51 protein-coding genes and 1 pseudogene (1 of these 52 only partly in view) are annotated in these 56,097 nt (G+C 61.4%); 27 read left to right on the top strand and 25 right to left on the bottom strand.

What is annotated here, in order from left to right; genetic code table 11:
• The 10 genes from QYQ93_RS00260 to QYQ93_RS00215 form a co-directional block, all read left to right on the top strand.
• Positions 1-482, top strand: the 3' end of a protein-coding gene (locus QYQ93_RS00260; protein ID WP_043048096.1) for a DotU family type VI secretion system protein. The gene continues 808 nt to the left of window position 1, outside the view; 482 of the gene's 1,290 nt are visible here — the last part of the coding sequence; its start codon lies beyond the left edge, outside the window; the stop codon is at positions 480-482.
• Positions 479-3,979, top strand: a complete 3,501-nt coding sequence (tssM, locus tag QYQ93_RS00255; RefSeq protein WP_338476005.1) for a type VI secretion system membrane subunit TssM — start codon at positions 479-481, stop codon at positions 3,977-3,979. Before QYQ93_RS00260 ends, tssM begins: the two co-directional genes overlap by 4 nt.
• Complete coding sequence (gene tagF, locus QYQ93_RS00250; protein WP_043048093.1) at positions 3,976-4,629, top strand: type VI secretion system-associated protein TagF; 654 nt, start codon at positions 3,976-3,978, stop codon at positions 4,627-4,629. The genes tssM and tagF overlap by 4 nt, the downstream gene beginning before the upstream one ends.
• Complete coding sequence (locus QYQ93_RS00245; RefSeq protein ID WP_043048092.1) at positions 4,630-5,349, top strand: PP2C family protein-serine/threonine phosphatase; 720 nt, start codon at positions 4,630-4,632, stop codon at positions 5,347-5,349.
• Positions 5,346-8,324, top strand: a complete 2,979-nt coding sequence (locus QYQ93_RS00240) for a serine/threonine-protein kinase (protein ID WP_338476004.1) — start codon at positions 5,346-5,348, stop codon at positions 8,322-8,324. The genes QYQ93_RS00245 and QYQ93_RS00240 overlap by 4 nt, the downstream gene beginning before the upstream one ends.
• Positions 8,324-9,028 carry an ABC transporter ATP-binding protein gene (locus tag QYQ93_RS00235; protein WP_338476003.1) on the top strand — a complete coding sequence of 235 codons (705 nt, stop codon included), beginning with the start codon at positions 8,324-8,326 and terminating at the stop codon, positions 9,026-9,028. Before QYQ93_RS00240 ends, QYQ93_RS00235 begins: the two co-directional genes overlap by 1 nt.
• Positions 9,028-10,212, top strand: coding sequence for an FtsX-like permease family protein (locus QYQ93_RS00230; protein ID WP_338476002.1), 1,185 nt, complete (start codon positions 9,028-9,030; stop codon positions 10,210-10,212). Before QYQ93_RS00235 ends, QYQ93_RS00230 begins: the two co-directional genes overlap by 1 nt.
• Positions 10,205-11,917, top strand: coding sequence for a formylglycine-generating enzyme family protein (locus tag QYQ93_RS00225; protein ID WP_043048087.1), 1,713 nt, complete (start codon positions 10,205-10,207; stop codon positions 11,915-11,917). The genes QYQ93_RS00230 and QYQ93_RS00225 overlap by 8 nt, the downstream gene beginning before the upstream one ends.
• Before the next feature lie 84 nt (positions 11,918-12,001).
• The gene (tagQ, locus tag QYQ93_RS00220) at positions 12,002-12,925 is read left to right on the top strand and encodes a type VI secretion system-associated lipoprotein TagQ (protein WP_124379954.1); all 924 of its coding nucleotides are present in this window, start codon (positions 12,002-12,004) and stop codon (positions 12,923-12,925) included.
• A gap of 124 nt (positions 12,926-13,049) precedes the next feature.
• Positions 13,050-13,427 (top strand): hypothetical protein, encoded by a 378-nt coding sequence (locus QYQ93_RS00215; protein ID WP_043048085.1) that lies wholly within the window; start codon positions 13,050-13,052, stop codon positions 13,425-13,427.
• 132 nt (positions 13,428-13,559) lie between these two features.
• On the opposite strand, the gene QYQ93_RS00210 is transcribed toward QYQ93_RS00215, so the two are convergent.
• From QYQ93_RS00210 to exbB, 6 genes are all read right to left on the bottom strand, one after another.
• Positions 13,560-14,960, bottom strand: coding sequence for an aminoacyl-tRNA deacylase and HDOD domain-containing protein (locus tag QYQ93_RS00210; RefSeq protein WP_338476001.1), 1,401 nt, complete (start codon positions 14,958-14,960; stop codon positions 13,560-13,562).
• Positions 14,961-15,173: 213 nt separating this feature from the next.
• Positions 15,174-17,249, bottom strand: coding sequence for an ATP-dependent DNA helicase RecG (gene recG, locus QYQ93_RS00205; RefSeq protein ID WP_338476000.1), 2,076 nt, complete (start codon positions 17,247-17,249; stop codon positions 15,174-15,176).
• Positions 17,250-17,257: 8 nt separating this feature from the next.
• Entirely contained in the window at positions 17,258-18,178 is a 921-nt protein-coding gene (locus QYQ93_RS00200) for a hydrogen peroxide-inducible genes activator (RefSeq protein ID WP_043048080.1), read from the bottom strand.
• Between the two features lie 164 nt (positions 18,179-18,342).
• Positions 18,343-19,092 carry an energy transducer TonB family protein gene (locus QYQ93_RS00195; RefSeq protein WP_043048079.1) on the bottom strand — a complete coding sequence of 250 codons (750 nt, stop codon included), beginning with the start codon at positions 19,090-19,092 and terminating at the stop codon, positions 18,343-18,345.
• Positions 19,089-19,514: a TonB system transport protein ExbD gene (exbD, locus tag QYQ93_RS00190; RefSeq protein ID WP_043048077.1), complete on the bottom strand. Its 426-nt coding sequence runs from the start codon at positions 19,512-19,514 to the stop codon at positions 19,089-19,091. Before exbD ends, QYQ93_RS00195 begins: the two co-directional genes overlap by 4 nt.
• Positions 19,515-19,520: 6 nt before the next feature.
• Complete coding sequence (gene exbB, locus QYQ93_RS00185) at positions 19,521-20,507, bottom strand: tonB-system energizer ExbB (RefSeq protein WP_217880742.1); 987 nt, start codon at positions 20,505-20,507, stop codon at positions 19,521-19,523.
• Between the two features lie 187 nt (positions 20,508-20,694).
• On the opposite strand from exbB, the gene QYQ93_RS00180 reads away from it, so the two are divergent.
• A complete protein-coding gene (locus tag QYQ93_RS00180; protein WP_043048073.1) occupies positions 20,695-21,546 on the top strand; it encodes an SDR family oxidoreductase in 852 nt (283 codons plus the stop codon).
• Between the two features lie 123 nt (positions 21,547-21,669).
• Here QYQ93_RS00180 and QYQ93_RS00175 read toward each other — a convergent pair whose 3' ends face one another.
• The 6 genes from QYQ93_RS00175 to QYQ93_RS00150 all read right to left on the bottom strand — a co-directional run bounded on the left by QYQ93_RS00175 (position 21,670) and on the right by QYQ93_RS00150 (position 26,982).
• Positions 21,670-22,413, bottom strand: a complete 744-nt coding sequence (locus QYQ93_RS00175) for a hypothetical protein (RefSeq protein ID WP_043048071.1) — start codon at positions 22,411-22,413, stop codon at positions 21,670-21,672.
• 57 nt (positions 22,414-22,470) lie between these two features.
• Positions 22,471-22,851, bottom strand: coding sequence for a RidA family protein (locus QYQ93_RS00170; RefSeq protein WP_003176922.1), 381 nt, complete (start codon positions 22,849-22,851; stop codon positions 22,471-22,473).
• A gap of 39 nt (positions 22,852-22,890) precedes the next feature.
• Positions 22,891-24,996, bottom strand: coding sequence for a bifunctional GTP diphosphokinase/guanosine-3',5'-bis pyrophosphate 3'-pyrophosphohydrolase (gene spoT, locus QYQ93_RS00165; protein ID WP_015886535.1), 2,106 nt, complete (start codon positions 24,994-24,996; stop codon positions 22,891-22,893).
• A gap of 60 nt (positions 24,997-25,056) precedes the next feature.
• Positions 25,057-25,320: a DNA-directed RNA polymerase subunit omega gene (gene rpoZ / locus QYQ93_RS00160; RefSeq protein WP_003195508.1), complete on the bottom strand. Its 264-nt coding sequence runs from the start codon at positions 25,318-25,320 to the stop codon at positions 25,057-25,059.
• Between the two features lie 167 nt (positions 25,321-25,487).
• Positions 25,488-26,108 (bottom strand): guanylate kinase, encoded by a 621-nt coding sequence (gene gmk / locus QYQ93_RS00155; protein WP_043048070.1) that lies wholly within the window; start codon positions 26,106-26,108, stop codon positions 25,488-25,490.
• A 10-nt stretch (positions 26,109-26,118) separates the two neighbouring features.
• A complete protein-coding gene (locus QYQ93_RS00150; RefSeq protein ID WP_043048068.1) occupies positions 26,119-26,982 on the bottom strand; it encodes a YicC/YloC family endoribonuclease in 864 nt (287 codons plus the stop codon).
• A 285-nt stretch (positions 26,983-27,267) separates the two neighbouring features.
• Between QYQ93_RS00150 and rph the strand changes: the two genes are divergently transcribed.
• Positions 27,268-27,990 carry a ribonuclease PH gene (rph, locus tag QYQ93_RS00145; protein WP_043048066.1) on the top strand — a complete coding sequence of 241 codons (723 nt, stop codon included), beginning with the start codon at positions 27,268-27,270 and terminating at the stop codon, positions 27,988-27,990.
• 22 nt (positions 27,991-28,012) lie between these two features.
• Positions 28,013-28,381 carry a DUF4870 domain-containing protein gene (locus tag QYQ93_RS00140; protein ID WP_043048064.1) on the top strand — a complete coding sequence of 123 codons (369 nt, stop codon included), beginning with the start codon at positions 28,013-28,015 and terminating at the stop codon, positions 28,379-28,381.
• Between the two features lie 59 nt (positions 28,382-28,440).
• Here the strand turns inward: QYQ93_RS00140 and QYQ93_RS00135 are convergent, their stop codons facing one another.
• The gene (locus QYQ93_RS00135; RefSeq protein ID WP_003195493.1) at positions 28,441-29,220 is read right to left on the bottom strand and encodes an exodeoxyribonuclease III; all 780 of its coding nucleotides are present in this window, start codon (positions 29,218-29,220) and stop codon (positions 28,441-28,443) included.
• 82 nt (positions 29,221-29,302) lie between these two features.
• Between QYQ93_RS00135 and pyrE the strand changes: the two genes are divergently transcribed.
• Positions 29,303-29,947, top strand: a complete 645-nt coding sequence (pyrE, locus tag QYQ93_RS00130; protein WP_003195489.1) for an orotate phosphoribosyltransferase — start codon at positions 29,303-29,305, stop codon at positions 29,945-29,947.
• Positions 29,948-30,143: 196 nt separating this feature from the next.
• Here the strand turns inward: pyrE and argB are convergent, their stop codons facing one another.
• The 4 genes and pseudogenes from argB to coaBC all read right to left on the bottom strand — a co-directional run bounded on the left by argB (position 30,144) and on the right by coaBC (position 34,400).
• Entirely contained in the window at positions 30,144-31,049 is a 906-nt protein-coding gene (gene argB / locus QYQ93_RS00125) for an acetylglutamate kinase (protein ID WP_043048062.1), read from the bottom strand.
• Positions 31,050-31,069: 20 nt separating this feature from the next.
• A pseudogene (locus tag QYQ93_RS00120) lies at positions 31,070-32,476 on the bottom strand (phosphomannomutase/phosphoglucomutase); the annotation flags it as partial.
• Positions 32,477-32,730: 254 nt separating this feature from the next.
• Positions 32,731-33,186: a dUTP diphosphatase gene (gene dut, locus QYQ93_RS00115; RefSeq protein WP_338475998.1), complete on the bottom strand. Its 456-nt coding sequence runs from the start codon at positions 33,184-33,186 to the stop codon at positions 32,731-32,733.
• Between the two features lie 5 nt (positions 33,187-33,191).
• Positions 33,192-34,400 (bottom strand): bifunctional phosphopantothenoylcysteine decarboxylase/phosphopantothenate--cysteine ligase CoaBC, encoded by a 1,209-nt coding sequence (gene coaBC / locus QYQ93_RS00110; protein WP_043048060.1) that lies wholly within the window; start codon positions 34,398-34,400, stop codon positions 33,192-33,194.
• 143 nt (positions 34,401-34,543) lie between these two features.
• Between coaBC and radC the strand changes: the two genes are divergently transcribed.
• Entirely contained in the window at positions 34,544-35,218 is a 675-nt protein-coding gene (radC, locus tag QYQ93_RS00105; protein ID WP_338475996.1) for a RadC family protein, read from the top strand.
• 129 nt (positions 35,219-35,347) lie between these two features.
• Here the strand turns inward: radC and QYQ93_RS00100 are convergent, their stop codons facing one another.
• Positions 35,348-36,940, bottom strand: a complete 1,593-nt coding sequence (locus QYQ93_RS00100; RefSeq protein WP_043048058.1) for an ABC transporter substrate-binding protein — start codon at positions 36,938-36,940, stop codon at positions 35,348-35,350.
• 458 nt (positions 36,941-37,398) lie between these two features.
• On the opposite strand from QYQ93_RS00100, the gene rpmB reads away from it, so the two are divergent.
• Both rpmB and rpmG read left to right on the top strand, forming a co-directional pair.
• The gene (rpmB, locus tag QYQ93_RS00095; RefSeq protein ID WP_003176907.1) at positions 37,399-37,632 is read left to right on the top strand and encodes a 50S ribosomal protein L28; all 234 of its coding nucleotides are present in this window, start codon (positions 37,399-37,401) and stop codon (positions 37,630-37,632) included.
• Positions 37,633-37,643: 11 nt separating this feature from the next.
• Complete coding sequence (rpmG, locus tag QYQ93_RS00090) at positions 37,644-37,799, top strand: 50S ribosomal protein L33 (protein ID WP_043048056.1); 156 nt, start codon at positions 37,644-37,646, stop codon at positions 37,797-37,799.
• A gap of 71 nt (positions 37,800-37,870) precedes the next feature.
• Here the strand turns inward: rpmG and QYQ93_RS00085 are convergent, their stop codons facing one another.
• Positions 37,871-38,233 (bottom strand): cupin domain-containing protein, encoded by a 363-nt coding sequence (locus tag QYQ93_RS00085; RefSeq protein ID WP_043048054.1) that lies wholly within the window; start codon positions 38,231-38,233, stop codon positions 37,871-37,873.
• A gap of 231 nt (positions 38,234-38,464) precedes the next feature.
• On the opposite strand from QYQ93_RS00085, the gene QYQ93_RS00080 reads away from it, so the two are divergent.
• Positions 38,465-39,958, top strand: a complete 1,494-nt coding sequence (locus QYQ93_RS00080; protein ID WP_043048052.1) for an aldehyde dehydrogenase — start codon at positions 38,465-38,467, stop codon at positions 39,956-39,958.
• A 155-nt stretch (positions 39,959-40,113) separates the two neighbouring features.
• Positions 40,114-41,256: an MFS transporter gene (locus QYQ93_RS00075; RefSeq protein WP_043046879.1), complete on the top strand. Its 1,143-nt coding sequence runs from the start codon at positions 40,114-40,116 to the stop codon at positions 41,254-41,256.
• A 43-nt stretch (positions 41,257-41,299) separates the two neighbouring features.
• Here QYQ93_RS00075 and QYQ93_RS00070 read toward each other — a convergent pair whose 3' ends face one another.
• Positions 41,300-42,868: a phospholipase D family protein gene (locus QYQ93_RS00070; RefSeq protein ID WP_043046880.1), complete on the bottom strand. Its 1,569-nt coding sequence runs from the start codon at positions 42,866-42,868 to the stop codon at positions 41,300-41,302.
• A gap of 62 nt (positions 42,869-42,930) precedes the next feature.
• Positions 42,931-44,355: a PLP-dependent aminotransferase family protein gene (locus QYQ93_RS00065; RefSeq protein ID WP_043046881.1), complete on the bottom strand. Its 1,425-nt coding sequence runs from the start codon at positions 44,353-44,355 to the stop codon at positions 42,931-42,933.
• Positions 44,356-44,521: 166 nt separating this feature from the next.
• On the opposite strand from QYQ93_RS00065, the gene QYQ93_RS00060 reads away from it, so the two are divergent.
• A complete protein-coding gene (locus tag QYQ93_RS00060) occupies positions 44,522-44,746 on the top strand; it encodes a DUF1127 domain-containing protein (RefSeq protein WP_043046882.1) in 225 nt (74 codons plus the stop codon).
• On the opposite strand, the gene QYQ93_RS00055 is transcribed toward QYQ93_RS00060, so the two are convergent.
• Positions 44,747-46,039: an FAD-binding oxidoreductase gene (locus tag QYQ93_RS00055; RefSeq protein WP_338475994.1), complete on the bottom strand. Its 1,293-nt coding sequence runs from the start codon at positions 46,037-46,039 to the stop codon at positions 44,747-44,749.
• A gap of 115 nt (positions 46,040-46,154) precedes the next feature.
• Here QYQ93_RS00055 and QYQ93_RS00050 point away from each other — a divergent pair, with 115 nt between their 5' ends.
• A complete protein-coding gene (locus QYQ93_RS00050; protein WP_043046884.1) occupies positions 46,155-46,508 on the top strand; it encodes a YkgJ family cysteine cluster protein in 354 nt (117 codons plus the stop codon).
• 45 nt (positions 46,509-46,553) lie between these two features.
• On the opposite strand, the gene QYQ93_RS00045 is transcribed toward QYQ93_RS00050, so the two are convergent.
• A complete protein-coding gene (locus QYQ93_RS00045; RefSeq protein ID WP_003176896.1) occupies positions 46,554-47,042 on the bottom strand; it encodes an Lrp/AsnC ligand binding domain-containing protein in 489 nt (162 codons plus the stop codon).
• A 156-nt stretch (positions 47,043-47,198) separates the two neighbouring features.
• Between QYQ93_RS00045 and dadA the strand changes: the two genes are divergently transcribed.
• The 6 genes from dadA to QYQ93_RS00015 all read left to right on the top strand — a co-directional run bounded on the left by dadA (position 47,199) and on the right by QYQ93_RS00015 (position 53,295).
• On the top strand, positions 47,199-48,500 hold the full coding sequence (dadA, locus tag QYQ93_RS00040) for a D-amino acid dehydrogenase (RefSeq protein ID WP_217880757.1): 1,302 nt from the start codon (positions 47,199-47,201) through the stop codon (positions 48,498-48,500).
• A complete protein-coding gene (locus tag QYQ93_RS00035) occupies positions 48,472-48,825 on the top strand; it encodes a RidA family protein (protein WP_057011419.1) in 354 nt (117 codons plus the stop codon). Before dadA ends, QYQ93_RS00035 begins: the two co-directional genes overlap by 29 nt.
• A 79-nt stretch (positions 48,826-48,904) precedes the next feature.
• Entirely contained in the window at positions 48,905-49,978 is a 1,074-nt protein-coding gene (gene alr / locus QYQ93_RS00030) for an alanine racemase (protein ID WP_043046887.1), read from the top strand.
• A 116-nt stretch (positions 49,979-50,094) separates the two neighbouring features.
• The gene (locus tag QYQ93_RS00025; protein ID WP_005792468.1) at positions 50,095-50,643 is read left to right on the top strand and encodes a cupin domain-containing protein; all 549 of its coding nucleotides are present in this window, start codon (positions 50,095-50,097) and stop codon (positions 50,641-50,643) included.
• Positions 50,644-50,824: 181 nt separating this feature from the next.
• Positions 50,825-51,235: a c-type cytochrome gene (locus QYQ93_RS00020; protein WP_043046888.1), complete on the top strand. Its 411-nt coding sequence runs from the start codon at positions 50,825-50,827 to the stop codon at positions 51,233-51,235.
• Positions 51,236-51,372: 137 nt separating this feature from the next.
• Positions 51,373-53,295: an acetyl-CoA hydrolase/transferase C-terminal domain-containing protein gene (locus tag QYQ93_RS00015; RefSeq protein WP_338475992.1), complete on the top strand. Its 1,923-nt coding sequence runs from the start codon at positions 51,373-51,375 to the stop codon at positions 53,293-53,295.
• Between the two features lie 162 nt (positions 53,296-53,457).
• Here QYQ93_RS00015 and QYQ93_RS00010 read toward each other — a convergent pair whose 3' ends face one another.
• Together QYQ93_RS00010 and rep are read right to left on the bottom strand one after the other, a co-directional pair.
• Positions 53,458-54,030: a xanthine phosphoribosyltransferase gene (locus QYQ93_RS00010; protein ID WP_043046890.1), complete on the bottom strand. Its 573-nt coding sequence runs from the start codon at positions 54,028-54,030 to the stop codon at positions 53,458-53,460.
• Positions 54,031-54,087: 57 nt separating this feature from the next.
• On the bottom strand, positions 54,088-56,097 hold the full coding sequence (gene rep, locus QYQ93_RS00005; RefSeq protein ID WP_043046891.1) for a DNA helicase Rep: 2,010 nt from the start codon (positions 56,095-56,097) through the stop codon (positions 54,088-54,090).

Below are 56,097 nucleotides of genomic sequence, written 5' to 3'. Positions count from 1 at the left end.
TGCAGGCCATCGACCGTCCGGTGGCGCAACCGAAAGTCATCGAGCGGCCGCGCCTGGCCGGCTTCCTGGCCGAAGACATCAAGGCAGGTCGCGTGGCCGTGGAAGACAAGGTGGACCGCTCGGTGGTGACCATTCGTGGCGATGAGCTGTTCGCGTCCGCCAGCTCCAGCATCGTCGATGCCTACCAGCCGCTGATGCTGCGTATCGCTGACGCCATTCGCAAGGTCAAGGGCCAGGTGCGCGTCACCGGCCACAGCGATAACCGCCCGATTGCCACGTTGCGCTTTCCGTCGAACTGGGCGCTGTCCGAAGCCCGGGCCAAGTCGGTGCTGGAGATCCTCTCCGCCAAGACCGGCCAGGGTGATCGCTTCAGCGCCGAAGGCCGCAGCGACACCGAGCCGTTGGCGACCAACAGCACTGCCGAAGGCCGTGCCCGCAATCGTCGGGTTGAAATCACCGTATTGGCGGAGGGCGTCGAGTGAAGGCGTTTTTCAGTTTCATGATTCGCTGGGTGATCCCCGTGCTGGGCCTGATTGCCCTGAGCCTGATCATCTGGTTTGTCGGGCCGTTGCTCGATGTGCTGATGCCCGAGGGTCGACGTTGGGCGCTGATCATCCTGGTATTTGCGCTGTGGGTCGCCTACCGCGTGTTCCGCATTATCCAGGCCCGCCGCCAGGCCGCCGAAGTGATGCGCAGCCTGGCCGCCGAAACCCCAGCCGACCCCAACAGCGTCGCCACTGCCGAAGAATTGTCGACCCTGCGCCAGCGCATGGACGAAGCCCTGATGCTGCTGAAAAAAGCCAAGCTTGGTGGCGATGAGCGGCGCAACCTCTACGAGCTGCCATGGTACGTGATCATCGGCCCGCCGGGTTCGGGCAAGACCACCGCGTTGGTCAATTCCGGGCTGCATTTTCCGCTGGCGGCACAATTGGGTGCCGGTGCGGTGCGAGGCGTCGGCGGCACGCGCAACTGCGACTGGTGGTTTACCGATCAAGCGGTATTGCTCGACACCGCTGGCCGCTACACCACCCAGGACAGCAACTCCACGGTGGACAAAGCCGCGTGGCTGGGCTTCCTCGACCTGCTGAAAAAGCAGCGCTCGCGCCGGCCCATCGACGGTGCGTTTATCGCCATCAGCCTGTCGGATCTGCTGTTGGGTACAGACGCCGAGCGCGCTGCCCATGCCGCCGCAATACGCCTGCGCATCCAGGAGCTGTACACCCAGCTGGGCGTGCGTTTCCCGATCTACCTGATGCTCACCAAGCTCGACCTGGTGCCGGGCTTCATGGAGTTCTTCGACAATCTGAGTAAGGAAGAGCGCGCCCAGGTGTGGGGCATGACCTTTGCCCTGGACGACGGCAAGAATAGCGACAGCCCGTTGGCGCACCTGCAAAGCGAATTCACCGGGCTGGAACAACGCCTCAATCAACGCTTGGTCGAACGCCTGCAACAGGAACGCGACCCGGCGCGGCGCGACCTGATCTACGGTTTCCCGCAGCAGTTCGGCGCGTTGAAGGACTGCCTGCAAAGCTTCCTCGAAGGCGTGTTCAAACCCAACGCCTTTGAAGAGCGCGTGTTGCTGCGCGGTGTGTATTTCACCAGCGGCACCCAGGAAGGCAGCCCGATTGACCGCTTGATCGGCGCCATGGCCCAGAGCATGAACCTGGACCGCCAGCACCTGGCGCGCCAGAGCGGCACCGGGCGCAGTTACTTCATCGAAAAACTCTTCACCGCCGTGGCCTTCGCCGAGCGTGGCTTGGTGGGGGTGAACCCGAAAGTCGAACGGCGCCGCAAGTGGATCGCCCGTGGCGTACTGGCCGCCACCGTCGCCTTGGTCGTAGTGGTCGGCAGCCTATGGTGGGTGAGTTATCGCGCCAATCAGGCGTACATCGCCCAGGTCGACCAGAAGGTCGCGCCCCTGGGGCAGACGGTACAAAACCTGAGCCCGGCACAACGGGAAGTGCTTGCCGTGCTGCCGTTGCTCAATGCGGTCAAGAACCTGGCGGGGGACTCGCCAAGCTGGTCCGAAGGGCTTGGGCTGTATCAAGGCGATATGCTTGAAGCCGAGTCCGCCAGCGTCTATCGCAAGCTGTTGATCGCCGTCTTCGCGCCGCGTCTGGTGACGCGTATCGAAGAGCAACTGCACGGCGGCGGTAACTCGGACTTCCTCTATGAGGGCCTCAAGGCTTACCTGATGCTCGCCGACACCGAGCATTACGACGCGGACTTTATCAAGGCCTGGATCGCCCTGGACTGGGACCGTAACCTGCCCCGCGACCTGCCGGCCGACCAACGCCAGGCCCTGGCCGGGCACTTGCAGGCACTGTTCGAACGGCACCCGCCGAGTGCCCGCCTGGACCCGCGCCTTATTGATGACCTGCGCCGCCAGTTGCAGCAACTGCCGGTGGCGCAGCGCGTATATGACCGGGTCAAGCGCCAGAAACTGCCGGAAGGTATCCCGGACTTTCGCCTCAACGAAGCCGCTGGCCGTGATGCCGCGCTGGTGTTCAGCCGCAAAAGCGGCAAACCCTTGGGTGAGCCGCTGAGTGGGTTCTTCACCGCCAAGGGCTATCGTCAGGCGTTCCTGCTGAGCAGCCTGAACCAGACCGGCACCCTGGCCGAGGAGCAGTGGGTGTTGGGCCATGAACAGGCCGATCAGCAGAACGTGGTGAGCCTGGCCGCTGATGTGCGCCGCCTGTATTTCCAGGACTACCAGCGCCAGTGGGATGCGCTGCTCGCCGACATCGACTTCGTGCCGATCACCAGCGTGGCCCAGGCTGCCGACGTATTGCGGGTGATTTCCGGGCCGACCTCGCCACTGAAAAAACTGTTGGTGGCGGTGGCCAAGGAAACCGATCTGCAAACCGAAGAACGTCAATTGGCCGCCAAAGGTGTGCCGGTGGAGGGCGGCGTCGACAAACTCAAGGAGCGCCTCGGCAGTTTGCTCGGCCAGGAACAACCCACGGCGAATGCCCCGGTGGTTGCGGATGATCCAGTGACCGCGCACTTTGCCGAACTCAACAGCACCGTCAGTAAAAACGAAGGCGAGCCGGCCGCCATCGACGGCCTGCTCTCGGACATGAATGCGCTGTATGTGCAAGTCAGCGCCATGGTCGGCGCCAGCGGCGATGCGCTGCTCGGTGAGGCCAAGAACCAGGCAGCGGCTGCGGCCACGCGGGTCAGCCTGAATGCCGAGCGCCAGCCGCCGCTGGTGCAGGGCATGGTCAAGTCGGTGGTCAATTCCACCACCAACAGCATGATGGGCGGGGTGCGCAACCAGTTGAACGCGGCCTGGGTCAGCGAGGTGGTCAACGTGTATCGCCAGTCGTTGGCGGGGCGTTACCCGATGTCGCCGGGCAGTGCACGGGACGCCACCCTGGATGACTTCGGCCAATTCTTCGGCGTGGGCGGGGTGATGGATAACTACTTCCGCAAATACCTGCAGCCCTATGTGGATACATCGGCACAGACCTGGCGCTGGCAGCCGGGCGCGGCGCAGAAGCTGGGGATTGCCCCGGGCGTGCTGCAAACCTTCCAGCGTGCGGCGACTATCCGTGATGCGTTCTTTAGATCCGGGGGCACCCAGCCGATCGTGCGTTTCGAGCTCAAGCCGGTGTCGATGGACCCGACCATCACCCAGTTCCTGCTCGATCTGGACGGCCAGCAATTGAGCTACGACCACGGCCCGAGCCGCCCGGTGGCGATGCAATGGCCGAACCCCGGCAGCATTGGCGTGGTGCGCATTTCCATCATGCCACCGTCGGCCAGTGGTCGCTCCGGCATCACCCTGGACGGCCCATGGGCTTGGTTCCGCCTGCTGGAGCAATCGGACCTTACCGCCGGCAACTCGCCGGATCGCTTCAACCTGCGCTTGCGGGTCGACGGCGCCAGCATCGCCTACGAATTGCGTGCCAACAGTGCCTTCAACCCGTTCAAGAGCCGGGTACTCAGCGGCTTCAGCCTGCCGGAGCGGCTATGACGACCCTGGGTTTCTACGGCAAGGTGGCCAGCCGCGGGGACTTCGTCAGCCGCGCCTTGCCCCAGAGTTTTATCGGCCCCTGGGACAGCTGGCTGGCGGCGGGTTTGCTCGCCAGCCAGAACAGCCTGGGTGGCGACTGGCTCAACGCGTACCTGGTCAGCCCGTTGTGGCGCTTTGTCCTGGCGCCGGGCGTATGCGGACCCGACGCGGCGGCGGGCGTGGTGATGCCGAGCATTGATCGGGTCGGGCGGTATTTTCCGTTGGCGGTGGTTACCTTGCTGGATCACGACACCAACCCCGCGTCCCTGGTGGGCGGCCCTGACACTTGGTTCGAGCAGGCCGAAGCGCTATTGCTCGGTACCTTGGACAGCGGCGCCACCTTCGAAAGCTTCAACGCTGGCCTCGACATCCTGGGCGTGCCGGCCACTGAGCCGCGTGCAGTGGACAGTCGTTTCGCCGGCTTGCAACGGATGGCAGCCATTGTGCCCCATCAGCGCATGACCGCACTGGCCGAACAGGCGTGCGAGGGCGCAAGCCTGTGGTGGGGCCGGGGTTCGCAGCATATCTCCCCAGGTTTATTACGGTGCCAGGGCTTACCTGCCGCCAACGATTTTGCGCAGTTTTTGCTCGGACAAGAAGGTGTGGTTTAGATGGGGGCAACGTACAAATCCGCGAGCAAAAGCCATGTGGGCATGGTTCGCCAAGTCAATGAAGATGCCTGTCTGGACCTGCCGGAAAATCGTCTGTGGGTGGTGGCCGATGGCATGGGCGGGCACGCGGCGGGGGACTATGTCAGCAGCTTGATCGTCGACAGCCTGCGCAACGTACCGGCTGGCCGTTCCCTCGATGAATACGCGGCTGCGCTGCGCAACGACTTGCTGCGCATCAACACCGCTGTGCGTGAAGAAACCGCCAACCGTGGTGTGACCATGATGGGTAGCACCGTGGTGGTGTTCGCTGCACGCGGCTTGCGCGGTGTATGCCTGTGGGCTGGCGACAGTCGCCTGTATCGCCTGCGCGACGGTGTGCTGGAAAGCATTTCCCGCGACCACAGCTACGTCCAGGATTTGCAAGACAGCGGCTTGCTCAGTGAAGCCGACGCCCGCACCCATCCACGCTCCAATATCGTCACCCGCGCTGTTGGCGTGGAAGCCCAGTTGGATGTCGCCTCGGTGGACCTGTTGATCGCCCCTGGCGACAGCTACCTGTTGTGCAGCGATGGACTGAACAAGACCGTCGAAGACCATGAAATCCGCGAGGTGCTCAGCCATGACGCGCCGGATGAAATCGTGCGCAGCCTGGTGCACCTGGGGCTCAATCGCGGCGCACCGGACAACATCACCGCCATCGTCGTGAAGGCCTCGTCATGAACATCGTCATTCCGGGTTACGACATCGAAGGCGAGATCGGCGAAGGCGCCATGGCCAGCGTGTACCTGGCAACCCAGCGCTCCCTGGAGCGCAAAGTGGCGTTGAAGGTGATGGCGGCGGCGCTGGCGGCCGACCCGACGTTCTGCGAACGCTTCCTGCGCGAGGGCAAGACCCTGGCGCGCTTGTCGCACCCGCACACGGTGACCATCCATGACATCGGCAACGTCGGTGAGCTGTATTACATGGCCATGGAATACCTGCCCAACGGCACGCTCAAGGAACGCATCGCCGCCGGCCTGACGCCGGAGCAGGGCGTGACGCTGATCCGCCAGATTGCCTCGGCCCTGGGTTATGCCCATGCCCAAGGCCTGGTGCACCGCGACGTCAAGCCGGCGAACATCCTGTTCCGCGCCGACGGCACCGCCGTGCTCTCGGACTTTGGCATCGCCAAGTCACTGGACGACCGCACCCAATTCACCCAGGCCGGGTTTGCCGTGGGCACGCCGAGCTACATGAGCCCGGAGCAGGCGCGTGGTCAGGAGATCGATGGTCGCGCCGACCTCTATGCGTTGGGCGTGGTGTTATACGAAATCCTCGTCGGCAAGCTGCCCTACAGCGGCACCGATGCGCTCTCTACCGCACTGGCGCACCTGACCGAGCCGTTGCCGGAGCTGCCGGTGCACCACGGGCGTTATCAGGGCGTGCTACGCAAGTTGCTGGCCAAGGACCCGGCGGAGCGCTTCCCGAATGCGGCGGCGTTGCTGGAGGCTCTGGAGCAACTGCCGGCGGACTCGGCAGAAGCCACCTTGGTGCGGCCGCTGCCGATTCCATTAAGTTTTGACCTGGCGGGCATGACGCCCGTCACCATCGACATTCCGACCGATAAACCACAGCCGCAGCCGGTAGTGCGCCAGCCGGTGGTGACGCCGACGCAGCACAACGCACCGTCCGAGCAGCGCCGTGGGCCGGTGTTGGCATTGGCTGCCGTGGCGGTCGCGGTGGCCCTGGCCATTGGGGGCGCCAGTTACTGGTGGTTGAGTGGCAGCGATGAGCCGGCTCAGCCGCCGGCTGCCGTCGTGCCGAAAGTGACACCACCCGTGGCCGCCGCTGAAGTGGACGGTGGCCAGCGACCCTTGCTGATGGCGGGTAAGAAAACTCTATTCCAGCGCGTGCTCAGCAAGCCCGGCGCCAAGCTTTCCACCGACGCTGGCAGTGTGCCTGGCAAAGCCTTGCCAGCGTTCTCGGTGCTCTACGTGTACCAGCGCAAGGACGTCGATGGCAGCTCGTGGGTGCGCGTCGGCGCGGCCACCGATGGCCGCAGCGACGGTTGGCTGCCGGCCTCCCAGGTCAGCGATTGGAAACAGAGTCTGGTGCTCAAGTTCACCGAGCGCTCGGGTCGCGCGCCGGTGATGTTCCTGCGTCAATCCGCCGAAGTTGAAAAGCTGCTGGCCGATCCTGCCGCGGCGAAAAGCGTGCTGGCCAAGGCCCAGAACAACCCTGAAGACAACCAGCAAGTCCTGGCCCTGGAACCCACCGCCAGCGCGGTGCCGCAGGACCAGTTTTACCTGCTGCCGATCTTCGATTCCAAAGAGAGCTTCGACGAAAACGGCCAGCCGGTGCAGTTGCTCAATATCGCCTCCATCGACCCGGGCAGCAGCGCGCAGGCCAAACCGGCCACGCCGGTGATCAGCGCCAACGCCGACGCCTTCCGCACCGCCGTGGTGCTGGTGGTGGACACCACCGTGTCGATGCAGCCGTATATCGATCAGGTGCGCGATGTGGTTCACGAACTGCAAACCCGCATTGCCGAACGCGGCGAGCTGGACAGTGTCAGCTTCGGCCTGGTGGGCTTTCGCAGCAGCATCAAGAAGACCCCGGGCCTCGAGTATGTCGCCAAGACCCTGATCAGCCTCGACCAAGGCCGCGACCCGCAACGCTTCCTCGACATGGCGCGTCAGGTCAAGGCTTCGACTGTCTCCAGCCACTCTTTCAACGAAGACGCGTTTGCCGGCGTGATGCAGGCGGTGGACGGCATGGATTGGTCGGGCTACGGCGGCCGCATCATTCTGCTGGTCACCGACGCGGGTGCGCTGCGCAAGAACGACCCGTTCGCCGCCACCCAGATGAACGAAGCCGAAGTGCGCCAGGCGGCGCTGGGCAAGCAGATCAAAATCTATGCGCTGCACCTGCGCACCGACGCCGGCAAGAAAACCCACGCCGGTGCCGAGAGCCAATACCGCATCCTTACCGCCGACGCCAACCCGCAGATCGGCGACCTCTATACGCCGGTGACGGGTGGCGATGTGCGCAAGCTGGGCGAGCGTGTGGATGAGATCGGTACGGTGTTCGCCAACCTGGTGCATCAGGTGCGCAGTAACACGCCACAACCGGTGCCGCTGCTGAATTCGGCGCCAAGCCTGGCGGACAAATCCGCAGCCGTCGGTTATGCCATGCACATGGATTTCCTCGGGCGCAAAACCGCCAGCCAGGCGCCGCAACTGGTCAGCGCCTGGACCGCCGACCGCGACCTGACCAACCCGGCGCTGCCGGCGTTCCAGGTGTGCGTGATGCTGACCAAGCTGCAACTCAACGACCTGCAGCAGTCGCTGAAGTTGATCGTAGATGCGGCGCGCAAGACCCAAAGCTCACCCAAGGATTTCTTCCAGGAGATCGCCAGCGCCTCGGCCTATATGAGCCGTGACCCCCAAGCCCTGCGCAAGGGCGGCAACCTGGCCGACGGCGGCTTGCTCGGCGAATACCTGGAGGGCCTGCCGTATCGCAGCAAGTCGCTGAGCATGACCCAGGATTTGTGGTTGTCGTTGAGCGTGGCCGAGCAGGAAGACTTTATCGATGAGCTGGATTCGAAGATCCGCCTGTATGAAACCTTCCATAACGACGTGGCCAACTGGGTCCGTTTCGGCGACGCCGAACCGGGCGATGCGTTGTACCGCGTGCCGCTGTCGACGCTGCCGTGATGCTGAGCCTGAACGCGGTGCACAAGAGCCGGGGTGTCGGCAGCCAGCGCTATAGCCTGGTGATTGCGGCGCTGCACCTGGGCGCGGGTGAACAACTGGCGATTGTCGGGCCCAGCGGTTGTGGCAAAAGCACTTTGCTGGACCTGCTGGCGCTGGTCTTGGCGCCGGATCAGGCCGGGCAGTTTGACTTCAACCAGCAGGACATCGGCGCGCTGTGGCGTGCCGACCGGCAATCCGACCTGGCTGCATTGCGCAGCCAGCACCTGGGCTATGTACCGCAAACCGGTGGCTTGCTGGGGTTTCTCGATGTGCGCGGCAATATCGCCTTGTCCCGGCAATTGCTGGGTTTGAAAGACGACGGCAGCGTGGCGCGCCTGGCCGAGCAGTTGCAGATCAGCGACCAGTTGGGTAAGCCCCCGGCCGCGTTATCGGTGGGCCAGCGCCAGCGTGTGAGCTGTGCCCGGGCCTTGGCCCATGCACCGCAACTGGTGCTGGCGGATGAGCCGACTGCGTCCCTCGACCCGCTCAACGCCGAGCGTGTGATGCAGGCGTTGCTGGCCCAGGCCCGCGAACACCGTACGGCCTGTGTGATAGCCACCCACGACGAACCCCTGGCCCGTGCCAGTGGCTTGCAGGTGCGGCGTATCAGTTGCCGTCGCGATGCTGACGGCGGCGTTACCGCAACCCTCGGGGAGGTGTGCTGATGCGCATCGGCCTGATCACATCGCTCGCCTGGCAGGACTACCGCAACGATCGCTGGCTGTCGGCCTGTTCGGTGCTGGCGCTGGTGGCGGTCATCGCACCGTTGCTGGTGTTATTCGGCCTGAAATTTGGACTGGTCAGCAGTTTGACTGAACGCTTGGAGACTGACCCCGCCACCCGTGAAATCATCCCGTTGGGGGGTGGACGATTCAGCGCGGCGTTTATCGAGCAGCTGGGGCAGCGCAGCGATGTGGCGTTTGCCCTGCCACGTACTCGGCAGATCGCAGCAACCGCCCAGGTGGGCACGCTGACCCTGGAAATGCTGCCGACCGCCGCGGGTGATCCGTTGTTGGCCGGCTTGCCGATACCCCACGGCCTGGACCAGATCGTGCTGAGCCATACCGCTGCTGAAAAGCTCGCGGCCAGGCCTGGCGACTGGCTGGAAACCAGTTTTGCGCGGCAGGTGGCCGGGCAGGTCCAAGCCCAGCACATGCGGTTGCAGGTGTTGGCCGTGTTGCCGCTGGAAGCGTTCGCCCGTGACGGTTTGTTTGCAGGCCTGAGCCTGTTGGAAGCGGCGGAAGATTACCGCGATGGTCGTGCAGTAGCGGCGTTGGGCTGGGCGGGTGATGCGGTGGGGATGAGCGAGCAGCGGGTGTACCCGGCGTTTCGCTTGTATGCGCGCAACCTCACCGATGTAGAGCCGTTACGGGTGTTCTTCGCCGGGCAGAATCTACTGGTGTCGACCCAGGCGAACACTATCGCCCAGGTGCAATCGTTGAGCCGCAACCTGTCGATTGTGTTCTGGATCATCGCCGGGTTGGCCTTGGCCGGTGCATTTGCGGCGATCTTCGCCGCAACCCTGGCGGCGGTGGCGCGCAAGCGCCGGGAATTATCGGTGTTGCGTCTGCTGGGGTTTTCCACCGGGGCCCTGTTGTTGTTTGTGCTGCTGCAGGCGCTGTACAGCGCGGGCTTTGCCGCCGTGCTCAGTGGTGGGCTGTATGGCCTGGCCGAGGCTGCGCTGAATAAGCTTTTCGTGCAGGTGCCGGGCGAATACGCCAGCCACCTGTTGGCGCGTCATTACGGCCTGGCCCTGGCTGCTGTGCTCGGCGTCAGCGCCGTGGCGGCTGCCAGTGGTGGTTGGCGGGTGGCGCGTATCCAGGCTTCTGAGGGAATCAGAGATGTATAAGTTATTGGGCGCCTGTGTGGCGCTGAGCCTGGCCTCGCTGGCCTGGGCGGATGAGGCAAGTGACAAGCTCGACAACCCCAAGCCGTTGCCCGATGACGTCAGCCTGCCGCTGCCCTGCGACGGCAACATGGTGTTCCGCTACGCCTATGTATTGGCCCAGGGCACCCTGGATGATCGCGAGATCAGCCTCGGCTACCCCTTTGCCGAAGGCGAGGCCGGTTATCAGCAGTCGTTTATTTCCGGCTATCGCCGCGACTTCATCAATGGCCAGTTCACCCTCAAGGACTTGCCCAAGGACTGGAATAAAGTCATTGCGCCGCTGATGCCGAAGACCGACGCCAAGACCCCGCTCAAGCCCATGCTGTATTTCATCGGCAAATACGAAGTGACCGCGCGCCAGTACGCCCAGGTGATGGCCCAGGCGCAGTCCCTGGCCAGCGGCGAGCCGGCCCCGGCCTGTGACGCGCCTGCCGGTATGGCCGGGCGTTTACCCAAGGTGAAGCTGTCGCGCTTTGAAGCCGAGCGGTTTTCGGCGGTGTACAGCGCCTGGCTGATGAAATACCACCGTGAATTGCTGCCGGTGAGTGGGCGCGGTTCGTCGGCCGAAGATGGCGGCCTGGGCTTTGTACGCCTGCCCACCGAAGTGGAATGGGAGTACGCCGCGCGCGGTGCCCAGGCGGTCAGCCGCCAGGACCTGGAAGGGCGCCTGTACCCACGCCGCGCCGAGGGCAGCGAAAGCGATGGCCCGTTGGCCGACTACGCGGTGTTCAACCAGGTGGCCGGCGGCACTGGTCAGGCAGCACGGCTGATGCCCATCGGCACCAAGTTGCCCAACCCCATCGGCCTGTTCGACGTGATCGGCAACGCTGCGGAAATGGTCCAGGAATCCTTCCAGCTGGTGCATGCCGGCCGGCGCCAGGGCACCTATGGCGGCTTTGTAGTCAAGGGCGGCAACTACCTGGAAGGCGAGGGCACGCTGTTTACCGGCATGCGCCGAGAGTATCCGTTGTTCGCCGCCGACGGCACCGAACAAAGCAACGAGACCACCGGCTTTCGCGTGGCGATTGGCGCATTGTCGGCGCCGCGTTCGCGCTACAAGGAACTGTTTGCCCAATGGCAGAAGGAAGGCCGTTTGGCCTCATTGACTGACGCCATCGACGACGCCCAGGACCCGACCAAGCGCCTGGACAGCATCATCGCCGCCAGCGTCGACCCCAAGCTGCAAGCCGAGCTGGGCCTGGTCAACGAAGAACTCAAGCGCAACGTTTCGCTGATCGCCCAGCAACGTGAAGAAGCGGCGGGCAACCTGATCCAGTCGGCGGCGTTGGTGGCCGAGACCATCAGCAACTACAACATCCGCCTGGCCAACCTGCAGAAGAGTCGCCAGCAGGCCGTGGACAGCAAGGACGAGGCCAGTGCGCAGCTGTTCGCCACGGCCATTACCAATGGACGCAGCGCTCTCGACGGCGCGGTGGCTATCTATATCGACAACCTGGCCACCGGCACGCGCTATACCGATGCGGTGATCCAGGCGCAGTTTCAACGAATCAAGGAAGAGTTGGATCGCAAGCCAGTGCTCGGCAAGAGCCTGGTGACGCGCGCGACACTGTTCGTTCGCCATGTCGGCAACTACCGCAAGCAACAGCGGGCCGACCCGGCAACGATTTTGAAGGAATTGCTCGCAGCGAGCGGTCAGCGGTCTTGATCGTTGGCTGTCTAGCGAGCTTGGAAGGGACTCAGGCGGCGGTGGGCCGTGCTGGGCAAGTCAAACTTAATAGAGATCACACCTATGCTTTTTTCCCGTAAGGCGGTTTCCAAGCGTCACCTGCTGCTGATCGCAGCCGGTTTCAGCACCGTGTTGACTGGTTGCGCTACGTCGCCTGCGTCCAAGGTCGCGTCGAGCACCAAGGTCGAGTACTACCCCAACTGCTACGAGCCGGTGCAGCACCTGCGCGCTACCGATTCGAACATGACCAAGTCGGTGGTAACCGGTGCCGCCATCGGCGCGGCCGGCGGTGCCTTGCTGGGCGCCTTGACCGGCGACAAGGAAAAGCGTGGCCGTAACGCCGCCATCGGCGCTGCGGGCGGCGCCCTGGCTGGCGGCGCGGCGGGCTACTACACCGAGCGTCAAAAGCAGATCGCCGATGACAACCAGCGCATTGCCTCCTATGCCGCTGATGTGAACAAAAGCGTCTCCGACATCGACCGCAGCACCGCCTACGCCAAGGCCTCGCAACAGTGCTACCAGAGCGCGTTCACCAAGCTGGTGGCCGACCGCAAGGCCAAGACCGTCAACGACACCGAAGGCCGCAAGCGCCTGGCGGAAATCGTTGCGGGCCTGAAGGAATCCAATGACCTGATCGTTGCGGTCAACGGCAAAGCCAGCGAAGACCTGAACAACTACACCCAGGCCTACGAAAAAGACCTGCAACAAGTCGGCGTGCAGCGTGCCGACGTGGTCACCGTGGCCCAGGCCGATGCAGCCCCCGTTGTGACGTCGACGAAGAAGAAAGGCGGCACCAAGCCACCGAAAAAGCCGGTGCTGCCAACCGTGCCGAAAGAAGCGGTCACCACCGAGAAAACCTTCCAGACAGCCCAGGCCAAGCAGGCTGAAAGCAAGCAGGTTGCCAATGCAGGTGATTCGCAGCTCAAGCTCAACTGCACCAACCCGAACCTGGTCGACTGGGCGCCGGTGCCTTGCCCTAACGTCTAAGCACTTGTTGCTATAAGCGTTAAACGTCCGCCGATCTGCGTCTAAAGCGCGAGATCGGTGGCGTTCTTTTTTCAAATCGTTACACTGCTGCGGCCACTCCAATAAATACACCGAGGCCGTGTGCATGAAATTTCGTCTTCTCTTGTGGGTGCTTGGCCTGATGATGGGCAAAGCCAGCCGCACCAACCCCGCCTTCCAGCAGCAACTGGGTGACAAAGACCTGGCCTTCCAGCTGCAGACCCTCGACGGCAAGGTTGCCCGTCACTTCATTGTCAAAAACCAGCGCATCACCAGCCGTTCAGGTGTTCACCCTGAGCCTGCCTTTGCGATTGCCTTCAAGGATGCCGCCTACGGGTTTGCCACGATGCAGGCGAAGAACAAGCAACTGGCGTTCATGACGGGGATTCAGGACAAGTCGATCCAGATCAAGGGCAACCCGGCGCTGGTGATCTGGTTCCAGGGGTTGACCAAGTATTTGAAACCGAAGAAAAAGAAGAGCTGAGGTTTTTCAGTAAAACCGAGTTGGATTCATCGGGAGCAAGCCCCCTCCCACATTTGTCTGCATTCCAAAGTTGGAACTCGGTCAAATGTGGGAGGGGGCTTGCTCCCGATAGCGACCTGAGGGGCTACACATTCAGCCCTGGCTGAACTGGGAAGCCAGTTCGCGCAACAACACCTCGGCATCCAGCACCTTGCCGACCACTTCCTCAGCCTTCTCACGGCTCAACCCCAGCCGCTCAAGCAGTGCGTCGGGAATCGCCTCGTCCGGCCCGGAACCAATCCCCCGGCTACGCAACAAGCGCACGGCCAAACACACCAGGTTCGGATACTCGGCATATTGCCCGTCATAGGTCGGGTCGTGCTGGAAGCGCAGGGCGGTGGACAGTTCGTCCGGCATGTCCCAATAGCGCATCAGCCAGGCACCGATCTGCTCGCGGGTGATACCCAGCAAGTGCTGTTCGACATAGCTGTGGCACAGGTGCGGGTTGACCTCCAGGTGTCGGCAGATCAGCGAGAAGTGTGGCGGGAACACATGGGCCAGCAACAGGTAGCCGAAGTTGTGCAGCAGGCCCGCCAGGTAGGTCAGGCCGGCTTCCGGGCGCTGGGCGCGGGGCATGGCACGGGTCAGGCCTTCGATCACGGCAGCGGTGTAGATCGATTGGTGCCAGTACGGCGTGGACTGATGCGGGCGGTCCTTGGGCAGGCTCAGGGTTTTGCCCAGGGCCAGGCCGAGCGCCAGGTTGATCACTAGATCGAAGCCCAGTACGCGCACGATGGCATCTTCGACTGAACGGATCTTGCCCGGCGATGCGTAGTAGGGCGACGCGGCCCAACTCACCACCTGGGCGGCGAGGGCCGGGTCGGTTTCCACCACGCCGGTGATGTCATCGATGGTGGCGTTGGGGTCGACGCGCAGCTTGATGATCTTTTGCGCCGTGTCGGCCAGCGGTGGAATCTCGATGGTCGCCTCAAGACGTTGCTGGATACGGCGGGCGGTGAACGCCTGCATCGCCTGGGTGATTTCCTCGCGGTCATCATTGGGGCGGTCGAGATTTGGGCGGATATTGCTCAGCGGTTCGCCGAACTGCGCGGCGCTGGCCTTGGTCAGCATGCCCTTGAACGCGTCGCCGGGAATGTCCAGCAACAGTCCGGCTACGCCCGAATGCACCAGCAGGCTCGGCTCGTTGAGCAGGCTGCCTTCATACAGGCATGGTGAGCTGGTAAGCGCCGGCAGGCCCGGCAACAGGCTCAGGGCATGCTTGCCGAGCATGCGTTCGACGCGCTCAGGGGCAACGGCCGTGAGGCGGCGTCCCGTGAGTTCGGCGAGGCGGTTGAGGTCGAGCAACTGGCTTTGGGGGAACAGCACCATGAGTGCGCCAACCGCATCTTCAAGCAACACCGCCTGGACCTTTTGCGCAGGGTTCATGCCAGGTTGTTCGATGACTTCCGTGTAGGGGATGGCGAGCTTGGCGAGCAGCGCCCGAATGACCGGCGGGGCGGTCAGTGGGGCTGTGGCGAGGGCAACTTCTGACATGGCCTGTTCCAATTTCTTACATTCATTGGAGTATAACCAGCTTGATAGAGGTGTTGGTCGGATAAGTGGCGTTTGTGATGAGGTTGGCGGTGCGCTGATTACCCTGTAGGAGCGAGCTTGCTCGCGAAGAACGCTAACGATAACCCGGACATTCTGGATGATCGCGCCGCCAGGAAGATCTTCGCGAGCAAGCTCGCTCCTACAGGGAAGGGGTCAGACTTGGCCGTACTGTTGGCCGTGGCGCAGCCAGCGGTTGAGCAACGGGCTGACGTGATCGGGCCAGCGTTCGAGCAGGGCTTGCGCCGCGTCGCGCACCGCAGGCAGCAGGTCGGCGTCGCGCATCAGGTCGGCAACCTTGAATTGCAGCAGGCCGGTCTGGCGCGTGCCGAGCATTTCACCCGGGCCGCGCAGTTCGAGGTCTTTTTCGGCGATGACAAAACCGTCGTTGGTTTCGCGCATGATCCCCAGGCGCTGGCGACCGATCTGCGACAGCGGTGGGTGATACAGCAACACGCAATGGCTGGCAGCACTGCCCCGGCCGACCCGGCCGCGCAGTTGGTGCAGTTGCGCCAGGCCCAGGCGCTCGGGGTTTTCGATGATCATCAGGCTGGCGTTGGGCACGTCCACGCCCACTTCGATCACGGTGGTAGCCACCAGCAATTGCAGGTTACCGGCCTTGAACTCGGCCATCACTGCGGCCTTCTCCGCAGGTTTCATGCGCCCATGAATCAACCCGACCTTGAGCTCGCCCAAGGCGCTGGTGAGGTCTTCGTAGGTGGTCTCGGCGGCCTGGCAGGTCAGCTCTTCGGATTCTTCGATCAAGGTGCACACCCAGTACGCCTGACGGCCTTCGGCACAGGCGCCGCGCACGCGCTCTATCACTTCGACGCGCCGGGTGTCGGTGACCAGCACGGTATTGACCGGCGTACGCCCGGGCGGCAGTTCGTCGAGGATCGAGGTGTCGAGGTCGGCGTAGGCGCTCATGGCCAGGGTGCGCGGGATCGGGGTGGCGGTCATGATCAACTGGTGCGGGTTCATGCGCCCGCCCACGCCTTTCTGGCGTAGGGCCAGGCGCTGTTGCACACCGAAGCGGTGCTGTTCGTCAATGATGACCAACGCAAGGTTCTTGAACTGCACTTCGTCCTGGAACAACGCATGGGTGCCCACCACCATAGGGGCGCCCGCGGCGATCTGCTCCAGGGCGCTTGCGCGGTTCTTGCCTTTGAGCTTGCCGGCCAGCCACGCCACTTCCAGGCCCAGGGGTTCGAGCCAGCGCTTGAAGGTGATGAAATGTTGTTCGGCAAGGATTTCAGTGGGCGCCATCAGCGCCACTTGATAACCAGCCTCCAGTGCTTGCAAGGCTGCGAGGGCAGCCACCACGGTCTTGCCTGCGCCTACGTCGCCCTGGATCAGGCGCAGCATCGGTTCTTGCTGGCTGAGGTCGTAGGCGATTTCATTGCCCACGCGCTGCTGTGCGCCGGTCGGGGCAAAGCCGAGGTTAGCCAGGTATTGCGCCGGCAGCCGGGTGGCCTTTGGCATTGCCGGGGCGCGCAGGGAACGCATGCTTTCACGCAGGCGCTGCTGGGACAGTTGGTGGGTCAGCAGCTCTTCGAAGGCCAGGCGATGCTGGGCCCAATGATGGCCGAGGGCGAGTTCGTCCACGTCGGCATCGGCGGGCGGGTGATGCAGGTAGCGGATCGCATCAGCCAGGGGCGCCAGCTGATAGTCGCGAGCCAGCTCCAGGGGCAGCCAGTCGGGCAGGCTTTGCGGGCCGAGCATGGTCAGCGTCTGCATGCACAATTGGCGCAAGCGTTGCTGGGTCAGGCCCTCGGTCAGCGGGTAGATTGGCGTGAGGGTGGTGTCTACCGGTGGCGGCTCGTCACCAGTAATGGCGCGGTATTCCGGATGGTAGATTTCCAGGCCCGAAGCGCCAGGGCGCGCCTCGCCGTAGCAGCGCACGCGGGTACCACGCTTGAGGCCCTCTTTCTGCGCGTTGCTGAAATGGTAGAAGCGCAGGCTCAAGCCGCCGGTGCCATCCTGCAGGCGCACCACCAGGCTGCGGCGCTTGCCCATCACCACGTCGGCGCCGCTGACGGTGCCTTCGATCACCGCGTCCTGCCCTGGGCGCAAGTGGCCGATGGGCACCACGCGAGTCCGATCCTGGTAGCGCAGGGGCAAATGGAACAGCACGTCCTGGAGGTTTTCCAGGCCGACCTTGGCCAGCTTCTCGGCCATGGCCTCACCGACACCCTTGAGTGCCGTCACCGGCACCTGCGACAGCTCAGTCATACGGTTGCTTAGCTCGCAACGGGCGGCTTGGCCACCGAGCACAGGCGGATCGAATCGGCGAGGATCTCAATCGCTTTGGGGCGTGGGAAGCTGGCGCGCCAGGCGATCGCTACGGTACGGAACGGCACCGGAGGTGTGAGCGGGCGCACTTCGATTACGCCCTGGGCGTAGTGATGGCTGTCTACGGCTGACAGCGGCAGGATCGAGATGCCCAGACCGGAAGCGACCATATGGCGAATGGTTTCCAGTGAGCTGGATTCCACCGTGGTGTGCTTGGCGCCGTCGTTGCCCTTGGTCAGGGTCGGGCAGGCTTCCAATACCTGGTCGCGGAAGCAGTGGCCTTCGCCCAGCAGCAGCAGGCTCTTGTCGTTGAGCAGGGCGGCGTCGATGGTGTCCTTCTTGGTCCACGGGTGGGAGGCCGGCATCAGCACGTAGAACGGCTCGTCGTAGAGCGGTAGCGTGAGTACGTCCGCCTCATTGAACGGCAGGGCGATGATGATCGCGTCCAATTCGCCGTTGCGCAGTTTGTCGCGCAGCACGTGGGTGAAGTTTTCTTCGATATACAGCGGCATCTGCGGCGCGACGCGGTGCAGTTGCGGGATCAAGTGCGGGAACAGGTACGGGCCGACCGTGTAGATCGCGCCGACCTTGAGCGGTGCGGTCAGCTGGTTCTTACCGGCCTGGGCCAGTTCGCGAATGCTTTGCGCTTGTTCCAGGACCTTCTGCGCCTGGGCCACGATGCCTTCGCCCACCGGAGTGAGGCGCACGGCGCTCTTGCTGCGCTCGAAAATCAGCACACCGAGTTCGTCTTCAAGTTTTTTCACGCCCACCGACAGCGTCGGCTGACTGACATGGCAACGCTCGGCCGCGTGGCCGAAATGCTGTTCCTGGGCGAGGGTCACGATGTAGCGTAATTCTGTAAGGGTCATAGCGGGCGTCCATGAGGTTGCAGGCCAAGCATACCGGCTGCAATCGATAGACGCACGTTATCAGAAGTTTGCTGGGGATTGAGTGGGGAATGTCGGAAATTTTGCTGATTTGCCGATGGCGAATGCGGGAGTAAAACTTCCTCCCGCATTGCTTGTAGATGTGTTTAACGGCGGCGCTTGTCGATGTTGTAGACGAACGGCGCAACGAGTTCGACGCTGCCGTTTTTCAACAGGTCGGCCGGTGGCTTGGGCAGCGGCTGGGCCTTGCGGATCATCTCCAGGGTCGCACGGTCCAGATCGGCGTTGCCGGAGCGGCCTTCCAACTCGTAGGACAATACGTTGCCTTCGGCATCGACCACGAAGCGCAAGCGGTTCATACCTTCCTTGCCGCGCTGTTGTGCAGCAGGTGGGTACTTCTTGTACTTCTGCAGGTGCGCCAGCAAAGTGCTTTGCCAGGACGCCTGGGCCGCTATCTGCTGTGCCGATGGGCCAGGCGCGGGCTGGGCCGATTTTTCCGCCGGTGTATTGGTCGGTGGAGTTTCGCTCGGTGGCTCCTCGGAAGGTTTTTCCTTGGGTGGCTCGGGCTTCTTCTCCACCGGCTTGGGCGGTTTCGGTTTAGGCTTGGGCTTGACCGGCTTGGGCACCTGGATAGTTGGCTTGGGCGCCTCGGCCATTTTCGGCAGGGGCAGCTCTTCCACCGGGGCAGGCGGCTGCGGCGGCGTCACCACCTTGGGCGGTGCCGGAGGCGGCGGCGCTGGCATCGGCGCCAGGTCGATGACCATGGCGGCGGGTGGCAGCTGGATTACCTGCGGCGCGGACCATTGGAGCGCGATGATGATCGCGACGGCATGCACGCCCAGCACGACGGCAAGGCTGGTGCCATAACGCGTCAGTTTGTGGCGCGTCGTGATCATTTCTTGGCTGCCGTCTCAAGTCCGACCAGGCCCACCTTGAGGTAGCCGGCTGCCCGCAGGGCATCCATCACGCTCATCAGGTCGCCGTAGTCCACGCCTTTGTCGGCCTGGAAGAAGATCGTCGTGTCTTTCTTGCCCTGGGTCTTGGCATCGAGCACCGGGCCCAGGCTTTCAGCCTTGACTTCTTCTTCGCCCAGGAACAGGCGCTGGTCTGCCTTGACGCTGAGGAAGATTGGTTTCTCAGGCCGCGGCGCCGGCTTGGCGCTGGATGCGGGCAGGTCCACCTTGATGTCCACGGTGGCCAGCGGTGCCGCCACCATGAAGATGATCAGCAGTACCAGCATCACGTCGATAAACGGCGTGACGTTGATTTCGTGGTTCTCGACGAGCTCGTCGTCGCCTTGGTTCAAATGCAGGCCCATGGCCGATTACCCCACTTTCACCATGTGCGGTTGCGAGCTGCGCTCGGTAGGCTGGTGATCGAGGTCACGGCTGACCAGCAGCAGGACTTCTGCCGACGCGTCGGATACCTGGGCCTTGTAGCCGGCAATCGAACGGGCGAAGACGTTGTAGATCACCACCGCAGGAATCGCCGCAACCAGGCCCAAAGCGGTCGCCAGCAGGGCTTCGGCGATACCCGGGGCAACGACGGCGAGGTTGGTGGTCTGGGTCTTGGCGATGCCGATGAAGCTGTTCATGATGCCCCATACGGTGCCGAACAGACCGACGAACGGTGCAGTGGAGCCGATGGTGGCGAGAACGCCGGTGCCGCTGCTCATGTTACGGCCGCAAGCGGCAACCAGGCGCTCGAGGCGGAAGGCCACGCGCTCCTTGATGCCCTCTTTTTCGCGAGTGTTGGCCGACAGGCGCATTTCTTCCAGTGCGTCGTGCACCAGGGTATTGGCCAGGGTGCCCTTTTTGGTCGCGGTTTCGCTTGCTTCCTTGAGGGTGGTGGCTTTTTTCAGGTGGACGATTTCAGCACGCAGACGACGCTTGGCGCCCAGCAACTCGAAGCCTTTGGCAATCCAGATGGTCCAAGTGATGATCGACGCGATGGCCAGGCCGATCATCACGGCCTTCACCACCACGTCGGCATTCTGGTACATGCCCCATGGCGACAGGTCGTGGGCCATGCCCAGGGTGTTGTCTTCTTCCAGCACGACGCCGGTTTCATTGGCGGGAGCGGCATCGCCCGCAGCCTGGGCCGGGTCGGTAGCGGCTGGCGCCGGAGCCGGAGCGGCCGCCGGGGCAGCAGCATTTTGCTCAGTGGCAGCCGGAGCGGCGGGCGCGGTGGCATCTGCGAATGCGGCGGTCGGTGCCAGCAGTACGCTGAACAGCATCGCAGCGATCGCACGCCAGGCGCGGGATGGGCTGTGAGGCTTGGTTGGCGAAGCGGGGTTTGTATTACGTGTCATGCTGGCCGGACCTGAGAGAAAAAATGGGTGATCGTCCTTCCAGACCCAGGGGGTCGAGGACAAATGGGTGGTTATTATTGCAAGTAATTCTTGTTAACAGAAGTAATACAGTAACTTTATTTGTGCTTTTTCTGGCCGCTGGTCATGTCTGGCGGCTAATCTGCGCCTTTAAGAACGGAGTTTTGTGATGTCTGTGCCTTCTGTTGTGATTGCCGGTTGCGGCGATGTGGGTAGTCGGCTGGCTAGCCAATTGCTGGCCTCGGAATGGGAGGTTCATGGCCTGCGCCGCGATATTTCGCGCCTGCCCGAGGGGGTGATTGGCATCGCCGGCGACCTGTTCGACAAAGACTGCCCTGACACCTGGCCCATTGGTGGAGTGGATTACCTGGTGTATTGCGCCGCTGCCACCGACCACGACGAAGCCGGCTATCGCGCTGCTTACGTGCAAGGGTTGCAGCATGTGTTGGAGTGGTTGGGCGATTACGGCCAGGAGCCGAAACACCTGTTGTTCGTATCCAGCAGCAGCGTGTATGGGCAGCAGAACGGCGAGTGGGTCGACGAAACGTCGGAGACGCAAGCGAAGGGTTATTCCGGGCAGGTGATGCTGGAGGCAGAGCAAGTGGCGCTCGACAGCGGCATTCCCGCCAGTGTCGTGCGGCTGACCGGGATTTACGGTCCGGGGCGTGAGTGGTTGTTGACCCAGGTGCGCCAAGGTTATCGGGTAGCGATTGACCCGCCTTTATATGGCAACCGGATTCACGCCGACGATGCGGCCGGGCTGCTGGCGTTTTTACTGCGGCACGTAGAGCAGGGCGGCACATTGGACAAAGTCTACATCGGTGTCGACGATGCGCCGGCGCCATTGGCCGAGGTGGTGGGCTGGTTGCGCGAGTACCTGGGTGTGACCGAATGGGCTGATGACGCCAGTGTGCGGCGTGCGGGCAGCAAGCAATGCAGCAATGCCAGGGTAAAGGCCCTTGGTTGGGTGCCCAAGTATCCGACCTATCGTGAAGGGTATGCCGCGATACTCAAGGGCTGAAATCAATCTGAGAATGTGGGAGGGGGCTTGCTCCCGATAGCGGTGAGTCAGCCAAAGACATATTGACTTCAGTACTGCTATCGGGAGCAAGCCCCCTCCCACATTTGGATTCAGGTGATGCTGTTATGGCTTTTCAAGCAGCCACTGGCGTGGGCCTGGGGTGAACTGAGGCACTTCATCGGCCTGCGCGGTATTGATGGCCTGGAAGATTTCCAGTTGCTCACCTTTGCGCGCAAAGATCCACGGGTTGCCCTGGCCGTTCAGTTGCAGCCAGATACTGTCGTAGCCGCCGCTCATGGAGGCGCAATCACCCGCCAGGCACAGCGAGTAACGATCAACGCCAGGCAGGCCGGCGACCTTGCCATCAGCCTGGAACTGCACCGTGGCGCCGCTGCCGGTACCGTCGGTGATCTTCCAGTCGCCACCCATGTAGGCTGCGTACAGTGACCGCTCGAAGTTGGCGCCCAATGGCGCGCCTTCGGGTGCTGGCGCTTCAGCGCGGCCGAACAGTTGCTCTGGCTCATTGTCATTGGCCACTTGCAGCAGTTGTTTGCCTTTGCGCTTGAGTTCGGTGGCGGAGCTGCCGTAGAAATCCACGCTCCAGGCGCCGGGCTTCTCGCCCGACAACTTCCCTTCCGCTACTTCAAAACCGTTGTAGTAACGCGCCTGCAAAGCCTTGGTGTTGACCTCCCACTCAAGGTTGGGACCATAGGACTGCAGGGCTTCACGCAAAGGGCCGCCCTTGGCTGCCGCATCGATGGCGGCCTGGTTGATCCAGATACCGCTCACATCCAGGTCGGCGGGGTTGCTGGCACAGCCGCCCAGCAACAGGGCGAGCAACGAAGAGGCTACAAGCGCTTTGCGCATTACGAAATCCTTCTGAAACGAAGTCGGCGCAGCCTGTTGGGAGCTGCGCCGGGTGTTTTACTCGATGACCAGAATGGCGTCCATCTCAACCTGTGCGCCCTTTGGCAGGGCGGCGACGCCGATAGCGGCGCGGGCTGGGTAGGGTTGTTCGAAGTACTTGCCCATGATCTCGTTGACCTTGGCGAAGTGGCTCAGGTCGGTGAGGAAGATGTTCAGCTTGACGATGTCCTTGAACGAACCGCCGGCGGCCTCGGCCACGGATTTGAGGTTTTCGAAGACTTGTACGGTCTGGGCTTCGAAGCCTTCAACCAGTTCCATGGTCTTTGGGTCCAGTGGGATCTGGCCGGACATGTAGACGGTGTTGCCCGCCTTGATCGCCTGGGAGTAGGTGCCGATGGCGGCTGGGGCTTTATCGCTGGTGATAACTGTCTTGGTCATGAGTGACTCCTTGTAATGGGTGATGAGTGATCTGAAGGGTCATGCGCGCATACGGGTGATGCGGATGACTCCAGTCAAGGCACGCAGTTTCTTGATCACGCGGGCCAGGTGCACGCGGTCATGCACGCTGACCACCAGTTGGACCACGCTGATGCGACCATCACGTTCGTCCATGCTGATTTTCTCGATGTTGCCGTCGGCGGCGTTGACGCTGCTGGCCAGCAAGGCAATCAGCCCGCGCTGGTGTTCCAGCTCCACCCGCAGCTCGACGTTGAATTCGCCGGTGACATCCTTGGCCCACGAGAGCTGGATGCATTTTTCCGGGTTGTGGCGGATTTCGGTGATGTTGCGGCAGTTGTCCAGGTGCACCACCATGCCTTTGCCCGCGGACAAGTGCCCGACAATCGGGTCGCCAGGGATCGGCGTGCAGCATTTGGCGTAGCTGAGCACCAGCCCCTCGGTACCACGAATCGCCAGCGGGCCTTCCGGGCTCGGCAACTGTTCGCCCTCGCCCAGCAGACGGCGGGCGACCACGTAGGCCATGCGGTTACCCAGGCCGATATCTTCCAGCAGGTCTTCGATGGTTTCCTGGCGGTATTCGTGGAGCATCGCTTGCACGCGCTCCTGCGGGATCTTGTCCAGGGCGCTGTCGAAGCCGTTGAGCACCTTGTTCAGCAGGCGTTCGCCCAGGCTGATGGACTCGGAACGACGCTGCAGTTTCAGGGCATGGCGAATATGCGTACGTGCCTTGCCGGTGACCACGAAGTTGAGCCACGCCGGGTTCGGGCGTGCGCCTGGAGCACTGACGATCTCAACCGTGGAGCCGCTTTGCAGCGGTTCCGACAGCGGCGCGAGACGCCGATTGATGCGGCAGGCGATGCAGCTGTTGCCGACGTCGGTGTGCACCGCGTAGGCAAAGTCGACCGCCGTGGAGCCTTTTGGCAGCTCCATGATGCGGCCCTTGGGCGTGAACACGTAGACCTCGTCCGGGAACAGGTCGATCTTCACGCTTTCGATGAATTCCAGGGAATTGCCGGCACGTTGCTGCATTTCCAGCACGCCCTTGACCCACTGGCGGGCGCGGGCATGCGTCCCCTTTGGCTGCTCGTCGCCGCTGGATTTGTACAGCCAGTGCGCGGCGATGCCGTTGTTGGCCATCTCTTCCATTTCGCGGGTGCGGATCTGGATCTCGATGGGCACGCCATGCATACCGAACAGCGTGGTGTGCAGCGATTGGTAGCCGTTGGCCTTGGGGATCGCGATATAGTCCTTGAAGCGGCCCGGCAGGGGTTTGTACAAATTATGCACAGCACCCAGCACGCGGTAGCAGGTATCGACCTTGTCGACGATGATCCGGAACGCATACACGTCCATGATCTCGTTGAAGGCCCGGCGTTTGCCGCGCATCTTCTTGTAGATGCCGTAGATGTGCTTCTGCCGGCCGCTGACTTCGCCCTCGATTTCGTCGATCGCCAGGCAATGGCTCAGGGACTCTTCGATCTTGTTGACGATTTCCTTGCGGTTGCCCCGGGCGCGCTTGACCGCCTGGTAGATGCGCGCCGAACGCATCGGGTGCATGGCCTTGAAGCCGAGGTCTTCGAATTCGATGCGAATGGCGTGCATGCCCAGCCGGTTGGCGATGGGCGCGTAGATTTCCAGGGTTTCCTTGGCGATGCGCCGGCGTTTTTCGCCGGACAGCACTTCCAGCGTGCGCATGTTGTGCAGCCGGTCGGCCAGCTTGACCAGGATCACCCGGATATCCCGGGCCATGGCCATGGCCATCTTCTGGAAGTTTTCCGCCTGGGCTTCGGCCTTGGTCTCGAAGTTCATCTGGGTCAGTTTGCTGACCCCATCGACCAGTTCGGCCACGGTTTCGCCAAACTGCGCACTGAGCGCTTCCTTGGCGATGCCGGTGTCTTCGATCACGTCATGCAGCATCGCAGCCATCAGGCTCTGATGGTCCATGTGCATGTCGGCAAGAATATTTGCCACCGCAAGTGGATGGGTGACATACGCCTCGCCACTGCGGCGGCGTTGGCCGTCATGGGCTTGTTCGGCGTAGAAATACGCTCGGCGGACCAGGTTGACCTGGTCTGGGCCGAGGTAGGTCGATAAGCGATCGGCGAGGGCGTCTATGCTCGGCAAAGTGTGAACTCCTGCCGATGGCTGTGACCCCGCGCCGTGCTACGTCGACCAGGCATAGGCTTAGACGTCCTCGTTGGACTCGCCTTCGAACGCTGCAAACAGCGGCTCGTCTTCAACGATTTCGGCGTTGGCGATGAACTCGTAGCTCATCAGGCCTTCAGCAATTTCACGCAGGGCTACAACGGTAGGCTTGTCGTTTTCCCACTGGACCAGAGGCTCTTTGCCGCCAGTGGCCAGTTGACGGGCACGCTTGGTAGAGAGCATGACCAGCTCAAAGCGGTTATCCACGTGTTCTAGGCAGTCTTCAACGGTTACGCGGGCCATGGTATTCCTCGGAGCGAATGCAAGATGCGCGCTGCCCGGTTGGGCGAGCGGACTGAGCAGTTTAAAAAATCACCAGCGTTTAGGGAAGCGCTGATTTTTCGCAGACCCTCGCAAAACCGCTGCAAGTGCCAATGTAAGGCCCTTGCAGCGCTTTTGGGAAGAGCCAATCAGCCGAGCAGTTCGGCAAGTAATTTGCCGAAACGCTGCTGTTGACGCTTTTGCTGGAGCTGATTGGCGCGGAAAATCGCCTTCAAATCGTCCAGGGCCTGGGTGAAATCGTCATTGATGATCAGGTAGTCGTAGTCGACGTAGTGGCTCATTTCGCTGACGGCCTCGCGCATGCGGCCTTCGATGATCTCGTCGCTGTCCTGGCCGCGGTTGGTCAGGCGCTGGTGCAAGGCTTCGAGCGACGGCGGCAGGATGAAGATCGAGCGAGCCTTGGGCATCAGCTGGCGTACCTGCTCGGCGCCCTGCCAATCGATTTCCAGGATCAGGTCGTGGCCTTCGTCCAGCGTTTGCTGCAAGTGACTTTGGGAGGTGCCGTAGAGGTTGCCGAAGACTTCGGCACGTTCGAGGAAATCGCCATGTTCGATCATCTTGACGAACTCGGTGCGCTCGACGAAGTGATAGTGCACGCCATTGACCTCGCCCGGGCGCATGGCGCGGGTGGTGTGGGACACCGAGATGCGGATCTGCTCGTCAGCGTCGGTCAAGGCTTTGACCAGGCTGCTCTTGCCCGCGCCCGAAGGGGCGGAAATGATGTAAAGGGTGCCGGTGCTGTGGGTCATGGAGGTTGCCTTACTCAATATTCTGTACTTGTTCGCGCATCTGCTCGATCAACACTTTGAGGTTGACCGCGGCCGTGGTACTGCGCGGATCGAACGCCTTGGAGCCCAGTGTATTGGCTTCGCGGTTGAGTTCCTGCATCAGGAAGTCCAGGCGCCGACCGGCGGCACCGCCAGATTTGAGGACGCGGCGCACTTCAAGGATGTGGGTGCTCAGGCGATCGAGCTCTTCGGCCACATCGCTCTTCTGTGCGAGCAGGACCATTTCCTGTTCCAGGCGCGTCGGGTCGAGGTCGGCCTTCATGTCGGTGAAGCGATCGAGGATCTTCTGGCGCTGGGTGGCGAGCATCTGCGGCACCAGTTCGCGCAGGGTGATCACGTCTGCTTCGATCGAGGTCAGGCGCTCGTTGATCAGGCGAGCCAGTTCGGCGCCTTCGCGCTCGCGGCCGGCCTTGAGTTCCTTCAGGCCCTGGTTGAACAGGGCGAGGGCTTCGGCATTCAAGGCTTGCGGGTCAGCTGCGTCGGCCACCAGCACGCCGGGCCAGGCCAGCACTTCCAGAGGGTTCAGTGCGGCCGGTTGCTTGATCAGGCCGGCAATGGTTTCGGCGGCGGCCACCAGTTGCGCGGCGCGGTCGCGGTCGACCTGCAACGGTTTGCCGGTGGTTTCTTCGGTAAAGCGCAGGGTGCATTCCAGCTTGCCACGGGAAATGCCCTGGCGCAGCGCTTCACGGACAGCGCCTTCGAGGTCGCGGAACGACTCCGGCAGGCGCAGGTGCGGCTCCAGGTAACGGCTGTTGACCGAGCGCAATTCCCAGCTGAGGGTGCCTTGGGCCCCGGCTTTTTCGACACGGGCGAAGGCGGTCATGCTGTGCACCATGGAGGTACCTCGTGTTGGATAAGTAGAGATTGGCAGGTCGACCTGTAGGAGCGAGCTGCTCGCGAAGAACCCAAGGGGCGCCGCGCTGAACCAGGAAGCCCCCGTTATCGTTAATGTTTTTCGCGAGCAAGCTTGCTTCTACAGTCGAGAGGCGCAGGATTGTAGCGCAGTGCGCAAGAGGCGCCCAAACATGCGCATTCGTAACCGAATTTTTAGAAGTGCCCCGAATCGGTTGGCGGCTCTATAATGCTCGGCAGTTTTTCGTCCTTCGTACAGGTATCCCCTATGAAACGTCCAAGTGGTCGCGCTGCCGATCAGCTCCGCTCGATCCGCATCACCCGCAACTACACCAAACACGCCGAGGGATCCGTACTGGTCGAGTTTGGCGATACCAAGGTGATCTGCACCGTCAGCGTCGAAAACGGCGTGCCGCGCTTCCTAAAGGGCCAGGGCCAGGGTTGGTTGACCGCTGAATACGGCATGCTGCCGCGCGCCACTGGCGAGCGTAACCAGCGTGAAGCCAGCCGTGGCAAGCAAGGCGGGCGCACCCTGGAGATCCAGCGCCTGATCGGCCGTTCCCTGCGCGCCGCCCTGGACATGTCCAAGCTGGGCGACGTGACCCTGTACGTCGACTGCGACGTGATCCAGGCGGATGGCGGTACCCGTACTGCCTCCATCACCGGTGCCATGGTGGCCCTGGTCGACGCGCTGAAAGTGATCAAGAAGCGCGGCGGCCTCAAGGCCGGTGACCCGCTCAAGCAGATGATCGCCGCGGTATCGGTCGGCATGTACCAGGGTGAGCCTGTGCTGGACCTGGACTACCTGGAGGATTCGGCCGCCGAGACTGACCTGAACGTGGTCATGACCAGCACCGGTGGTTTCATCGAGGTGCAGGGCACCGCTGAAGGCGCGCCATTCCAACCGGCTGAGCTGAACGCGATGCTGGCCTTGGCCCAGAAAGGTATGACCGAAATTTTCCAACTGCAGAACGCCGCGCTGGCCGACTGAGCCGGCGCCAAGGAGAAACGCCATGAGTGACAGCCAGTTGCCGGTTCCGGCACCGTCCAAGGAAGTACGCCAGTTGGCAATGCTGTGTCACTTCGCGGCGTTTGCGGGATTGGTATTTCCCTTCGGCAGCTTGTTGGGGCCACTGATCCTGTGGCAGTTCAAGAAGGACGTGGACCCGCTTATCGATGATCAGGGCAAGGAAGCGCTGAATTTCCAGATTACCGTGGCGATCGCCTGGTTGGTGTGCCTGGTGCTGGGCTTCGTCGTCATCGGCTTTTTGCTGATGACCGTATTGGTGATCGGGGCGCTGATACTGACGATCATCGCCGGGATCCAGGCCAACAAAGGCGTTGCTTACCGCTATCCGTGGACCTGGCGCCTGGTCAAGTAACCGACCGGCCACAAAAAAACCGACAGCGATGTCGGTTTTTTTGTGCCTGGAGAACGACCTCAGATGGTCAATGTCCAGTCGTAGTCCACGATCAATGGCGCGTGCTGCGAGAAGCGCGGCTGACGCGGCAGGCGTGCACTGCGCACGAACCGGCGCAGACCTGGGGTCAGCAACTGGTAGTCGAAGCGCCAACCCAGGTTGAGCATCTCGGCCTGTTCGTTGTCCGGCCACCAGCTGTACTGGTCGCCTTCACGGCTGACTTCACGCAGGGCATCGACATAGCCCATGTTGCCGACGATCTCGTCCATCCAGGCCCGCTCCGGCGCCAGGAAGCCCGGCGACTGCTGGCTGTCGCGCCAGTTCTTGATATCCAGCTTCTGTTGCGCCACGTACAGCGAGCCACAATAAATGTACTCGCGACGTTTGCGTCGCTGTTTATCCAGATAACGGGCGAAGTCGTCCATTAGCTTGAACTTCTGGTTCAAGTCTTCATCGCCGTTCTGCCCCGAGGGAAGCAGCAAGGTCGCGATGCTGACCTTGTCGAAATCGGCTTGCAGGTAACGCCCGTAGCGGTCGGCTGTCTCGAAGCCGAGGCCGCTGATGACCGCCTTGGGTTGCAACCGCGAGTACAAAGCCACGCCACCTTGGGTGGGCACTTCGGCATCGCAGGCATAAAGGAAGTAGCCATCCAGTTGGAAGGCTGGGTCGTCCAGTTCAAAGGCGGAGGCGCGGGTGTCCTGCAGGCAGATGACGTCGGCATTCTGTGCTTGCAGCCAACTGAGCAAACCACGCTCGACTGCAGCCTGAATACCATTAACGTTCACACTGATGATCCGCATAAATGGCCCCAAAAATCGCGTGCGTGTATGATACACGCCGTCCACCTAATTAGCTAAATCCGTGGTATCTGAGGCTTTTTTCATGCAGGCGTATCAACGCGATTTCATTCGTTTTGCCATCGATCGCGGCGTTCTACGCTTCGGTGAGTTCACTCTCAAGTCCGGGCGCACCAGCCCGTACTTCTTCAATGCGGGCCTGTTCAACTCGGGTTCGGCCCTGGCTCAGCTGGGTCGCTTCTACGCGGCAGCCATCGTTGAAAGCGGTATTTCCTTCGACGTGCTCTTTGGCCCGGCCTACAAGGGGATTCCCCTGGCTGCGGCTACAGCGGTGGCCCTGGCGGAGCATCATGGGCAGGATCTGCCATGGTGTTTCAACCGCAAGGAAGCCAAGGCCCATGGTGAAGGCGGTAGCCTGGTCGGCGCTCCGCTGACCGGCGATGTGCTGATCATTGATGACGTGATCACAGCCGGCACCGCGATCCGTGAAGTGATGCAGATCATCGCGTCCCAGGACGGCGCCAAGGCCGCCGGTGTGCTGATCGCCTTGAACCGCCAGGAGCGCGGCAACGGTGAGTTGTCGGCGATCCAGGAAGTGGAGCGGGATTTCGGTATTCCGGTGGTGAGCATCGTGTCGTTGAACCAGGTGTTGCAGTTCCTGGAGGATGATCCGCAGCTCAAGCAGCATTTGCCGGCAGTGCGGGCGTATCGCGAGCAGTTTGGCGTCTGACACTGACTTTTTGTTGAAATGGGTTTGTGTGGGAGGGGGCTTGCTCCCGATAGCGGTGTGTCAGCCACCCAGTTCATTCGCTGATCCAACGCTATCGGGAGCAAGCCCCCTCCCACAGGGGATCTCCATTGTCCTCTAGCTCTATACAAAAAGGCCCCGCTCAATCGGATTGAGCGGGGCCTTTTATTTGCAGCGTTTAAGGACGCTTGCGGTTGCTGATCAGTGTACCCATGCCGGTATCCGTAAAAATCTCCAACAGCACCGCATTCGGTACACGGCCATCCAGGATCAGCGCGCTACCCACACCGCCCTGTACCGCGCCCAGTGCGCAACCGATCTTCGGCAGCATGCCGCCGTAGATGGTGCCGTCGGCGATCAACTCGTCCACTTGCTGGGTGGACAGGCCGGTCAGTACCTTGCCTTCCTTGTCCATCAGGCCGGCAATGTTGGTCAGCAGCATCAGTTTTTCAGCCTGCAGTGCTTCAGCCACCTTGCCCGCCACCAGGTCAGCATTGATGTTGTAGGACTCGCCATTGGCGCCCACACCGATAGGTGCGATCACCGGGATGAAGTCGCTCTTGACCAGCAGGTTCAGCAGATCGGTGTTGATGCCGATCACTTCGCCGACCTGGCCGATATCGATGATTTCCGGCTGGGTCATCTCCGGAGTCTTGCGGGTAACAGTCAGTTTTTTCGCGCGGATCAGCTCCGCATCCTTGCCGGTCAGGCCGATGGCGCTGCCGCCGTGGCGGTTGATCAGGTTGACAATGTCTTTGTTGACCTGGCCGCCGAGGACCATTTCCACCACGTCCATGGTTTGCGCGTCAGTGACGCGCATGCCATCGATGAAGTGGCTCTCGATCGACAGGCGCTTGAGCAGGTCGCCGATCTGCGGGCCGCCGCCGTGCACCACCACCGGGTTGATCCCTACAGCTTTCATCAGCACGATGTCGCGGGCAAAGCCGGTTTTCAGCTCGTCGCTTTCCATGGCATTGCCGCCGTACTTGATCACCAGCGTCTTGCCGACGTAGCGTCGAATGTAAGGCAACGCTTCGGACAGGACCTTGGCGGTGTTGGCAGCGGCTTCGCGTTCGAGGGTCATTCAGGGCTCCGGGCAAAAAATCAGAACGGTAATTGGAGATCAGGGGCAACACGTTTCAACTGGGCGTGGAACACGTCCTTGATGCGCTGCAGCTCAGCCTCGGTATCCGCCTCGAAACGCAGGACCAGCACCGGTGTGGTGTTGGACGCGCGTACCAGGCCCCAGCCTTTGGCGTAATCGACTCGCACACCATCAATGGTGGTCAGGTTGGCGCCTTCACCCCATTGCGCATCATGCAGTGCGTCAATGATGCTGAATTTGCTCTCCTCGGTCACATGGATATTGATCTCTGGCGTAGAAATATCATTCGGGAAGGTCTGAAACAGCTCTTCTGCCGTAGATTTTTCCTTGCTGAGGATCTCCAGCAGACGAGCGGCGCTGTAAATACCGTCGTCAAACCCGAACCAGCGCTCCTTGAAGAATACGTGGCCGCTCATCTCACCGGCCAACAGCGCGCCGGTTTCCTTCATTTTCTTTTTGATCAACGAGTGACCGGTCTTCCACATTAGCGGGCGCCCGCCGTATTCCTTGATCAATGGTGTCAGGCGGCGGGTGCATTTCACGTCGAAGATGATCTCGGCGTTGGCATTGCGCGCCACCACGTCGCGGGCGAACAGCATCAGCAGGCGGTCCGGGAACACAATCTCGCCGGTTTCGGTCACCACGCCCACGCGGTCGCCGTCGCCATCGAAGGCCAGGCCCACGTCGGCGCCCACTTCCTTGACCTTGGCGATCAGGTCCACCAGGTTTTCTGGCTTGCCTGGGTCCGGGTGATGGTTGGGGAAGTTGCCGTCGACATCGCAGAACAGCGGGATCACTTCGCAATTCAGGGCTTCGAGCAACTGTGGGGCGATCACGCCGGCCGCGCCGTTACCGCAGTCCACTACAACTTTCATGCGGCGTGCGAGCTTGACGTCACGGGTGATTTCATCGGAGTAGCGCTGGAGGATGTCGACCTTGGTAATGCTGCCGGTGCCACTGGTCAAGTCGTTGGTTTTCAGGCGGGTGTGCAGGGCCTGGATCTGTTCGTTGGCCAGGGTGTCGCCCGCGATGACGATCTTGAAACCGTTGTAGTCCGACGGGTTGTGACTGCCGGTGAGCATCACCCCGGATTTGCCGGCCAGGACATTGGCGGCGTAATACAGCGCCGGTGTTGGCACCAGGCCGACGTCACTGACGTGGCAGCCGCTGTCAGCCAGGCCCTGGATCAGTTGCTCGACCAGCTCGGGGCCGGACAAGCGGCCATCACGCCCCACAGACACGTTGGGTTCGCCTTGGGCCAGGCTCTGGGAGCCGATGGCGCGGCCAATCCAGTAGGCTGTTTCGGCGGTCAAGGTCTTGGGAACCACGCCGCGAATGTCATAGGCGCGAAAGATGCTGTCGGGGAAGGTAGGGGCTACGCGGGCTGCAGTACTCATCGCGGGGGAAACTCCATCTGGAAGGGGCAGGGCTGGCCTGAATGTGGCTGGCCGGCAGGCTCAAACTGAAGGGTATGACGGCGTTTTCGGCAGAGAGTTCGTGGTGTAAAAGTGCCATCGGGGCTTTTTGTTTGCCAAAACGCTTACATAATTCATTGATTTATATAGGAAAATTCCAGTTATGAGTTTCGTGCATTCTTCCTCCTGAAGCGCCGGGCGGTGACATCGGGCCGGACGAGGGTGTCCGGCCTGATTCAGCTTAGTCAGTGACTGCCGGAATGCCCAAAACCGCCTGCGCCGCGCTGGGTTTCGTCGAACTCTTCCACCAGTTCGAAATGCGCTTGTACCACGGGCACCAATACCAACTGGGCGATGCGTTCGCCAACGGCGATGTTGAAGGCGGTCTGGCCACGGTTCCAGCACGAGACCATCAGTTCGCCCTGGTAGTCTGAGTCGATCAGGCCGACCAGGTTGCCCAGCACGATCCCGTGTTTGTGGCCCAGGCCGGAGCGCGGCAGGATCAGTGCCGCCAGGCCAGGGTCGCCAACATAAATCGACAGGCCGGTGGGGATCAGGATGGTCTGGCCCGGTTCAAGGACCGTGTCTTGCTTGAGCATGGCACGCAGGTCCAGGCCGGCGGAGCCTGGAGTAGCGTAGGCCGGCAGGGGGAATTCGTTGCCGATGCGGGGGTCGAGGATCTTGGCTTGCAAAACGTGCATGGAAATTAAACCTGGTTCAGCCGTTGGGCGATAAAAGAGATCAGTTGGCGGGCAATCTTGCCCTTGCTGGTCTGGGCGAAAAGGGTGGCGTGCAACTCGCGGTCGATCACGCTGCACGCATTTTCCTCGCTGTTGAAACCGATGCTCGGGTTGGCGACATCATTGGCAACGATCAGGTCGAGGTTTTTGTCTTTCAGTTTGCGTGCGGCGTAGTCCAGCAGGTGCTCGGTCTCGGCAGCGAAACCGACACTGAACGGGCGGTCCGGTCGAGTGGCGATTGTGGCCAGGATGTCGGGGTTGCGCACCATTTGCAGGAGCAGGCCGTCACCGCTTGTGGGGTCTTTCTTGAGCTTTTGCGGGGCTACGACTTCCGGGCGGTAATCCGCAACCGCTGCCGAGGCGATGAACAGGTCGCAGGGAATGGCCGCTTCACAGGCTGCCAGCATGTCCCGGGCGCTGACTACGTCGATTCGCGTGACGCGGTCAGGGGTCGGTAAATGTACCGGGCCGGTGATCAGGGTGACCCGCGCGCCTGCCTCGACCGCTGCTTCTGCCAACGCGAAGCCCATTTTTCCTGAGCTATGGTTGGTGATGTAGCGCACCGGGTCGATGTTTTCCTGGGTCGGGCCGGCGGTGATCAACACGTGCTTGCCGGTCAGGGCCAGGTGCTGGAAGCACTCGGCGGCGCACTGTGCCAGGTCGGTGGCTTCGAGCATGCGGCCCATGCCGACATCGCCGCAGGCTTGGCTGCCGGAAGCGGGGCCGAACACCTTGAGGCCGCGGCTTTGCAGGAGTTGGGTATTGGCCTGGGTAGCCGGGTCGCGCCACATGGCCTGGTTCATGGCCGGGGCGATGGCGACGGTGGCGTCGGTGGCCAATACCAGTGTGGTCAGCAGGTCATCGGCGATGCCCTGGGCCAGGCGAGCGATTAGGTCGGCGGTGGCCGGGGCGATCAGTACCAGGTCGGCCCATTTGGCCAGCTCGATATGGCCCATGGCGGCTTCGGCCGCCGGGTCGAGCAGGTCCAGGTGAACCGGGTGGCCGGACAGGGCCTGCATGGTCAGCGGGGTGATGAACTCACTGCCGCCACGGGTCATGACCACACGTACTTCGGCGCCCTGGTCCAGGAGCCTGCGAACCAGCTCTGCGCTCTTGTAGGCGGCAATGCCGCCGCCGACGCCGAGAACGATGCGTTTTCGATACAGACGCTGCATTGGTTTGCCTTTCCAGTTCAGTGATGCCAGTTCAGTGACGCCTGCGATGACCCCTCCCCAGGTGAAATCGCACGCAAAAAAGAGCGCCTACGATAACACAGCGCCCGCTGGGCAACAGCGGAGCAGGTACACATGGAGGTGGGATGAGTATTCGGGATTGGCCCGTGGCGGAGCGCCCGCGGGAGAAACTCTTGGAAGGGGGCGCGGCGAGCCTGTCCGATGCCGAACTGTTGGCGATATTTCTGCGCACAGGGGTTAGCGGCCGAAGTGCGGTGGACCTGGCGCGCCATCTGTTGGCGCAATTTGGTGGCTTGCGCCCACTGCTGGAGGCTAGCCAGACGCTGTTCAGCCAGCACCTGGGGCTGGGGCCGGCGAAGTTTGCCCAGCTGCAGGCGGTGCTGGAAATGTCCCGGCGCCACATGGCCGAGCGCTTGCGCGCTGATTCGGTGCTGGAGAGCCCGCTGGCCGTGCGCGAGTACCTCAAGGCACTACTGCGCCACGAACCCCATGAGATCTTTGGCTGCCTGTTCCTTGATTCAAGACACCGGGTGTTGGGTTTTGAGGCAATGTTTCAAGGCACCATCGACACTGCGATTGTTTATCCGCGGCAAGTGGTCAAGCGCGCGCTGGCGTACAACGCGGCGGCGTTGATCCTGTGTCACAACCATCCGTCCGGGAATGTAGAGCCCAGCGCAGCTGATCGAAAATTGACCAAGTTGCTGCAAAAGGCCTTGGAGGCGGTGGATGTGCGCGTGCTTGATCACATCATCGTTGGAGACGGTGACCCGCTGTCGATGGCTGAATTCGGGTGGATATAACGACACCTGTATGTGTAGGAGCGGGCTTGCTCGCGAAAACCTGATGATCTCGTGGGCCATCAGGGTCTTCGCATTATCGTTAACGGTCTTCGCGAGCAAGCTCGCTCCTACAGGGCAAGGTGTTGCGCCTTACGGTTTGACACTGACTTTCGAATAATCCTGACGCCCGAACGGGCTCACCTGATAGCCCTCGACATTCTTGCGGGCCAGGGCAAACGCCGTCGGATGTGCCAGCGGCAGCCACAGTGCCTGCTGCTGGATCTGCGCCTGGGCCTGTTGGTACAGCTTGGTGCGCACGCCTTGCTCGCTGGTGGTCTTGCCGGCGCGGATCAACTTATCCAGCGCGGGGTCGCAATAGCGGGCGAAGTTGGTGCCGGACTTCACTGCTGCGCAGGAGAACTGCGGGGTCAGGAAGTTATCCGGGTCGCCGTTGTCGCCAGCCCAGCCCATGAACAGCAGGTCATGCTCGCCGGCCTTGGCGCGGCGAATCAACTCGCCCCATTCGATCACACGGATTTCGGCCTGGATGCCGACCTTGGCCAGGTCGGCCTGCAACAGCTGTGCGCCAAGATTCGGGTTGGGGTTCAGCAGGCTACCGGTTGGGCGAGTCCATATCGTGGTCTTGAAGCCGTCCTTGAGCCCGGCACGGTCGAGCAGCGCCTGGGCTTTGGCGAGATCTTGTGGATAGCCCGGCAAATCCTGGGCATAGCTCCAGGTGTTCGGCGGGTAGACACCATTGGCTGCTTCGGCGGTGCCTTCGAATACGGCCTTGAGGTAGCTGTTCTTGTCAAAGGCCAGGTTGATCGCCTGGCGCACCTCGGGCTTGTCCAGCGGTGGGTGCTGGCTGTTGATGGCGACGAATGCGGTCATGAAGGCGGCGGTTTTTTCCACCTTCAAGGCTGGGTCTTTTTCGGCCTCGCCCACATCCAATGGCTTGGGCGAAAGTGCGATCTGGCATTCATCGCGGTGCAGCTTCTGCAGGCGTACGTTGGCATCCGGAGTAATGGCGTAGATCAAGTTATCCACTGCCGGTTTGCCGGCGAAGTAGTCCGGGTTGGCCTTGTAGCGCACCACGGCATCTTTCTGGAATCGCACGAAAACGAACGGGCCGGTGCCGATTGGCTGGCTGTTGAGCTTTTCGGGAGTGCCGGCCTTGAGCAGTTTGTCGGCATATTCAGCCGGGTAGATCGAGGCAAAGCCCATGCTCAGCGACGCAAGGAAGGTGGAGTCGGCGTGGTCGAGGGTGAAACGCACGGTCAACGGGTCAAGGGCGTCAATCTTCTTGACCAGTGCCGGCAATTGCAGGGATTGGGCGTGGGGGAAGCCGCTCTGGGCGATCTTGTGCCACGGGTTGGCCGGATCAAGCATGCGCTCGAAGCTGAAGCGTACGTCTTCGGCGGTCAGCGTACGGCTGGGGTTGAAATAGTTGGTGCGGTGGAATTTCACGCCGGGGTGCAGCTTGAAGGTGTAGCTCAGGCCATCGGATGAGACTTCCCAACTGTCCGCCAGGCTCGGCACCAATTTGCCGCTGGCTGCGTCAAAGTTCACCAGGCGGTTCATCAGCACGTCTGCCGAGGCATTGGTGGTAGTCAGCGAGTTGTACTGCACCACATCGAACCCCTCGGGGCTGGCCTCGGTGCAGACGCTCAAATTGGTGGCCGCGATAGCTGTCGGCGCGATAAAGAGAGGGGCAAGCAATAGCGGTAGGGCAGCGAGGCGCATATTCGGTTTCCTGTGCAGATCGAAGGCCCATCTGCGAGTGCAGTCTGGAAAAAGCCTACCGTAGAGGTCTGATTGATAAATGACTAGCCTATTTTTGCCTGTGCTTTTGGCCAAAATGCTGTTTTGATGGCACCTCAGCGCGTTTCGCCGTGTACTTCCCTGGGCCTGTGGGCGCTGTAAATCATTCTGTGCGACGAGCGGTCGGCTGTTACAGCGGCCCCTCCTGGCAGCGGTTCAGGCGCTTGTTGCCGAGATTTACGGTGGTAAAAACACACGGGCTGTTGTTGCACTAGGGTCTTTCTGGTATAAAGCAGCGCTCTTTTCTAGGGGCCCGGTTCCTTCGCTTGTAGGTGTAGCCGGTAAGACCCTAAAGAAACGCGGCGCCTGGCGCCAAATGACTGAGAGATTAAGCGGCCAACCCATGCCGGGTTGGGCATGTGGTTTTAGAGGGCTGAGGCATGTCGAGAGTCTGTCAAGTTACCGGTAAGGGTCCGGTGACTGGGAATAACATTTCCCACGCAAATAACAAAACCCGTCGTCGTTTCCTGCCGAACCTGCAGCATCACCGCTTCTGGGTTGAAGAAGAGAAACGTTTTGTTCGCCTGCGCGTATCTGCCAAAGGCATGCGTATTATCGACAAGCGCGGCATCACTGTCGTGCTGGCCGAAATCCGCGCCGCTGGCAAGATCTAAGGAGCTCTATCATGCGTGAAAAAATTCGAATGATCTCCAGTGCTGGTACTGGTTACTTCAAGACCACGACCAAGAACAAGCGTACTACTCCGGACAAGCTCGAGCTGAAAATGTTCGATCCGCGTATCCAGAAGCACGTGATGTTCAAAGAAGGCAAAATCAAGTAATTGATTTTCTTCTTTGTGAAAAAAAGCCCGTATCTCACGATGCGGGCTTTTTTTTGCCTGTGATGTGCTGATCAGGCTTTTTGTTCGAATACCACATAGATCTTGCGGCACGGCTCCAGTACTTCCCAGGTGCCGCTGAAACCAGCGGGAATCACAAAGCGGTCGCCAGCGCGCAAGGTCTTGGCGTTGCCCTCGGCGTCGCGCAGTACCGAAACCCCTTGCACAATCTCGCAGTATTCATGCTCGGTGTAGTTGATCTTCCAATGCCCGACTTCGCCTTCCCACACCCCGGCATTCATCTGCCCGCACGGACTGTTGTAATGGTTATAGAGCGTCTGCTCCGGATCGCCCTTGAGAACTTTTTCGGCGGCGGGGCGGTAGCGGTCGGGGGCCGTGTTGGCTTGGCTGAAATCGACGATATCCTTGATGCTCATGTGCGTGTCCCGTCTGGCCTGGGGTTGGAGAGCCCAAAGTCTATGTTTATTAAAATGAACATCGCAAGGGCGTTTGCCGCCGTTATGTCAAATATATTGAAACACCCCCAGCCGCTGGTTTAGGGTGGCAGCTGCCTTGAGCCGAACAGCAGGCTGGCCGGGCAAGAATTCGTGAAGGCGCCGGGATGAATCCCAGGCCCCTTGTATTCAATATAAGAGGAGGACACTCGCATGACCACCCTGACCCGTGCCGACTGGGAACAACGCGCCAAGGATCTGAAGATCGAAGGCCGTGCCTATATCAATGGCGAATATACCGCCGCCGTCTCCGGCGACACCTTTGAGTGCATCAGCCCGGTGGATGGCCGTTTGCTGGCTACCGTCGCCAGCTGTGACGCCAGCGACGCCCAGCGTGCCGTGGAAAATGCCCGTGCCACCTTCAACTCCGGTGTCTGGTCGCGCCTGGCGCCGGCCAAGCGCAAGGCAGTGATGATCCGTTTCGCCGCGCTGCTCAAGGCCAATGCCGAAGAGCTTGCGTTGCTTGAAACCCTGGACATGGGCAAGCCCATCAGCGATTCCCTGAACATCGACGTTCCCGGCGCGGCGAACGCCCTGAGCTGGAGTGGCGAGGCCATCGACAAGATCTACGACGAAGTCGCAGCCACCCCGCACGACCAACTGGGTCTGGTGACCCGCGAGCCAGTCGGCGTGGTGGGCGCTATTGTGCCGTGGAACTTCCCATTGATGATGGCCTGCTGGAAACTCGGCCCGGCGCTGTCCACCGGTAACTCGGTGATCCTCAAGCCATCCGAAAAGTCCCCGCTGACGGCCATCCGTATTGCTGCCCTGGCCGTTGAAGCCGGCGTCCCAAAAGGCGTGTTCAACGTATTGCCTGGCTATGGCCACACCGTGGGCAATGCGTTGGCGGTGCATATGGACGTCGATACCCTGGTGTTCACCGGTTCTACCAAGATCGCCAAGCAACTGTTGATCCGCTCCGGCGAGTCGAACATGAAGCGTGTGTGGCTGGAAGCCGGCGGCAAGAGCCCGAACATCGTGTTTGCCGATGCGCCGGACCTGCAAGCGGCCGCTGAGTCTGCCGCTGGCGCCATCGCCTTCAACCAGGGCGAAGTCTGCACCGCCGGTTCGCGCCTGCTGGTGGAGCGTTCGATCAAGGACGCCTTCTTGCCCTTGGTGATCGAGGCGCTCAAGGGCTGGAAACCGGGCAACCCGCTGGACCCGGCCACCAACGTCGGTGCACTGGTGGATACGCAGCAGATGAACACCGTGCTCTCGTACATCGAGGCCGGCCACGCTGACGGCGCCAAGCTGGTCGCAGGCGGCAAGCGCACACTGGAAGAGTCCGGCGGCACCTACGTTGAGCCGACGATTTTCGACGGCGTGACCAATGCCATGAGGATCGCCCAGGAAGAGATCTTTGGTCCAGTGCTGTCGGTGATTACGTTCGACAGTGCCGAAGAAGCCATCGCCATCGCCAACGACACCCAATACGGCTTGGCCGCAGCGGTGTGGACGGCGGATATCTCCAAGGCGCACCTGACAGCCAAGGCCCTGCGTGCCGGTAGCGTGTGGGTCAACCAGTACGACGGCGGCGACATGACTGCGCCATTTGGTGGTTTCAAGCAGTCGGGGAATGGCCGCGATAAGTCGCTGCATGCGTTCGACAAGTACACCGAGCTGAAGGCGACCTGGATCAAGCTCTAAGCCTGCAGGCACACCGCAGGCAAATGTGGGAGGGGGCTTGCTCCCGATAGCTTGGTATCAGCCACCGCATCTGGTGGCTGATACCAAGCTATCGGGAGCAAGCCCCCTCCCACACTGTTTTGTGTGAACCTTTAAATCTCCACAGGAGCGTGGCAATGCGTTGGGCGACTTACTTCGCCGTCTTGGCATCGGTACTCAGCGTTGGCCTGGCCCTGGGCGTCAGCATGCCGTTAGTGTCACTGCGCCTTGAAAGCTGGGGCTACGGCAGTTTCGCCATTGGTGTGATGGCGGCGATGCCGGCGTTCGGCGTCTTGCTGGGGGCCAAGGTTTCCAGTCGAATGGCGTCCTGGCTCGGCACCGCGAACCTGATGCGTCTATGCCTGTGGGCCGGGGCGGTGTCCATCGGCCTGCTGGCGATCCTGCCCAGCTACCCGGTGTGGCTGGTGCTGCGATTGATGATCGGGGTAATCCTGACCATCGTATTTATCCTCGGCGAGAGCTGGATCAACCAGTTGGTGGTGGAGCAGTGGCGTGGCCGCCTGGTGGCGCTGTATGGCTGCACTTATGCCTTGAGCCAACTGTCGGGGCCATTGTTGCTCGGCCTGATGGGCACTGACCACGACTACGGTTTCTGGGTGGGCGTGGGCCTGTTGGTGGTGGCGCCGCTGCTGTTGCTGGGGCGTTCCGGGGCACCGACGGCGGATGCGTTCAGTGTCACGTTCAGCGAGCTGTGGCGGTTCTGTCTGAGCCTGCCGGCGATTGCCTGGGCAGTGGCATTATTCGCTGCGTTTGAAGCGATGATTCTGACGTTGCTGCCAGTGTACTGCCTGCAACAGGGCTTCACTGCCGAAATCGCCTTGGCGATGGTCAGCACGGTGGTGGTGGGTGATGCGCTGTTGCAATTGCCCATTGGTGCGCTGGCCGACTACCTGCCACGGCGCACGCTGTTCCTGGGCTGTGCGCTGCTGTTGCTGGCGTCGAGCCTGGCGGTTCCGCTGCTGATGCACACACTATTGATCTGGCCAGTGTGGGTGCTGTTCGGTGCCAGTGCCGGCGGATTGTTTACCCTGTCGCTGATTTTGATTGGCGAACGTTACCGCGACGATGCGCTGGTGCGCGCCAATGCTCATGTGGCGCAGCTGTGGGGCATTGGCTGCCTGGTTGGGCCGCTGGTGGCGGGGGCGGGCAGCCAGTGGATCAGCGGGCATGCGTTGCCGTTGCTGATGGCAGTTGGGGCGTTGGGGCTGGTGGTGTTGCTGCTGCGCCAGGGGGCGTTTGGAGCAGCTCAACCGGTCTGAACTTGTGGGAGCAGGCCCCCTCCCACAGTTGACTTCGTTGGTCTTAGAGCATGCGTTCCAGGCCAATTGAAGTGGCGAACCAGGCATTGAACCTGCGCCACCAACTGCCCGGCTCACGGGTCAGGGTGTGCAGTTGGCCGTTGTCCTCGGTCACCCACACTATCTGGCCATCCTGCAGTTTCGCCTCGTAGCTCAACGCCGGCGCCATACCTTGCAGTGCCAGGTTGCGCACGTGTTCTGCCAGCTCGGGGCTGTCTACCATCACGCCGACTTCGGTGTTCCACAGAACCGAGCGCGGGTCGAAATTGAAAGAGCCGATAAATGACTTCTTTCGATCGAAGATCATCGCCTTACTGTGCAGGCTGGAGTCCGAGCCCTGGAAGCTGCCTCGACGAAACAAGTGTGGGCCGCTACCTGCGCTTGGATCGCCCGGTTGCCGGCGTAGCTCGTAGAGTTTCACCCCGTGCTCCAGCAATGCCTTGCGATAGGGCGCGTAGCCGCCGTGCACGGCCGGTACGTCGGTGGCTTCAAGGGAGTTGGTCAGCAGTCTTACCGAGACACCCGCATCGGCGCGCCCCGTCAGGTACACCAGTCCGGAAGGCCCCGGAACGAAATACGCCGAAATCATGATCAACTCTTGGCTGACCCCTTCCAGTTCCGGTGCCAGTTGGGTGGTGAGCAACAGGCGCGGGTCAGGGTCAGCCTTGGCCAGTACTTTGCTCGGTGCGTCCCACAGCGCCTGGTTCCAGGCCCAGATCAGCTCGCGACGCCAGATGTCCATGCGCGGCTGGGTTTGGTAGGTACGCAAGCGGTTATACAAGGCATGGTTCTGCTGTCGCGATTCGGCCAGTGATGCTTCCAGGCGCATGCGGGCAGTAGCGAGGTCGAGCCTGGAGGGCTTGTTGGAGACGAACTCGTCGATCGGCTTGCTCAGGGCGCTGTTCCAGTACTGGTCGAAACTGTGGCCTAACTGCTCGGCCACCGGCCCGACACTGAGCATGTCGATATCGGTGAAGTTCAGGTTGGGCTCGGCGTCGAAGTACTCATCGCCCAGGTTGCGCCCGCCAACGATCGCCACGCTGTTGTCTGCCAGCCACAGTTTGTTATGCATGCGCCGATGTTGCAGCGACAGGTCGAACGCACGCGCCAGGGTCCGCGTGATGCCGGTGCTGCGGCCCAGGTGCAGGGGGTTGAACAGGCGAATCTGGATCTGAGGGTGGGCGGCGAGGGTCGCGATAACCTGATCGAGGCCGCCGCTGGTGGTGTCATCCAGCAGGATGCGCACGCGCACCCCGCGGTCAGCCGCCTTGAGCAGTTCATCCACGAGCATGCGCGTGCTGATGCCGTCGTGCACGATGTAGTACTGCAGGTCGAGGCTGGTCTGGGCGTTGCGGATCAACTCGGCGCGAGCCATGAAGGCTTCGCTGCTGTTGGGCAGCAGGCGGAAGCCCGAACGCCCCTGGTACGGCGCTGCCTGGGCCTGGATCGAGCGGCCGAATGACGATTGCGTCGCCGGCAGGGCATCGCTGGGAATGCGCGGTACGCTGACCGTCGTGCAGCCACCCAGGGCCAGGGCTCCCAACAGGAAAAACGGTAAAAGCCGTCGAATCATCAAGGGAGCTGCTTCCAGATCAGGGCGTTTGTCGGCATATGACGGCAATTGAGCGGGAAAGGTCAGTCGGCCGTTTCTGCCAGCAGTTTGCTTGCGGCGGCGCCGACCTTGCGCACGGCCTCTTCAATCTGTGGCGTTGGCTTGGCAGCGTAGTTCATGCGCAGGCAATTACGATACTTGCCGGAGGCAGAAAAGATACTGCCTACAGCGACTTGCACCCCTTGTTCCACCAGCACACGGTTGAGCTTCAAGGTGTCGAAGCCCTCCGGCAGTTCGATCCACAGCATGAAGCTGCCCTGAGGACGACTGGCGCGGGTGCCGGCGGGGAAGTAGCGGCTGACCCAGTCGATCATCAAGTCGCGATTACGCTGGTATTGCGTGCGCATCTTGCGCAAATGTGGCTCAAAGTAGCCGCCTTTTAGAAATTCGGCGATTGCGATCTGCGGCTGGGTTGCGGTGGAGCCGGTGCTGATATATTTCATGTGCAGCACTCGTTCCAGATACCGACCGGGGGCCACCCAGCCAATGCGCAGGCCCGGCGCCAGGGTTTTCGAGAATGAGCTGCACAGCAGCACGCGGCCATCTTCGTCGAAGGATTTGATCGTGCGCGGGCGCGGGTAGCTGTAGGCCAGTTCGCCATACACATCGTCTTCGATGATGGCCACGTCGAAGCGTTGGGCCAGGGTCAGCAGTGCGCGTTTACGCGCCTCCGGCATGATGTAGCCCAACGGGTTGTTACAGTTTGGGGTGAGCTGGATGACTTTGATTGGCCACTGCTCCAGCGCCAGCTCAAGGGCCTCGAGGCTGATGCCGGTGATTGGGTCAGTGGGGATTTCCAGGGCTTTCATGCCCAGGCCCTTGAGGGTCTGCATGGCGCCGTGGAAGCTGGGTGAGTCCACCGCGACGATATCCCCAGCCTCACAAATCGCATGGATGCTGGCGGACAGCGCTTCGTGACAACCGGTCGTGATCACGATGTCTTCGGCGCTCAATTGGCAGCCGGAATCCAGTGACAGACGGGCGATTTGCTCGCGCAGTTCCATACAGCCGAGGATATTGTCGTAATACAATCCCGGCATGTCCTGGCGCCGACTCACCCGGGCCAGGCTGCGTAATAGTGGCTTTAGGGTGGGCGACAATACATCTGGCATGCCCCGCCCCATCTGTATGACGTCCTTGCGCGGCACTGCACGAATCAGCTCAAGCACCTGGTCCCACTGGGAGATGTCCACTGGTCGCTGAGCCGGGCGACCGACCTCGGGCAGCGCAGGCAGCTCTCGACCGACGGGCACAAAATAACCAGACTTGGGTCTAGGCGTGGCCAGGCCGTTGTCTTCGAGCAACCGGTAGGCTTGCTGCACGGTGCTCAGGCTGACCCCGTGTTCAACACTCAATGCCCGTACCGAAGGCAATCGGTCCCCTGGACGATAGAAGCCCTGCTCAATGCGAGTGCCGAGCAATTCGGCCAGGTTGACGTAGAGGGTCATGGTGGTCACTCCCGAAGGACCAGTACAGATAGGGCGAAAATACAGGATTCAGCCAAGCGCGTGCAGTATCTGTATGGATTTAATAAGAACAGGTTGAATCTGTAATGGTTTTTTCCACTCGCGCATTCTAGTCACTCAAGGCAATACGCCAATGAGGGGCAGTAAAATGGACGGTATGAGCGATGTGCGACTGGCGTTACGCAGTCAGGAACTGGAAGCGGAGCAGGAGCGGACGATAACTGCGCCGACCGATAATCGGTGGGGGTTGTTCTGGCGTCGTCGTCATACACGCAAAGCCCTGCTGGACCTGACCACTGCGCAATTGCGCGACGTTGGGCTTACCGCAGAACAGGCGCGCCATGAAGGTTTGAAATCCTTCTGGCGCGATTGATCAGACCAGTTCCTTGAGGCGGTGCCAGAGCATCCCCAAGGCCAGCAGGGGCGAGCGCAGGTGTTTGCCCCCGGGGAAGGTGATGTGTGGCACTTGGGCGAACAGGTCGAAGCGCCCTTGCTGCTCGCCGCTGATGGCCTCGGCCAACAGCTTGCCCGCCAAGTGGGTGGCGTTGAGGCCGTGACCGGCGTAGGCCTGGGCGTAATACACGTTGGGGTGATCGGCCAGGCGACCAATCTGGGGCAGCCGATTGGCACCGATGCCGATCATGCCGCCCCATTGGTAGTCGATCTTCACCTCGGCCAATTGTGGGAACACCTGCAACATCTTCGGCCGCATATAGGCACCGATGTCCTTCGGGTCCCGACCGGAATAGTGGCAGGCGCCACCGAACAACAGGCGGCGGTCAGCGGACAGGCGGAAGTAGTCCACCGTCACGCGTTGGTCGCACACGGCCATATTCTGCGGCAGCAGGTTAGCGGCTTGCGCCTGGCTCAAGGGTTCGGTGGCGATGATATAGCTGCCGGCGGGCAGCACCTTGCCGCTTAGTTGCGGGTTTAGCCCGTTCAGGTAAGCGTTGCAAGCGAGCACCAGGGTCTTGGCGCACACACTGCCTTGGGCCGTGTGCACCTTGACCTCGGGGCCGTAGTCGATGCGGGTCACTTCTGATTGTTCATACAGTTTTGCGCCCAACTGCTGTGCGACGCCGGCTTCACCCAGCGCAAGGTTCAGCGGGTGCAGGTGGCCTGAGCCCATGTCGATCATGCCGCCGAAATAGCGGTCGGAGCCGATCACGCTGCCCATCTCGCTGGCTTGCAGCAGGCGCACCTCATGGCGATAGCCCAGGCTGCTCAGCTCTTCGGCGTCTTCGGCCAGGCCCTGCAGGTCACGCGGTTTGTTGGCCAAATCGCAGTAACCCCAGGTCAGGTCGCATGGAATCTGGTAGCGCTCCACACGCTCGCGCACGATCTCCACGGCTTCCAGGCCCATCAGTTTCATCTGGCGCACGCCGTCGCTGCCAATCACGTTGGTGAATTGGTCCAGCCCGTGGCCGACACCGCGAATCAACTGGCCGCCATTGCGCCCGCTGGCACCCCAACCCATCTTGCGAGCCTCCAGCAACACCACACTGAAGCCGCGCTGGGCCAGTTCCAGGGCGGTATTGAGCCCGGAGAAACCACCGCCGATCACGCACACATCGGCACGCACATCGCCGGTCAACGTCGGGTAATCCGGTTGCGGCACGCTGCTGGCGGCGTAGTAGGAATCGGTGTGCCGGGCGCTGGCGGTCATGGGGAGCATCCCTGTCTGGAAAATTTGACGCAGGATACAGCGGTCGGACGAAGCTGTCTGCGCAGGGCGTTTTGCGTCAGAATCCACGCCTATTCGCGGTTCGGTGTGTGTTTCGATGAGTTGCAACAGGCAGAAAATCAGCGCGCTGCGTCGACAAATTCCTTCGTTTGAGTGCGTCCCAGGTTGTCACGACTGCTGTGGGCCGGTGACCACGTCGCCTGAGGAAATGTCGCGCCTGCCGCGCAAGACCGCCGCCGAGCAGGAGGCGGCCATGGATGAGCTGAATTGCGTGCACCTGGGGCCCAACGGTTGCACGGTGTATGACGAGCGGCCGCTGATCTGCCGGTTGTTTGGCACCACCAAGACCTTGCCGTGCCCCAATGGACGGGGGCCGGTGGAGCTGATTCATCCAAGGGTCGAAAAGCAGATCCATGAGTACATGGCGAGCACCCGGCAGGTATTGGTCTAGCGGGATGCACGGTCAATGTGGGAGCAAGCCCCCACATTGTGTCATTCAATCCGGAATCGGCAGGTTAAGGCTCTCTTTCACCTCTTCCATCACGATATAGCTCTTGGATTCGCGCACATGGGGCAGCTTGAGCAAGATATCGCCGAGCAATTTGCGGTACGAAGCCATTTCGGAAATCCGCGCCTTCACCAGATAGTCGAAGTCCCCTGACACCAGGTGGCACTCCAGCACATGGGGCAGTTTCAGCACCGCCCGGCGAAATTCTTCAAAGGTATCGCCGGACTTGTAATCGAGGCTGATCTCGACAAATACCAGCAAACTTCCCTTCAAATGCTGGGGATTGAGCCGCGCGTTGTAGCCCATGATGATCCCCTCGCGCTCCAGGCGTCGCACTCGCTCGGTACAGGGAGTGGTGGACAGCCCGACCTTTTCCCCCAACTCCGTGAACGAAATACGCCCATCGGTTTGCAGGATGCGCAGGATATTGCGGTCGATCTTGTCCAGCTCCCGCTTGGTCTGGGTGTTGGTACGCATAGGGGATACGCCTCTGTGAAAAGGGTTTTTGCCGAGAATTGTCGCCAAATATAGGCATTTATATAGTGAAATGCACTGGTGATTGCTTTTTATACTGCGCCCATCATTGCTCGAATAACACACGTCAGCGGCTAAGCCCGTGATGAGGATATAAAAATGCGCGTTCTGGTCTTGGGTAGCGGCGTCATTGGGGTAACCAGTGCCTACTATTTGGCGCGGGCCGGCTTCGACGTTGTCGTGGTCGATCGTCAGCCTGCCGCTGCTATGGAAACCAGTTTCGCCAACGCCGGCCAGGTCTCTCCTGGCTACGCATCCCCATGGGCTGCGCCGGGCGTGCCGCTCAAGGCCATCAAGTGGCTGTTGCAACGCCACGCGCCGCTGGCGATCAAGGCCACCGCCGATATCGATCAATACCTGTGGATGGCGCAGATGCTGCGCAACTGCACGGCCAGCCGCTATGCGGTGAACAAGGAGCGCATGGTGCGCCTGTCCGAGTACAGTCGTGACTGCCTTGACGAGTTGCGCGCCGAGACCGGCATTGCCTACGAAGGCCGTAGCCTCGGTACGACCCAGCTGTTCCGCACCCAGGCCCAGCTCGACGGTGCCGCCAAGGACATCGCCGTGCTGCAGGAGTCCGGCGTGCCCTTCGAACTGCTTGATCGCGCCGGCATTGCCCGGGTTGAACCGGCCCTGGCCAGCGTCACGGATATCCTCGCCGGTGCCCTGCGTTTGCCGAATGACCAGACTGGCGACTGCCAGATGTTCACCACGCGCCTGGCTGATATGTGCAAGCAGTTGGGTGTGGAGTTCCGCTTTGAGCAGGACATCCAGCGTCTCGACTACGCGGGCGATCGCATCAACGGTGTGTGGATAGACGGCAAGCTGGAAACCGCCGACCGCTACGTCCTGGCCCTTGGCAGTTATTCGCCGAAGCTGCTCAAGCCATTGGGGATCAAGGCACCGGTATACCCGCTCAAGGGCTACTCGCTGACCGTGCCGATCACCAACCCGGCCATGGCACCGACCTCGACTATTCTCGACGAGACCTACAAAGTCGCGATCACCCGTTTCGACAACCGCATTCGTGTTGGTGGCATGGCTGAAATAGCCGGTTTTGACCTGTCGCTGAAGCAGCAAAGACGTGAAACCCTGGAGATGATCGTCAACGACCTTTATCCTCAGGGCGGCGATTTGGCCCAAGCCAGTTTCTGGACCGGCCTGCGCCCGACCACGCCCGACGGCACGCCGATTGTCGGTGCGACCCCATTCAAGAACCTGTTCCTGAATACCGGCCACGGCACGCTCGGTTGGACCATGGCTTGTGGCTCCGGTCGCTTGCTGGCCGACCTGATAGCCAGGAAAACCCCGCAGATCAGCGCCGCAGGCCTCGATATTTCCCGTTATGGCAACCACCAGGAGTCCGCAAAACATGTCAATCCAGCGCCAGCTCATCAATGAGCGCATGAGCCAGATCGTTGTCCACAGCGGTACCGTGTATCTGGCGGGGCAAGTCGGCGACGACATGAGCGCCGGGATTGAACAGCAGACCCGTGAAACCCTGGCCAATATCGAGCGTCTGCTGGACCTGGCCGGCACTGACAAGAGCAAGTTGCTGTCGGTGACGATCTATTTGAAAGACATCGACGCTGACTTCGCCGGCATGAACGCGGTATGGGACAAGTGGCTGCCCAAGGGCGTCGCCCCGGCCCGGGCCACGGTTGAAGCCAAGCTCTGCGAGCCGCAAATCCTGGTCGAGCTGTCCGTCGTGGCTGCGCTGCCTTAATAACGATCCCTCTCCCGGCGCCGACGCTGTTGGTCGGCACCGGTTTTTTCTTCACCTTGCTGCCTAGAAGCCCGCCGCCATGCGTCCAGCCCGTGCCCTGATCGACCTCCAGGCCCTGCGCCATAACTATCAACTGGCCCGTGAAGTCACGGGGGCCAAGGCCCTCGCCGTGATCAAGGCCGACGCCTACGGCCATGGTGCCGTGCGTGTGGCGCAGGCGTTGGAAGCCGAGGCCGACGGGTTTGCCGTGGCGTGCATCGAGGAAGCCCTGGAATTGCGTGCTGCCGGCATTCGCGCGCCGGTGCTGCTGCTGGAAGGGTTTTTCGAGGCCGACGAGCTGCCGCTGATCATCGAGCATGACCTATGGTGCGTGGTGCATTCGCTGTGGCAGTTGGACGCCATCGAACAGGCCCGCCTGAGCAAGCCGTTGACGGTGTGGCTCAAGCTGGACTCGGGCATGCACCGTGTCGGCCTGCATCCCAAGGATTACCAAGAGGCCTATCAGCGCCTGCTGGCCAGCGGCAAGGTCGCCAAGATCGTATTGATGAGCCACTTCGCCCGCGCCGATGAACTCGATTGCGTGCGCAGTGATGAACAGGTGGCCGTATTTGAAGCGGCGCGAAAAGGCCTGGCGGCCGAAGTCAGCCTGCGCAATTCGCCGTCGGTGCTGGGCTGGCCGACGATGACCAGCGACTGGGTGCGCCCGGGCATCATGCTCTACGGTGCAACGCCATTTGGTGAAGACCAGGCGCTCGCTGCCCGTTTGCAGCCAGTGATGACCCTGGAGTCCAAAGTTATCTGCGTACGCGAGCTACCAGCCGGTGAGCCCGTGGGCTATGGCGCCAAGTTCGTCACGCCCAAGCCGATGCGTGTTGGTGTAGTTGCCATGGGCTATGCCGACGGCTACCCGCGCCATGCGCCAACCGGCACGCCAGTGCTGGTGGCGGGCCAGCGCAGCCAACTGCTGGGGCGTGTGTCCATGGACATGCTCTGTGTCGACCTCACCGACGTACCCCAGGCGGGCCTTGGTTCCACTGTGGAACTGTGGGGCAAGACTATCCTCGCCAGTGACGTCGCCGTGGCCGCTGAGACCATTCCTTACCAGATCTTCTGCAACCTGCGCCGAGTGCCACGGCTCTATTTCGGGGCTTAGCCGTCGGCTACGAACCAAGCTGTCCGGGATTTAGGCCCAAGTGTTGTAAATACTGAACGCTGTCGCCATGATAACGCTCAATTACAACAAAGCCTGAATCCTAGGAGGCTCCTGCATTGGACGTCGGCGAACGACTGCAATCCATCCGTAAACTCAAAGGTCTTTCCCAGCGTGAGCTCGCCAAGCGTGCGGGCGTCACCAACAGCACCATTTCGATGATCGAGAAAAACAGCGTCAGCCCCTCGATCAGCTCCTTGCGCAAGGTGCTGGGCGGTATTCCCATGTCCATGGTCGAGTTCTTTTCCGAGGAGATCCTCCAGGAAATACCGACGCAGATCGTCTATAAAGCCAATGAGCTGATCGACATCTCCGACGGTGCCGTCACCATGAAACTGGTGGGCCGGGCACACCCGAGCCGGGCCATTGCATTTCTCAACGAAATCTACCCGCCGGGCGCCGACACAGGTGAAGAAATGCTCACCCACGAAGGCGAGGAAACCGGGATCCTGCTGGAGGGTCGCCTGGAACTGGTGGTCGGTCTTGAAACTTTTGTGCTCGAAGCTGGCGATAGCTACTACTTTGAAAGCACCAAGCCTCATCGTTTTCGCAACCCGTTCGACGTGCCGGCGCGACTAATCAGCGCAGCCACGCCCGCGAACTTTTAACAGAAGAGGCGTCCTGCCAACGTTGTAGAGGCGCCCGTGCAGTATTCCGCGAGGTTGAATCTCCCTTTATTTAATAGGGTTGTTTCGGCCAGGCGGGCTAACCGTTATACTTTCGCCGCCTGCGAAACCGTGGCCGCGGGCGTGAATAGCCACCATTGAGGGTGAACGCGTGAACCTAATTATGAAAATGCTGGCTGCACCAGCAACCGTACTGGCCCTATGGGCTGTCAGCGCTCAAGCTGCGACCAACGATGACATTGCCAAACGCCTGGAGCCTGTGGGCCAGGTGTGCGTCCAGGGCCAGGAGTGCAAGGGCATGGAAGTCGCCGTGGCGGCGGGTGGTGGCGGTGCGAAAACCCCAGACGAGATTATCGCCAAGCATTGTAACGCTTGCCACAGCACTGGCTTGCTGGGAGCACCGAAAATCGGTGATACCGCTGCCTGGAAAGAGCGCGCCGATCATCAGGGCGGCCTCGACGGCATCCTGGCCAAGGCCATCACCGGTATCAACGCCATGCCACCAAAAGGCACCTGCTCTGATTGCTCGGATGAAGACCTCAAAGGTGCCATCAAGAAGATGTCTGGTCTGTAATCAGCCATCTTCGCCAAAAACGCCGCTTACGAGCGGCTTTTTTGTGCGCGCGATTTGTGTTTCGAGGCTGTTCATTGCAGCAAAGACCCGGCAAGCTCGGTCCAACTCCAATTCATGGAATGTTCGGGAGCAGTCGGATGGTGCAGTTGTGTTCAATCGAGCAAGCAGTTGACGACGTATTGGCGCGGTTGCCGGCGCATATCCACATGGGTATGCCCCTAGGCCTGGGCAAGCCCAACCTGTTTGCCAATGCGCTGTACCGGCGCATCGCCAAGTTGCCGGAGCGGGCGCTGACGATCTACACCGCGTTGAGCCTGGGTCGGCCAACCTTGGGCGATGGCTTGCAGAAGCGCTTCCTCGAACCTTTCATCGAACGGGTGTTTGGCGACTATCCCGAGTTGGATTTTCTCGCCGACCTGCATAAAGACAGCCTGCCGAAGAACATTCAGGTGCAGCAGTTTTTCATGCAGCCAGGCAGCCTGCTCCACAGCACGTCGGCGCAGCAGGATTACGTCAGCAGCAACTACAGCCATGCCGCCCGCGACATCAATGCTGCCGGCCTGAACCTGGTGGCGCAACTGGTTGCCAGCAGCGCCGAGCATCCCGACCGCCTGAGCCTGAGCTGCAACCCGGATATCACCCTCGACCTGCTGCCGATGATCGCCAAGCGCCGCGAAGCCGGGGAAACCATCCTCGTTGTCGGCCAAGTCCACAGCGATCTGCCCTACATGCATGGGGATGCCGAACTGGGTATGGACGCCTTCGACTACCTGCTCGATGAAAAAGACAGCACCACGCTGTTTTCCACGCCAAACATGCCGGTGGGTTTCCAGGATCATTTTATCGGCTTGCATGCCAGCACCCTGGTGCGTGACGGCGGCACCTTGCAGATCGGCATCGGTTCCATGGGCGATGCGCTGACCGCCGCGTTGCTGGCGCGCCAGGCCGATAACGAAGCCTACCGGTTGTTGCTGACGGATCTGGACGTGTATCAGTGGGCGCCGTTGATCAGCCGTGAAGGCGGTGTTGAGCCTTTTGCCCGGGGCCTTTACGGTTGCAGCGAGATGTTCGTCAACGGCCTGCTGGTGCTGGCGGATGCCGGGATTATCCGGCGCAAGGTGTACCCGGATGTGGCGACCCAGGCGCAGGCTAATGCCGGCTTGCTGGATGATGCGGCCCAGCCCGATGGCGTGTCGATCCATGGCGGTTTCTTTCTCGGGCCACGCAGCTTTTACCAGCGCTTGCAGGAAATGACCCACGCCAAGCGCCTCGAATTCAACATGACGGGCATCAGCTATATCAACGAGCTATACGGCCAGGAAGAACTCAAGCGTTTGCAGCGCCTGGATGCGCGATTTATCAACAGCGCAATCATGGTGACACTGCTCGGTGCAGGTGTGGCTGACCAATTGGAAGACGGTCGCGTGCTCAGCGGTGTTGGTGGGCAATACAACTTTGTGGCCCAGGGGCATGCGCTGGAAGGTGCGCGTTCGATCCTGATCCTGCGCAGTTGGCGCGAGGCGGCAGGGGAGGTCAGTTCCAATATCGTCTGGGAGTACGGCCACTGCACCATTCCCCGGCATCTGCGGGATATCGTCATTACCGAGTACGGCATTGCCGATTTGCGGGGTCAGACGGATACCAAGGTGATCGAAGCGCTGCTGAATATCACCGACTCACGCTTCCAGGGCGATTTGATCGAACAGGCGCAAAAGGCCGGCAAGTTGCCCAAGGATTTCCAGCTGGATCCGCGCTTTGGCGAAAACACGCCGGAACGGCTGCAGGCAATTCAAACCAGGCACCGACGACTCTTTCCTGAATACCCGCTGGGCAGTGATTTCACAGATGAAGAGCGGGATTTGTTGCGGGCGTTGAACTGGCTCAAGAGCAAATTCAAGCTGACGGAGATTCTGGAGCTGGGCAAGGCGGCGCTGGATGCACCGGAGCCGCAGGCGTTTCCCGAGCATCTCAAGCGCATGCGCTTGGACCAGCCAGAGGGATTGAAGGAAGACTTGTACCAGCGCCTGCTGCTCGCGGGCCTACAGGCCACCGCGCACTAACAAACACCCTGAACCCAATGTGGGAGGGGGCTTGCTCCCGATGGCGGTGTATCAGTCACCAAATAAGTTGGCTGACCCACTGCTATCGGGAGCAAGTCGAATCGTCGCACCGCCCCTCCCACATTTTAAACTGTGTTCACTCGGTATTTGCTGTGGAGCAAATTACTCGATGAAGGTGACCACACCACCGCTCAACGACTTCACCCGCGCCAGCGATTCAACCCGGTAACCCTGCGCATCCAACTCTGCACGCCCACCCTGGAACGACTTCTCGATCACAATGCCCAGGCCGGCCACGGTCGCGCCCGCTTGCTTGATGATCGAGATCAGCGCCTGGGACGCCTTGCCATTGGCCAAGAAGTCATCGATCACCAGCACGCGGTCACTGCTGGTCAAGTGGCGCGGGGAGATCGCCACGGTGCTCTCGGTTTTCTTGGTGAAGGAATACACCGTCGCCGACAGCAGGTTTTCCGTCAGGGTCAACGACTGCTGCTTACGGGCAAAGATCACCGGCACGCCCAGGTTCAACCCGGTCATGATCGCCGGGGCGATGCCCGAGGCCTCGATGGTGACGATCTTGGTGATGCCCGAGTCCTTGAACAGCGCGGCGAATTCGTCGCCGATCAGTTTCATCAGCGCCGGGTCGATCTGGTGGTTCAGAAAGGCATCGACCTTCAGAACCTGATCGGAAAGCACGATGCCTTCTTCGCGAATTTTCTTGTGCAGTGCTTCCACGGAAACTTCCTCTGATGGCGCAACAGGCGCCGAAAGTAGATTGAAAAGTAGTCGATTCTAGCGCTTTAACATCGCGCGTATATCCGCCAAGGCGGTGTTGCCGCGTACGGCCTTCACCTCGGTGGGTGTGTCGTCGTTGCCTTCCCAGGCCAGGTCATCCGGCGGCAACTCGTCGAGGAACCGGCTGGGGGCACAATCGATGATTTCGCCGTATTGCTTACGCTTGGCGGCGAAGGTGAAGGCCAGGGTCTGACGCGCGCGGGTAATGCCCACGTAGGCCAGGCGCCGTTCTTCCTCGATGGTGTCGGCTTCGATGCTGGAGCGGTGCGGGAGGATTTCCTCTTCCATGCCCATGATGAACACGTAAGGGAATTCCAGGCCCTTGGAGGCATGCAAGGTCATCATCTGCACACCTTCGGCGCCGTCTTCCTCTTCCTGCTGGCGCTCGAGCATGTCGCGCAGTACCAGCTTGCCGATGGCGTCCTCGACGGTCATTTCGCCGTCTTCGTCTTTTTCCAGGGTGTTTTTCAGCGCCTCGATCAGGAACCAGACGTTGCCCATGCGGTAATCCGCGGCTTTGTCGCTGGAGCTGTTGGTGCGCAGCCAGTTCTCATAGTCGATGTCCATGACCATGCTGCGCAGGGCACTGATCGGGTCTTCGCCGGCGCATTGCTCGCGGACCTTGTCCATGAAGCGCTTGAAGCGCGACAGGCGGTCAGTGAAGCGCGTATCCAGATGTTCGCCCAGGCCGATTTCGTCGGTGGCGGCATACATGGAAATCTTGCGTTCAGTGGCGTAGTTGCCGAGCTTTTCCAGGGTGGTGGAGCCGATTTCCCGACGCGGCACGTTAATCACGCGCAAGAAGGCGTTGTCGTCGTCCGGGTTCACGATCAGCCGGAAGTAGGCCATCAGGTCTTTCACTTCCTGGCGCCCGAAAAAGCTGTTGCCGCCCGAGAGGCGATACGGCACCTGGTGGTGTTGCAGTTTCAGCTCGATCAGCTTGGCCTGGTAGTTGCCGCGGTACAGGATCGCAAAATCGCTGTAGGGCCGATCGGTGCGCAGGTGCAGGCTGAGGATTTCCACGGCCACACGCTCGGCTTCGGCATCCTCGTTGCGGCAGCGGATCACGCGGATCTCATCGCCATGACCCATCTCGCTCCACAGTTGTTTTTCAAACTCGTGGGGGTTGTTGGAGATCAGCACGTTGGCGCAGCGCAGGATGCGACTGGTGGAGCGGTAGTTCTGCTCCAGCATCACCACTTTCAAGGAGGGGTAGTCGACCTTGAGCAGCATCAGGTTTTCCGGGCGGGCGCCGCGCCAGGCGTAGATCGACTGGTCGTCGTCGCCCACCACGGTGAACTGGTTGCGCGTGCCGATCAGCAATTTCACCAGCAGGTACTGGCTGGCGTTGGTGTCCTGGTATTCGTCCACCAGCAGGTAGCGCACCTTGTTCTGCCACTTCTCCAGGATGTCCTGGTGTTCCTGGAACAGCTTGACCGGCAGCAGGATCAGGTCGTCGAAGTCCACGGCGTTGAACGCCTTGAGCGTGCGCTGGTAGTGGGTGTAGACGATGGCGGCGGTCTGTTCCTTGGGGTTGCGTGCGGCTTCCAGGGCCTCGGCGGGCAGGATCAGGTCGTTTTTCCAGGCGCCGATCATGTTCTTGATCTCGTCGACGCCGTCGTCGCCCGCGTATTCCTTCTGCATGATGTCGGTCATCAGGGCCTTGACGTCGGTCTCGTCGAAGATCGAGAAGCCCGGCTTGTAGCCCAGCCGCACATGCTCCTTGCGGATGATGTTCAGGCCCAGGTTGTGGAAGGTACACACCGTGAGGCCACGGCCTTCGCCGCCTTTGAGCAAGGTGCCGACCCGCTCTTTCATTTCCCGCGCCGCCTTGTTGGTAAAGGTCATGGCGACGATGTACTGGGCACGGATGCCGCAGTTCTGGATCAGGTGCGCGATTTTGCGGGTGATCACGCTGGTCTTGCCGGAGCCGGCGCCGGCGAGCACCAATAGAGGGCCGCCGACGTAGTTCACGGCTTCTTGCTGCCGGGGATTGAGTCGGGACAT

Origin of the sequence: Pseudomonas khavaziana, assembly GCF_036704165.1 — a bacterium.
GTDB classification, from domain to species: domain Bacteria; phylum Pseudomonadota; class Gammaproteobacteria; order Pseudomonadales; family Pseudomonadaceae; genus Aquipseudomonas; species Aquipseudomonas khavaziana.
Note: the sequence above shows the minus strand (reverse complement) of the source record. Positions and strands in the feature narration are given on the sequence as shown.

What these genes read in the sequence shown, in the direction of transcription:
- tagF (WP_043048093.1), top strand. Translation starts at nt 3,976, where the DNA reads ATGACGACCCTGGGTTTCTACGGCAAGGTGGCCAGCCGCGGGGACTTC.
- QYQ93_RS00245 (WP_043048092.1), top strand. Translation starts at nt 4,630, where the DNA reads ATGGGGGCAACGTACAAATCCGCGAGCAAAAGCCATGTGGGCATGGTT.
- QYQ93_RS00240 (WP_338476004.1), top strand. Translation starts at nt 5,346, where the DNA reads ATGAACATCGTCATTCCGGGTTACGACATCGAAGGCGAGATCGGCGAA.
- QYQ93_RS00235 (WP_338476003.1), top strand. Translation starts at nt 8,324, where the DNA reads ATGCTGAGCCTGAACGCGGTGCACAAGAGCCGGGGTGTCGGCAGCCAG.
- QYQ93_RS00230 (WP_338476002.1), top strand. Translation starts at nt 9,028, where the DNA reads ATGCGCATCGGCCTGATCACATCGCTCGCCTGGCAGGACTACCGCAAC.
- QYQ93_RS00225 (WP_043048087.1), top strand. Translation starts at nt 10,205, where the DNA reads ATGTATAAGTTATTGGGCGCCTGTGTGGCGCTGAGCCTGGCCTCGCTG.
- tagQ (WP_124379954.1), top strand. Translation starts at nt 12,002, where the DNA reads ATGCTTTTTTCCCGTAAGGCGGTTTCCAAGCGTCACCTGCTGCTGATC.
- QYQ93_RS00215 (WP_043048085.1), top strand. Translation starts at nt 13,050, where the DNA reads ATGAAATTTCGTCTTCTCTTGTGGGTGCTTGGCCTGATGATGGGCAAA.
- QYQ93_RS00210 (WP_338476001.1), bottom strand. Translation starts at nt 14,960, where the DNA reads ATGTCAGAAGTTGCCCTCGCCACAGCCCCACTGACCGCCCCGCCGGTC.
- recG (WP_338476000.1), bottom strand. Translation starts at nt 17,249, where the DNA reads ATGACTGAGCTGTCGCAGGTGCCGGTGACGGCACTCAAGGGTGTCGGT.
- QYQ93_RS00200 (WP_043048080.1), bottom strand. Translation starts at nt 18,178, where the DNA reads ATGACCCTTACAGAATTACGCTACATCGTGACCCTCGCCCAGGAACAG.
- QYQ93_RS00195 (WP_043048079.1), bottom strand. Translation starts at nt 19,092, where the DNA reads ATGATCACGACGCGCCACAAACTGACGCGTTATGGCACCAGCCTTGCC.
- exbD (WP_043048077.1), bottom strand. Translation starts at nt 19,514, where the DNA reads ATGGGCCTGCATTTGAACCAAGGCGACGACGAGCTCGTCGAGAACCAC.
- exbB (WP_217880742.1), bottom strand. Translation starts at nt 20,507, where the DNA reads ATGACACGTAATACAAACCCCGCTTCGCCAACCAAGCCTCACAGCCCA.
- QYQ93_RS00180 (WP_043048073.1), top strand. Translation starts at nt 20,695, where the DNA reads ATGTCTGTGCCTTCTGTTGTGATTGCCGGTTGCGGCGATGTGGGTAGT.
- QYQ93_RS00175 (WP_043048071.1), bottom strand. Translation starts at nt 22,413, where the DNA reads ATGCGCAAAGCGCTTGTAGCCTCTTCGTTGCTCGCCCTGTTGCTGGGC.
- QYQ93_RS00170 (WP_003176922.1), bottom strand. Translation starts at nt 22,851, where the DNA reads ATGACCAAGACAGTTATCACCAGCGATAAAGCCCCAGCCGCCATCGGC.
- rpoZ (WP_003195508.1), bottom strand. Translation starts at nt 25,320, where the DNA reads ATGGCCCGCGTAACCGTTGAAGACTGCCTAGAACACGTGGATAACCGC.
- gmk (WP_043048070.1), bottom strand. Translation starts at nt 26,108, where the DNA reads ATGACCCACAGCACCGGCACCCTTTACATCATTTCCGCCCCTTCGGGC.
- QYQ93_RS00150 (WP_043048068.1), bottom strand. Translation starts at nt 26,982, where the DNA reads ATGGTGCACAGCATGACCGCCTTCGCCCGTGTCGAAAAAGCCGGGGCC.
- rph (WP_043048066.1), top strand. Translation starts at nt 27,268, where the DNA reads ATGAAACGTCCAAGTGGTCGCGCTGCCGATCAGCTCCGCTCGATCCGC.
- QYQ93_RS00140 (WP_043048064.1), top strand. Translation starts at nt 28,013, where the DNA reads ATGAGTGACAGCCAGTTGCCGGTTCCGGCACCGTCCAAGGAAGTACGC.
- QYQ93_RS00135 (WP_003195493.1), bottom strand. Translation starts at nt 29,220, where the DNA reads ATGCGGATCATCAGTGTGAACGTTAATGGTATTCAGGCTGCAGTCGAG.
- pyrE (WP_003195489.1), top strand. Translation starts at nt 29,303, where the DNA reads ATGCAGGCGTATCAACGCGATTTCATTCGTTTTGCCATCGATCGCGGC.
- argB (WP_043048062.1), bottom strand. Translation starts at nt 31,049, where the DNA reads ATGACCCTCGAACGCGAAGCCGCTGCCAACACCGCCAAGGTCCTGTCC.
- dut (WP_338475998.1), bottom strand. Translation starts at nt 33,186, where the DNA reads ATGCACGTTTTGCAAGCCAAGATCCTCGACCCCCGCATCGGCAACGAA.
- coaBC (WP_043048060.1), bottom strand. Translation starts at nt 34,400, where the DNA reads ATGCAGCGTCTGTATCGAAAACGCATCGTTCTCGGCGTCGGCGGCGGC.
- radC (WP_338475996.1), top strand. Translation starts at nt 34,544, where the DNA reads ATGAGTATTCGGGATTGGCCCGTGGCGGAGCGCCCGCGGGAGAAACTC.
- QYQ93_RS00100 (WP_043048058.1), bottom strand. Translation starts at nt 36,940, where the DNA reads ATGCGCCTCGCTGCCCTACCGCTATTGCTTGCCCCTCTCTTTATCGCG.
- rpmB (WP_003176907.1), top strand. Translation starts at nt 37,399, where the DNA reads ATGTCGAGAGTCTGTCAAGTTACCGGTAAGGGTCCGGTGACTGGGAAT.
- rpmG (WP_043048056.1), top strand. Translation starts at nt 37,644, where the DNA reads ATGCGTGAAAAAATTCGAATGATCTCCAGTGCTGGTACTGGTTACTTC.
- QYQ93_RS00085 (WP_043048054.1), bottom strand. Translation starts at nt 38,233, where the DNA reads ATGAGCATCAAGGATATCGTCGATTTCAGCCAAGCCAACACGGCCCCC.
- QYQ93_RS00080 (WP_043048052.1), top strand. Translation starts at nt 38,465, where the DNA reads ATGACCACCCTGACCCGTGCCGACTGGGAACAACGCGCCAAGGATCTG.
- QYQ93_RS00075 (WP_043046879.1), top strand. Translation starts at nt 40,114, where the DNA reads ATGCGTTGGGCGACTTACTTCGCCGTCTTGGCATCGGTACTCAGCGTT.
- QYQ93_RS00070 (WP_043046880.1), bottom strand. Translation starts at nt 42,868, where the DNA reads ATGATTCGACGGCTTTTACCGTTTTTCCTGTTGGGAGCCCTGGCCCTG.
- QYQ93_RS00065 (WP_043046881.1), bottom strand. Translation starts at nt 44,355, where the DNA reads ATGACCCTCTACGTCAACCTGGCCGAATTGCTCGGCACTCGCATTGAG.
- QYQ93_RS00060 (WP_043046882.1), top strand. Translation starts at nt 44,522, where the DNA reads ATGGACGGTATGAGCGATGTGCGACTGGCGTTACGCAGTCAGGAACTG.
- QYQ93_RS00055 (WP_338475994.1), bottom strand. Translation starts at nt 46,039, where the DNA reads ATGACCGCCAGCGCCCGGCACACCGATTCCTACTACGCCGCCAGCAGC.
- QYQ93_RS00050 (WP_043046884.1), top strand. Translation starts at nt 46,155, where the DNA reads ATGAGTTGCAACAGGCAGAAAATCAGCGCGCTGCGTCGACAAATTCCT.
- QYQ93_RS00045 (WP_003176896.1), bottom strand. Translation starts at nt 47,042, where the DNA reads ATGCGTACCAACACCCAGACCAAGCGGGAGCTGGACAAGATCGACCGC.
- dadA (WP_217880757.1), top strand. Translation starts at nt 47,199, where the DNA reads ATGCGCGTTCTGGTCTTGGGTAGCGGCGTCATTGGGGTAACCAGTGCC.
- QYQ93_RS00035 (WP_057011419.1), top strand. Translation starts at nt 48,472, where the DNA reads ATGTCAATCCAGCGCCAGCTCATCAATGAGCGCATGAGCCAGATCGTT.
- alr (WP_043046887.1), top strand. Translation starts at nt 48,905, where the DNA reads ATGCGTCCAGCCCGTGCCCTGATCGACCTCCAGGCCCTGCGCCATAAC.
- QYQ93_RS00020 (WP_043046888.1), top strand. Translation starts at nt 50,825, where the DNA reads ATGAAAATGCTGGCTGCACCAGCAACCGTACTGGCCCTATGGGCTGTC.
- QYQ93_RS00015 (WP_338475992.1), top strand. Translation starts at nt 51,373, where the DNA reads ATGGTGCAGTTGTGTTCAATCGAGCAAGCAGTTGACGACGTATTGGCG.
- rep (WP_043046891.1), bottom strand. Translation starts at nt 56,097, where the DNA reads ATGTCCCGACTCAATCCCCGGCAGCAAGAAGCCGTGAACTACGTCGGC.